This window comes from Kutzneria sp. NPDC051319, from assembly GCF_040682195.1.
In the GTDB taxonomy this organism is placed as follows: Bacteria; Actinomycetota; Actinomycetes; order Mycobacteriales; family Pseudonocardiaceae; genus Kutzneria.
In genome coordinates this window covers 1-56,755 of the sequence record NZ_JBFBAM010000026.1, presented here as the reverse complement: position 1 = coordinate 56,755, position 56,755 = coordinate 1, and the positions used below count along the sequence as shown (strand labels likewise).

At 70.3% G+C, this 56,755-nt stretch carries 53 protein-coding genes and 3 tRNA genes (1 of these 56 cut by a window edge); 22 read left to right on the top strand and 34 right to left on the bottom strand.

Annotated features, from left to right (window positions below; all coding sequences use genetic code 11):
• From AB0M73_RS24950 to AB0M73_RS24940, 3 genes are all read right to left on the bottom strand, one after another.
• Positions 1-204, bottom strand: partial view of a hypothetical protein gene (locus AB0M73_RS24950; RefSeq protein ID WP_363894639.1) — the beginning only. The gene continues 345 nt to the left of window position 1, outside the view; 204 of the gene's 549 nt are visible here — the first part of the coding sequence; its start codon is at positions 202-204; its stop codon lies beyond the left edge, outside the window.
• A 690-nt stretch (positions 205-894) separates the two neighbouring features.
• Positions 895-967: transfer RNA gene (locus AB0M73_RS24945), tRNA-Arg, on the bottom strand.
• A gap of 35 nt (positions 968-1,002) precedes the next feature.
• Positions 1,003-1,091 (bottom strand) — tRNA-Ser (locus tag AB0M73_RS24940).
• A 192-nt stretch (positions 1,092-1,283) separates the two neighbouring features.
• Between AB0M73_RS24940 and AB0M73_RS24935 the strand changes: the two genes are divergently transcribed.
• Complete coding sequence (locus AB0M73_RS24935) at positions 1,284-2,036, top strand: CoA transferase subunit A (RefSeq protein ID WP_363894637.1); 753 nt, start codon at positions 1,284-1,286, stop codon at positions 2,034-2,036.
• Positions 2,036-2,680 carry a CoA transferase subunit B gene (locus AB0M73_RS24930; protein ID WP_363894634.1) on the top strand — a complete coding sequence of 215 codons (645 nt, stop codon included), beginning with the start codon at positions 2,036-2,038 and terminating at the stop codon, positions 2,678-2,680. The genes AB0M73_RS24935 and AB0M73_RS24930 overlap by 1 nt, the downstream gene beginning before the upstream one ends.
• On the opposite strand, the gene AB0M73_RS24925 is transcribed toward AB0M73_RS24930, so the two are convergent.
• The 8 genes from AB0M73_RS24925 to AB0M73_RS24890 form a co-directional block, all read right to left on the bottom strand.
• Complete coding sequence (locus AB0M73_RS24925; RefSeq protein WP_043720223.1) at positions 2,681-3,352, bottom strand: dienelactone hydrolase family protein; 672 nt, start codon at positions 3,350-3,352, stop codon at positions 2,681-2,683.
• 88 nt (positions 3,353-3,440) lie between these two features.
• Entirely contained in the window at positions 3,441-4,016 is a 576-nt protein-coding gene (locus tag AB0M73_RS24920; RefSeq protein ID WP_363894631.1) for a methyltransferase domain-containing protein, read from the bottom strand.
• The gene (locus AB0M73_RS24915) at positions 4,013-4,573 is read right to left on the bottom strand and encodes a hypothetical protein (RefSeq protein WP_363894628.1); all 561 of its coding nucleotides are present in this window, start codon (positions 4,571-4,573) and stop codon (positions 4,013-4,015) included. The genes AB0M73_RS24920 and AB0M73_RS24915 overlap by 4 nt, the downstream gene beginning before the upstream one ends.
• Before the next feature lie 64 nt (positions 4,574-4,637).
• Positions 4,638-6,224 (bottom strand): LPXTG cell wall anchor domain-containing protein, encoded by a 1,587-nt coding sequence (locus tag AB0M73_RS24910; protein WP_363894625.1) that lies wholly within the window; start codon positions 6,222-6,224, stop codon positions 4,638-4,640.
• Positions 6,221-6,583 (bottom strand): hypothetical protein, encoded by a 363-nt coding sequence (locus tag AB0M73_RS24905; protein WP_363894622.1) that lies wholly within the window; start codon positions 6,581-6,583, stop codon positions 6,221-6,223. The genes AB0M73_RS24910 and AB0M73_RS24905 overlap by 4 nt, the downstream gene beginning before the upstream one ends.
• 70 nt (positions 6,584-6,653) lie before the next feature.
• Positions 6,654-7,004 carry a hypothetical protein gene (locus AB0M73_RS24900; protein WP_363894619.1) on the bottom strand — a complete coding sequence of 117 codons (351 nt, stop codon included), beginning with the start codon at positions 7,002-7,004 and terminating at the stop codon, positions 6,654-6,656.
• A 300-nt stretch (positions 7,005-7,304) separates the two neighbouring features.
• A tRNA-Ser gene (locus AB0M73_RS24895) sits at positions 7,305-7,389 on the bottom strand.
• Between the two features lie 21 nt (positions 7,390-7,410).
• Positions 7,411-7,845 (bottom strand): MarR family transcriptional regulator, encoded by a 435-nt coding sequence (locus tag AB0M73_RS24890; RefSeq protein WP_363894818.1) that lies wholly within the window; start codon positions 7,843-7,845, stop codon positions 7,411-7,413.
• A 154-nt stretch (positions 7,846-7,999) separates the two neighbouring features.
• Between AB0M73_RS24890 and AB0M73_RS24885 the strand changes: the two genes are divergently transcribed.
• Positions 8,000-9,691 carry a bifunctional metallophosphatase/5'-nucleotidase gene (locus AB0M73_RS24885; protein WP_363894616.1) on the top strand — a complete coding sequence of 564 codons (1,692 nt, stop codon included), beginning with the start codon at positions 8,000-8,002 and terminating at the stop codon, positions 9,689-9,691.
• A 482-nt stretch (positions 9,692-10,173) separates the two neighbouring features.
• The gene (locus AB0M73_RS24880) at positions 10,174-11,079 is read left to right on the top strand and encodes a neutral zinc metallopeptidase (RefSeq protein ID WP_363894613.1); all 906 of its coding nucleotides are present in this window, start codon (positions 10,174-10,176) and stop codon (positions 11,077-11,079) included.
• A gap of 88 nt (positions 11,080-11,167) precedes the next feature.
• Here AB0M73_RS24880 and AB0M73_RS24875 read toward each other — a convergent pair whose 3' ends face one another.
• Entirely contained in the window at positions 11,168-11,800 is a 633-nt protein-coding gene (locus AB0M73_RS24875) for a GNAT family N-acetyltransferase (protein WP_363894610.1), read from the bottom strand.
• A gap of 54 nt (positions 11,801-11,854) precedes the next feature.
• On the opposite strand from AB0M73_RS24875, the gene AB0M73_RS24870 reads away from it, so the two are divergent.
• Entirely contained in the window at positions 11,855-12,841 is a 987-nt protein-coding gene (locus tag AB0M73_RS24870) for an NAD(P)H-quinone oxidoreductase (RefSeq protein ID WP_363894607.1), read from the top strand.
• On the opposite strand, the gene AB0M73_RS24865 is transcribed toward AB0M73_RS24870, so the two are convergent.
• Together AB0M73_RS24865 and AB0M73_RS24860 are read right to left on the bottom strand one after the other, a co-directional pair.
• Positions 12,831-13,460, bottom strand: a complete 630-nt coding sequence (locus AB0M73_RS24865; RefSeq protein ID WP_052395405.1) for a class I SAM-dependent methyltransferase — start codon at positions 13,458-13,460, stop codon at positions 12,831-12,833. The genes AB0M73_RS24870 and AB0M73_RS24865 overlap by 11 nt on opposite strands.
• On the bottom strand, positions 13,453-14,652 hold the full coding sequence (locus AB0M73_RS24860; protein WP_043720242.1) for a cysteine desulfurase-like protein: 1,200 nt from the start codon (positions 14,650-14,652) through the stop codon (positions 13,453-13,455). The genes AB0M73_RS24865 and AB0M73_RS24860 overlap by 8 nt, the downstream gene beginning before the upstream one ends.
• 59 nt (positions 14,653-14,711) lie before the next feature.
• Here AB0M73_RS24860 and AB0M73_RS24855 point away from each other — a divergent pair, with 59 nt between their 5' ends.
• The 9 genes from AB0M73_RS24855 to AB0M73_RS24815 all read left to right on the top strand — a co-directional run bounded on the left by AB0M73_RS24855 (position 14,712) and on the right by AB0M73_RS24815 (position 26,414).
• Positions 14,712-15,266, top strand: coding sequence for a bacterial proteasome activator family protein (locus AB0M73_RS24855; RefSeq protein ID WP_363894603.1), 555 nt, complete (start codon positions 14,712-14,714; stop codon positions 15,264-15,266).
• Between the two features lie 172 nt (positions 15,267-15,438).
• Positions 15,439-16,350, top strand: a complete 912-nt coding sequence (locus AB0M73_RS24850; protein ID WP_363894600.1) for an ABC transporter permease — start codon at positions 15,439-15,441, stop codon at positions 16,348-16,350.
• Positions 16,351-16,365: 15 nt separating this feature from the next.
• Positions 16,366-17,187 carry an ABC transporter ATP-binding protein gene (locus AB0M73_RS24845; RefSeq protein ID WP_043720249.1) on the top strand — a complete coding sequence of 274 codons (822 nt, stop codon included), beginning with the start codon at positions 16,366-16,368 and terminating at the stop codon, positions 17,185-17,187.
• Positions 17,184-18,086 carry a glycosyltransferase family 2 protein gene (locus tag AB0M73_RS24840; RefSeq protein WP_363894597.1) on the top strand — a complete coding sequence of 301 codons (903 nt, stop codon included), beginning with the start codon at positions 17,184-17,186 and terminating at the stop codon, positions 18,084-18,086. The genes AB0M73_RS24845 and AB0M73_RS24840 overlap by 4 nt, the downstream gene beginning before the upstream one ends.
• 154 nt (positions 18,087-18,240) lie before the next feature.
• Positions 18,241-18,888: a hypothetical protein gene (locus AB0M73_RS24835; RefSeq protein ID WP_363894594.1), complete on the top strand. Its 648-nt coding sequence runs from the start codon at positions 18,241-18,243 to the stop codon at positions 18,886-18,888.
• Positions 18,889-19,082: 194 nt separating this feature from the next.
• Positions 19,083-19,505, top strand: a complete 423-nt coding sequence (locus tag AB0M73_RS24830) for a hypothetical protein (RefSeq protein WP_043720255.1) — start codon at positions 19,083-19,085, stop codon at positions 19,503-19,505.
• Positions 19,506-19,622: 117 nt separating this feature from the next.
• Complete coding sequence (locus AB0M73_RS24825) at positions 19,623-22,685, top strand: BTAD domain-containing putative transcriptional regulator (RefSeq protein WP_363894590.1); 3,063 nt, start codon at positions 19,623-19,625, stop codon at positions 22,683-22,685.
• Between the two features lie 51 nt (positions 22,686-22,736).
• Positions 22,737-25,013 carry a hypothetical protein gene (locus AB0M73_RS24820; protein WP_363894587.1) on the top strand — a complete coding sequence of 759 codons (2,277 nt, stop codon included), beginning with the start codon at positions 22,737-22,739 and terminating at the stop codon, positions 25,011-25,013.
• A gap of 144 nt (positions 25,014-25,157) precedes the next feature.
• Positions 25,158-26,414: a hypothetical protein gene (locus tag AB0M73_RS24815; RefSeq protein WP_363894584.1), complete on the top strand. Its 1,257-nt coding sequence runs from the start codon at positions 25,158-25,160 to the stop codon at positions 26,412-26,414.
• Between the two features lie 64 nt (positions 26,415-26,478).
• On the opposite strand, the gene AB0M73_RS24810 is transcribed toward AB0M73_RS24815, so the two are convergent.
• Both AB0M73_RS24810 and glf read right to left on the bottom strand, forming a co-directional pair.
• Entirely contained in the window at positions 26,479-28,425 is a 1,947-nt protein-coding gene (locus AB0M73_RS24810; RefSeq protein WP_363894581.1) for a glycosyltransferase, read from the bottom strand.
• 2 nt (positions 28,426-28,427) lie between these two features.
• A complete protein-coding gene (gene glf / locus AB0M73_RS24805; RefSeq protein ID WP_198047311.1) occupies positions 28,428-29,615 on the bottom strand; it encodes a UDP-galactopyranose mutase in 1,188 nt (395 codons plus the stop codon).
• Positions 29,616-29,764: 149 nt separating this feature from the next.
• Between glf and AB0M73_RS24800 the strand changes: the two genes are divergently transcribed.
• Complete coding sequence (locus AB0M73_RS24800; RefSeq protein WP_363894577.1) at positions 29,765-31,735, top strand: DUF6541 family protein; 1,971 nt, start codon at positions 29,765-29,767, stop codon at positions 31,733-31,735.
• 64 nt (positions 31,736-31,799) lie between these two features.
• Here AB0M73_RS24800 and AB0M73_RS24795 read toward each other — a convergent pair whose 3' ends face one another.
• Genes AB0M73_RS24795 through AB0M73_RS24765 form a run of 7 tightly spaced genes read right to left on the bottom strand, consistent with a single transcriptional unit; the run spans position 31,800 to position 38,211 of the window.
• Positions 31,800-32,705 carry a glycosyltransferase family 2 protein gene (locus AB0M73_RS24795; RefSeq protein ID WP_363894574.1) on the bottom strand — a complete coding sequence of 302 codons (906 nt, stop codon included), beginning with the start codon at positions 32,703-32,705 and terminating at the stop codon, positions 31,800-31,802.
• A 7-nt stretch (positions 32,706-32,712) separates the two neighbouring features.
• Positions 32,713-33,075 carry a DUF2304 domain-containing protein gene (locus AB0M73_RS24790; RefSeq protein WP_363894571.1) on the bottom strand — a complete coding sequence of 121 codons (363 nt, stop codon included), beginning with the start codon at positions 33,073-33,075 and terminating at the stop codon, positions 32,713-32,715.
• Positions 33,072-33,836 (bottom strand): glycosyltransferase family 2 protein, encoded by a 765-nt coding sequence (locus AB0M73_RS24785; protein WP_363894568.1) that lies wholly within the window; start codon positions 33,834-33,836, stop codon positions 33,072-33,074. The genes AB0M73_RS24790 and AB0M73_RS24785 overlap by 4 nt, the downstream gene beginning before the upstream one ends.
• Positions 33,837-33,891: 55 nt before the next feature.
• Positions 33,892-35,205 (bottom strand): hypothetical protein, encoded by a 1,314-nt coding sequence (locus AB0M73_RS24780; RefSeq protein ID WP_363894565.1) that lies wholly within the window; start codon positions 35,203-35,205, stop codon positions 33,892-33,894.
• Between the two features lie 25 nt (positions 35,206-35,230).
• Positions 35,231-36,151 (bottom strand): NAD-dependent epimerase/dehydratase family protein, encoded by a 921-nt coding sequence (locus AB0M73_RS24775; protein ID WP_363894562.1) that lies wholly within the window; start codon positions 36,149-36,151, stop codon positions 35,231-35,233.
• Positions 36,152-36,160: 9 nt separating this feature from the next.
• A complete protein-coding gene (gene lhgO / locus AB0M73_RS24770; RefSeq protein ID WP_363894559.1) occupies positions 36,161-37,357 on the bottom strand; it encodes an L-2-hydroxyglutarate oxidase in 1,197 nt (398 codons plus the stop codon).
• A gap of 41 nt (positions 37,358-37,398) precedes the next feature.
• A complete protein-coding gene (locus tag AB0M73_RS24765; protein ID WP_363894556.1) occupies positions 37,399-38,211 on the bottom strand; it encodes an HAD family hydrolase in 813 nt (270 codons plus the stop codon).
• Between the two features lie 54 nt (positions 38,212-38,265).
• Here AB0M73_RS24765 and AB0M73_RS24760 point away from each other — a divergent pair, with 54 nt between their 5' ends.
• On the top strand, positions 38,266-39,153 hold the full coding sequence (locus AB0M73_RS24760; protein ID WP_043720284.1) for an LLM class flavin-dependent oxidoreductase: 888 nt from the start codon (positions 38,266-38,268) through the stop codon (positions 39,151-39,153).
• Positions 39,154-39,342: 189 nt separating this feature from the next.
• On the opposite strand, the gene serS is transcribed toward AB0M73_RS24760, so the two are convergent.
• The 4 genes from serS to AB0M73_RS24740 are packed head-to-tail and all read right to left on the bottom strand — an operon-like array spanning position 39,343 to position 42,917.
• The gene (gene serS / locus AB0M73_RS24755; RefSeq protein WP_363894553.1) at positions 39,343-40,602 is read right to left on the bottom strand and encodes a serine--tRNA ligase; all 1,260 of its coding nucleotides are present in this window, start codon (positions 40,600-40,602) and stop codon (positions 39,343-39,345) included.
• 49 nt (positions 40,603-40,651) lie between these two features.
• Positions 40,652-41,077, bottom strand: coding sequence for a DUF350 domain-containing protein (locus AB0M73_RS24750; RefSeq protein ID WP_363894550.1), 426 nt, complete (start codon positions 41,075-41,077; stop codon positions 40,652-40,654).
• Positions 41,078-41,090: 13 nt separating this feature from the next.
• Complete coding sequence (locus AB0M73_RS24745) at positions 41,091-42,257, bottom strand: glutathionylspermidine synthase family protein (protein WP_363894547.1); 1,167 nt, start codon at positions 42,255-42,257, stop codon at positions 41,091-41,093.
• Positions 42,258-42,260: 3 nt separating this feature from the next.
• The gene (locus AB0M73_RS24740; RefSeq protein ID WP_363894544.1) at positions 42,261-42,917 is read right to left on the bottom strand and encodes a hypothetical protein; all 657 of its coding nucleotides are present in this window, start codon (positions 42,915-42,917) and stop codon (positions 42,261-42,263) included.
• A 67-nt stretch (positions 42,918-42,984) separates the two neighbouring features.
• On the opposite strand from AB0M73_RS24740, the gene AB0M73_RS24735 reads away from it, so the two are divergent.
• On the top strand, positions 42,985-43,944 hold the full coding sequence (locus tag AB0M73_RS24735; RefSeq protein ID WP_363894541.1) for a septum formation family protein: 960 nt from the start codon (positions 42,985-42,987) through the stop codon (positions 43,942-43,944).
• Complete coding sequence (locus AB0M73_RS24730; protein WP_043720295.1) at positions 43,944-44,294, top strand: metallopeptidase family protein; 351 nt, start codon at positions 43,944-43,946, stop codon at positions 44,292-44,294. The genes AB0M73_RS24735 and AB0M73_RS24730 overlap by 1 nt, the downstream gene beginning before the upstream one ends.
• An 18-nt stretch (positions 44,295-44,312) precedes the next feature.
• On the opposite strand, the gene AB0M73_RS24725 is transcribed toward AB0M73_RS24730, so the two are convergent.
• A complete protein-coding gene (locus AB0M73_RS24725; protein ID WP_363894815.1) occupies positions 44,313-44,930 on the bottom strand; it encodes a histidine phosphatase family protein in 618 nt (205 codons plus the stop codon).
• Between the two features lie 5 nt (positions 44,931-44,935).
• Positions 44,936-45,856 carry a prephenate dehydratase gene (gene pheA, locus AB0M73_RS24720; RefSeq protein WP_363894537.1) on the bottom strand — a complete coding sequence of 307 codons (921 nt, stop codon included), beginning with the start codon at positions 45,854-45,856 and terminating at the stop codon, positions 44,936-44,938.
• Between the two features lie 112 nt (positions 45,857-45,968).
• Here pheA and AB0M73_RS24715 point away from each other — a divergent pair, with 112 nt between their 5' ends.
• Positions 45,969-46,565, top strand: a complete 597-nt coding sequence (locus tag AB0M73_RS24715) for a macro domain-containing protein (RefSeq protein WP_363894534.1) — start codon at positions 45,969-45,971, stop codon at positions 46,563-46,565.
• A 71-nt stretch (positions 46,566-46,636) separates the two neighbouring features.
• Here the strand turns inward: AB0M73_RS24715 and AB0M73_RS24710 are convergent, their stop codons facing one another.
• Positions 46,637-47,143: a GNAT family N-acetyltransferase gene (locus AB0M73_RS24710; RefSeq protein WP_363894531.1), complete on the bottom strand. Its 507-nt coding sequence runs from the start codon at positions 47,141-47,143 to the stop codon at positions 46,637-46,639.
• A 47-nt stretch (positions 47,144-47,190) separates the two neighbouring features.
• On the opposite strand from AB0M73_RS24710, the gene AB0M73_RS24705 reads away from it, so the two are divergent.
• Positions 47,191-47,823, top strand: coding sequence for a response regulator transcription factor (locus tag AB0M73_RS24705; protein ID WP_363894528.1), 633 nt, complete (start codon positions 47,191-47,193; stop codon positions 47,821-47,823).
• Here AB0M73_RS24705 and AB0M73_RS24700 read toward each other — a convergent pair.
• Genes AB0M73_RS24700 through AB0M73_RS24685 form a run of 4 tightly spaced genes read right to left on the bottom strand, consistent with a single transcriptional unit; the run spans position 47,820 to position 54,737 of the window.
• Positions 47,820-48,938 carry a GAF domain-containing sensor histidine kinase gene (locus tag AB0M73_RS24700; RefSeq protein ID WP_363894525.1) on the bottom strand — a complete coding sequence of 373 codons (1,119 nt, stop codon included), beginning with the start codon at positions 48,936-48,938 and terminating at the stop codon, positions 47,820-47,822. The two genes, AB0M73_RS24705 and AB0M73_RS24700, sit on opposite strands and share 4 nt — an antisense overlap.
• Positions 48,939-48,953: 15 nt before the next feature.
• Positions 48,954-52,199 carry a thiol reductant ABC exporter subunit CydD gene (cydD, locus tag AB0M73_RS24695; RefSeq protein WP_363894522.1) on the bottom strand — a complete coding sequence of 1,082 codons (3,246 nt, stop codon included), beginning with the start codon at positions 52,197-52,199 and terminating at the stop codon, positions 48,954-48,956.
• Entirely contained in the window at positions 52,196-53,203 is a 1,008-nt protein-coding gene (cydB, locus tag AB0M73_RS24690) for a cytochrome d ubiquinol oxidase subunit II (RefSeq protein ID WP_363894519.1), read from the bottom strand. Before cydB ends, cydD begins: the two co-directional genes overlap by 4 nt.
• Positions 53,204-53,213: 10 nt before the next feature.
• Positions 53,214-54,737: a cytochrome ubiquinol oxidase subunit I gene (locus tag AB0M73_RS24685; RefSeq protein WP_363894516.1), complete on the bottom strand. Its 1,524-nt coding sequence runs from the start codon at positions 54,735-54,737 to the stop codon at positions 53,214-53,216.
• Between the two features lie 341 nt (positions 54,738-55,078).
• On the opposite strand from AB0M73_RS24685, the gene AB0M73_RS24680 reads away from it, so the two are divergent.
• Together AB0M73_RS24680 and AB0M73_RS24675 are read left to right on the top strand one after the other, a co-directional pair.
• Positions 55,079-55,681: a TMEM165/GDT1 family protein gene (locus AB0M73_RS24680; RefSeq protein WP_363894513.1), complete on the top strand. Its 603-nt coding sequence runs from the start codon at positions 55,079-55,081 to the stop codon at positions 55,679-55,681.
• Between the two features lie 39 nt (positions 55,682-55,720).
• Entirely contained in the window at positions 55,721-56,659 is a 939-nt protein-coding gene (locus AB0M73_RS24675) for a sialidase family protein (protein WP_363894510.1), read from the top strand.
• Positions 56,660-56,755: the final 96 nt, after the last annotated feature.

The following is a 56,755-nucleotide window of genomic DNA, read 5'->3' as shown; positions in this document are numbered from 1 at the left end:
TCCGGTTCCGGCCGCCGCCTGAAACAACGCCCCGGGCCCTGGTCCCTTCGGCTGACTCAGCCCCCACACCACGCTCAGCAGCAGCGCACCGACCGCGATGCCGCCCACGAACGGTCCCACCCATCGCCGACGCTTCGGTGCCGTCGCAACAACGTCGTACTCCTGCCCAGGTTCGCTCGCCCCGACGCCTTCGTTCTCGTCCACTTCGCGGCCCTCCAGACTCGCTGTCCCCTGAACAAGTCCGCCATTCGCCGCGTTCCGTTAGCTTTTTGCCCGAACCGCAACCTTCATGTCCGACAATCGGTCTACGCCGTCGTGCTCACCGATCGTCAGGTCGACGGTGCGAGCGACCGTGAGTGCTCCGGGTCCAACATCGTCCCAACACGTTGGTTCGCACTGCAGCGGCCGACTTGGCCGTGAGTTGCTGGCGAGACCGTCGAGGCGTGGCATTACTTGCTCAGCGGTGCCGAGATGTTCTGGACGAGCAGGATCGCGCGCCCAGGACGCTTTGGACCAGCCTGGTCCGCGATTGCGTCCCGCATCGAAAAGTCCGTCGCCAAAGAGCGCAGCCACGGCATGACAGCCGCAACCTACGTCGAACACGCCGGCCGGATCCGCTCTCGATGGTGGGTTGCCACCGGTGGCCGTCGTCCGCTGAGCAGACCACCAAGAAGCTCAACCTTCCTCGTACCCGAGCCTCGACGATGCGGAGCGAGCCCACCGATCCGAGGGCGATGGCGCAGCCGAGCCCAGGGGCGATGCGCAGCGAGCCCGAAGGGGGGTCCAGGGGGGCGAAGCCCGCCCTGGCTTGGGGTGTGGGGCGAGAGCCCACAAAACACAAAGCAAGAGGCCTATCGGCGTTTTCCGCCGACAGGCCTCTCCCACTCTTGCGCGTGCGCCCGAAGGGATTCGAACCCCTAACCTTCTGATCCGTAGTCAGATGCTCTATCCGTTGAGCTACGGGCGCTTGTTCAGTTGTCATCCTAGCAGGCCAGGATGTTGCGGAGGCTCCGGGATTTGAACCCGGGATGGGGGTGAACCCAAACCGCATTAGCAGTGCGGCGCCATAGACCAGACTAGGCGAAGCCTCCCCGGAGCCCTCGGCTACCGTCGATAAGACTACACACTCGGGGCGCAGGCACCAAAACGGGGGGTCAGAGGGGGTGTGACCTGCACGGACGGCCTGAGGGGTGTGGCGCGGGCCACGTCCGGTCGGAGGTGGACGCCCGTGGCGCGCGGTCACTAGCGTGAACGGGTCCACATCGGCGTGGCGGGGAGTGACAATGGACAAGGTTCGGCCGTCCGCGGCTGACGCGGTCAGTGATCTGCCGGCGGGGGCGACCCTCGCCGTCGGCGGATTCGGGTTGTGTGGGATTCCCAGCGATCTGATCAGGGCGGTACACGCCCTCCGGGTCGATGATCTGAAGGTCGTGTCCAACAACTGCGGCGTGGACGACTGGGGCCTCGGCGTCCTGCTCCACGACCGCCGGATATCGCGGATGACCTCCTCGTACGTGGGTGAGAACAAGGAATTCGCCCGCCAGTACCTGTCGGGGGAGCTGGAGGTGGAGCTGGTTCCGCAGGGCACGCTGGCGGAGCGGCTGCGGGCGGGCGGCTGCGGCATCCCGGCGTTCTTCACGCCGGCGGGCGGCGGCACGCAGATCGCGGAGGGCGGCCTGCCCTGGCGGTACAGCGCGGACGGCGGGGTGGCGGTGGCGTCGCCGCCGAAGGAGACGCGCGCGTTCGGCGGGCGGGACTACGTGCTGGAAGAGGCGATCAACACTGACTTCGCGCTGGTTCGGGCGGCGAAGGGCGATCGGCACGGGAATCTGGTCTTCGACAAGTCTGCGATGAACTTCAACCCGCTGTGCGCGATGGCCGGCAAGGTCACGGTGGCCGAGGTGGAGGAGCTGGTGGAGCCGGGCGAGCTGGATCCGGAGCACGTGCACCTGCCGGGCATTTTCGTGCAGCGCGTGGTGCTGGTGACGGACAACGAGAAGCGGATCGAGCGCCGTACCGTGAGGGAGGCCCAGTGATGGGGTGGAGCAGGCAGGAAATCGCCGCCCGGGCCGCGCGGGAGCTCGAGGACGGCCAGTACGTGAACCTGGGCATCGGCCTGCCCACACTGGTGCCGAACTACCTGCCCGAGGGCGTGACGGTGGTGCTGCACAGCGAGAACGGCATTCTGGGCACCGGCCCGTACCCGACGGACGACGCGGTGGATCCGGATCTGATCAACGCGGGCAAGGAGACGGTGACGACGCTGCCGGGCGCCGCCTTCTTCGACTCGGCGCTGTCGTTCGGCATGATCCGCGGCGGCCACATCGACACGGCGATCCTGGGCGCGATGCAGGTGTCGGCCTCGGGTGACCTCGCGAACTGGGCGATCCCGGGCAAGCTGATCAAGGGCATGGGCGGGGCGATGGACCTGGTGCACGGGGCCCGGCGGGTGATCGTGATCATGGAGCACACCGCCAAGGACGGCTCGCCGAAGATCCTCAAGGAGTGCTCGCTGCCGTTCACCGGCCGCGGTGTGGTGCAGCGGATCATCACGGATCTGGCGGTGCTCGACGTCACGCCGGACGGACTGCGGCTGGTCGAGCTGGCGCCGGGCGTGTCGGTGGACGACGTCCGAACGGCCACCGAGCCGGAGATCTCGGTGGCCGCCGGGGTCGCCTGATCACCGCAGGTGTGAGTCGAACCAGTTGAGAGTGCGCTGCCACGCTTCGGCACTGGCCTTCGGGTCGGTGTCGAAGCGGTGGTTGGCCTGGGCGACCCGGACCACGTCGGTCGCCACGTCGGCCGAGGCCGCGGCGTCGCGCAGCTTGTCGACCTCCTCGGCGCTGACCTGCTCGTCCTGCTCGCCGTAGAGGCCGAGCCAGGGGCAGCTCAGTTCGTGCGCGACCTCGACGAGCGAGGGCAATCCGTCCGACAGCGGCGTGATGACGCCGCGGGCGGACACGCTGACCGCCGCGCCGATGGCGCGCCTGGTCGCCACGATCAGGGCGGCGGCGCCACCGAGATCGAAGCCGATGACACCGGTCCGGTCGGGGGTGATGCCCCGCTCGGCGAGCCACACGCAGGCCACGTCGATGTCCGCGAGCACGGATTCGACCGGCAGCTGCGGAACCTGGCCGTCGTCCGACTCGGCGTCCGGGTAGAGGTGCGGCGCCACCACGAGCCAGCCCTCGGCCGCCAGTGATCCGGCCAGCAGCCGGACCGTGTCGGTGACCCCGCGGGCCTCGTGAAGCAGCACCAGACCGCCCCGCGCTGCACCCTCCGGTTCCGCGGCTGTCACGCGCAGCTCGCGGCCGTCGGTCAACGGCAGGTTTTCGGTCCTGGTTTCCGTCATCTCGCCACCCAACCACGCCGGGGTGAACTCCAGTCAACGTGACCGGCCCCAGGCACACTCCACCGTTGCCTACCCGTTGTGAACGGGTTCAAACCGGCCGCGGCCGTCGCATCACGTGCACGAGCGCGGGCGGCGCATTGCCCCAGATCGTCCGGGTCAGCACGACTTCCTCGAAGCAGCGCCGAAATCCGGCGAGCTGGCGCTTGGACGGCCCGGCCCACCGCGTCCAGGTGTAGGTGAACTGCGTGAAGACGCCGGCCGGGTGCATGGCCGCCGCGACGGCTTCGGTGAGCCGGCCTCGATATGCGGCCCACGGCAGTCCGCTGACCACCACGTCGGCGAAGACTCCCCGTTCTGCCAACAGTTCCGGCAACCGCTCGGCGTCGGCGACGATGACCTCGACGTCGGGAAAGCGTTTGGCCAGCACGTCGGCCAGCCGCGGGTTGAGTTCCACGGCCAGGTGCCGCCCGCGACCGTCCAGCCGGGACTGGATCACCTCGGTGAAGGCGCCGGTGCCTGGCCCGAGTTCCACGACGACCGGCTCGCCATGCTCGGGAATCGGCGCGACCATCTGGTCGGACAACGCCTTGGAGCTGGGGATCGCCGACGCGGTGGTGAGCGGCGAGCGGAGGAACTCCTGGAAGAAGAGCTTGGCGTCACTCACTGCGTGGCCCCAGTCAGTCGTCGGTCGTTGCGGCGCACACCGTACGGACCGATCGCGAACAGGAAGCAAACGGCGGCCAGCGGAATCAGATCGAGGCTGACGAGCGTCAATCCGGTGCCCACGGCCAGCAGGACCGGACTCCACCAGCCCAGGACGCGCCAGTTGACAACGCCGAGCCCGATCAGGCAGAGGTAGAACAGCGCCGGCCCGATCACGTAGACGCCGGGCAGCAGGCCCGGCACGGACTGCACCTGGTGGTACAGGATGTTCATCCCGGCGCGGTCGCTCGCGAGCAGGCCCACGACGACGTCGATCACGACCTGGGCCGCCGACGCGGCGAGGCCCAGCAGCCCGATCGCCGCGATCACCGGCGCCGCGCCCGGCCGGTCGCCGAGCTTGAGGAGCACGGGCACGAACAGCACCAGGCCGGCCAGGAACAGCAGATGTCCCGCGGTCCAGCCGATGCCGGGGCCGTGCCCGCTCAACAGCCGCACCACGCCGTAGCCGCCCAGCAGCACCGGCGCGGCGACAAACGCGATGTCCCGTACCTTGACCATGCTTCGAGCCTGCGCCGGGCGCAGGCTCGAAGCATCAGGGTCGGACCCTGGCGTTGCCCTGGTTTCAGCTGGTCCGACGGCGTCGCGACAGCAGCACCAGGCCCACGCCGAGCACCACCGCCAAGATCGCGGCGCCGGTCAGCGCCTGCACGTCGGCCGCACCGGTGTTGGCCAGCACCCGCAAGGCCTGCGGCGCCGGCGTGGTCGGGGCGGTCGTCGGGGCGTACGGGTCGAGCTGGTTCGGCCCAGGCTCGACGCCGATGTCGCGGCCGGTGAGGTCGCCCTCGGTGAAGTCCCATACCGGCGACTGCCCCGCGACCAGCTTCCATGGTCCGACGAGGACGGTCCGGTAGAGGCCGGACGGCAAGCCCTTGAACGAGAAGCCGCCCTTCGAGTCGGTGACGGTGTTGGCCACCGGCTTGGCGGAGATTTCGTCGACCAGGTACAGCTTCACGCCCGCAGGCACGATCTTGGTCGTGACGTTGTCCAGCCCACCGAGCACGTTGGAGATCGCCCCCGGCACGTGAACACGGTCGACGGGCGCCCGCTCCGCACCGTCGTAGAAGCCGGCGTTGAACTGACCGAAGTCGCAGCGGACGCGGACGTAGCCGTAAGAACGCGCCCCGTCGGGCACCGCTTCGGTCACGTCGAGCGTGGTCGTCCCGTGCGCGGGCACAGCCACACCACGACCGCTCTGCTGAAGATCGCCCCAGCCATCCGAGCGCCCCTTCAGCTCATGCGGGTCACCGATGCCGCACATCACCGTGATGCCGGCCAGCGCGCGGTCTCCGCTGTTCTTCATGGTCACAGTGACATGCGCGGTGTCGCCGACCTTGTACGTGTCGGCCGTGAACTTCGTGGACGCGGTGAGCGTGTCGGAGACCTTGTACCTGGCCTCGCTGACGACCTTCGCTGTGCCTTGGTCCACGCGCCAGTCGGCGGACTGCGGGACGAGGTCGCCCAATCCCTCGTAGGACGCCGAATAGGTGCCGGACGGGACGTCGGTGACCTTGAACCTGCCGTCCTGATCGGTCTTCACCGGCGGCAGGGTGTGGCTGGGCGCGCCGCCGCTGATCGTCACCTTCACGTCCGGCAGGCCCTCGCCCTGGTCGAACGAGCCGTTGCCGTTCTTGTCGTAGTACAGCGTGCCGTCGATGTCGCCCTTGCCGACGACGATGGCCGCCGTGGCGGTGTCCTGGTCCGTCACCAGGTTGGGAATCGCCGGATTACCCATCAGATCCGCGGTGATCTTCACCGGCTTGGCCGAGTCCTCGACCGTGCCGGCAAAGCCACGAGTGATCGTCTGGCCGGGCGTGATGTCGATGCCCGGGGTGCCGGTCCAGATGTCCGACCACCCGATGCGCGTCAACGACAGGTTGTCCGGCGTTGCCGAGAAGTGCACGTGGATCGTGGCCGTGCCGTTGTTCGTCGCCGAGATCGACCCGCTGATCTCGTCGCTGACGTGATAGGCGGCCTTGTCGAACTTCGCCGACACGGCGAAAGTCGAGGCGGGTTGGTCAACGTGCTGGCCGCTTTGAGCGCCGTTGGCCGGTGTTTCGTCCGCCACGGCGACGCCGCCGAACGCGGTCGTGAGCGCGATGGGCACGGCGCCGGATCCGACCACGATCCGGCGCAGCCGGGTATGCCTCAAGAGCTGAACCCCGACCTCGACAGCGGCACCTTCCGCCGGTCCAACTCCGCCTTCAGCGCATCAAACGTGAGCGCCTTGCGGTACTTCCTGCCGTACCGCGCCATGATCGCGTCCCCGACCGTGCGCCTTCGGTTGCGCGCCCTGCCGCGCTTCAGCCGATGCACCTGCACCGTGAAGTGCCTGCCTGCGCACCGCTGGTAGTAGAACTCCACCAGCCCCAAGTCTTGCCGCAGCGTCTCTTTCCCCACGTCCGCGTAGTGCTCCCCCAGCACCCTCGCCACGCCGTCCGCCGTCACCCCGTGGTCGACGCCCAGCACCCCGAACTCCACAACGTCCCCGAAAAACCCCATAGCCCCCACTCGGCGCACGGTACAAGCACACCTGACAACGCTCCAGGGGTTTTTCCGCCCCTGCCAGGCAGCCTCGGTCCTACGCCTTGCCGCTATGCCTCTGCCGCAACCGCGCGGTCAACTCGACAAACATCTGGTCAACCAGTTTTCTGATACGGGCGGCCTGCTGAATTTGGCCGCCGACCTTGCCGACCTTGGCGACCTTGACGTTGACACCCGCTTCGGCCGGCACAACCTGTGCGGTGAAATTCTCACCCCACGTGAAGGCGCTGGCGCCCTTGCTGAAGTGCACCGTCATCGTGAAGTCGTCCGACTCCTTGAGATTGAACCGCTCACCAACGACCTCCACCAAGGCGGCGAAGGCGTCGGTCGGCGATACAGGGTAGTAACGTTCGAGATCCTGATTGCCCACCGAACCAAACCAGGCCATGTTTCTTCCACCTTCACAACACAAAGCGCGGCCAAGTTGACCATTCGTCAAACTCGCGAAAGGAGCACGCAAACCTGCTCAGCTATCGCCCGAGACGCGACACGCGTTACCAGCGAAGCAAACCCCGCCACCAGCCAGATGCCGGCGTTGAAGCCGAGCCTGGGGCGATGGCGCAGCCGAACCCGAAGGGGGCCAGGGGGCGAAGCCCCTCCCGGCTGGGGGTGTGGGGCGCGAGCCTCACAAGACACCTGGAGCGCCCAGGCGAAGCGCCGCCAGGCGCGAGCACAGGTCACCCATGCGCGGAAGCGGAGGGATTTGAACCCCCGGACGGTTGCCCGTCTTCCGCTTTCAAGGCGGATGCATTCGGCCGCTCTGCCACGCTTCCCTGGGGTGTGAGGGTAGCCGGTCAGTCGTCGGGAGTCTCGGCCAGCATGGCGCCGACGCGTTCGAAGACCTTGGCGATGGTGGCCTGCTGGGTCTCGGTGGTGAGGTTGATCATGTGGCGGCGGACGCCGTCGACGTGGGTGGGGGCGGCCTCGCGGAGTTTGGCCATGCCGGTGTCGGTGAGGACGGCGTAGACGCCGCGGCCGTCGCTGGTGCAGTTGTCGCGTTCGACGAGGCCGGCGCGTTCCATACGGGCGATCTGGTGGGAGACGCGGCTTTTGGAGGAGGCGACCTCGGAGGCGAGCGCGCTCATGCGCATGCGCTGGTCGGGGCGTTCGGCGAGGCGGACGAGGACTTCGTAGTCGGCGAGGGTGATGTCGTGGGCGTCTACGAGCTCGCGGTGCAGCTGGCCTTCCAGCAGGATGCTGGAGACGCGGTAGGCGCGCCAGGCGGCCATCTCGCCGGCGTCGAGCCACTGGGGTTCGCTCACCCGTCAAGGCTAACCGTCACGTCCCGTTCAGTCGCCGCCCCTGGCGTTGTCGCGGGTCACGGGGCACACTCCTGCGCCGAACGCTCGAACGGGGAGTCGGGCGCAGTCCGGAAGGATCCACATGATCGTTTTGGCTAGACGGCTCGGCGCGCTGGCGGTCACCGCCGCGGCGACGCTGACGCTGACCGGTGTCCCGGCGCAGGCGGCGCAGGCCCCGATCGACGTGCGCCTGATCGCGTTCAACGACTTCCACGGCAATCTGGAGCCGCCGGCCGGCTCGTCGGGCAAGGTGACGCTGTCGGACGGCACCTCGGTGGTGGCGGGTGGCGCGGCGTACATGGCGACGCATGTGCAGCAGCTGCGGACGAAGAACACCCTGGTGTTCTCGGCCGGCGACAATGTCGGGGCGTCCCCGCTCGCCTCGGCGCTGTTCCATGACGAGCCGACGATCGACTTCATGAACGACATCGGCGTGAACGCGTCGGCGATCGGCAATCACGAGCTGGACAAGGGCTACCAGGAGTTGCTGCGCAAGCAGTTCGGCGGCTGCGCGTCGGACGGCTGCCTGTTCGACAAGCCGTTCAAGGGCGCGAAGTTCCCCTACCTGGCGGCGAACATGACGTTCGACAACGGCCTGCCGGCGTTGCTGCCGTTCACTGTGGACTTCAGCGGTGGCGTGCCGGTGGGTGTGATCGGTGTGCCGCTGAAGGACCTGCCCAGCGTGACGTCGGCGGACGCGATCAAGGGCCTGAAGTTCGGCGACGAGGTGCAGGCGATCAACCGGTCGGCCGACCTGCTGGACCGGCTGGGCGTGAAGACGATTGCCGTGCTGCTGCACCAGGGTGACAACACCGAGGGCGGCGGCCCGGACGACTGCCGGACGAGCCCCGGCCCGGCGCTGGCGATCGCCAAGGCGGCCTCGGCCAAGGTGGACGTGATCTTCTCGGGCCACAGCCACCAGCAGTACAACTGCTCGGTGCCGGACCCGGCCGGCAACCCGCGGCCGTTGATCCAGGGCGCCTCGTTCGGCCGGCTGCTCTCGGTCGTGGACCTGAAGATCGACCCGCGCACCAAGGACGCGATCCGCGGCAAGACGGTGGCGCACAACGAGGTCGTCACGCGCGACGTGACGCCGGACCCGACCGTGCAGGCGTTGGTGTCGAAGGCCGTGACGCAGGCGGCGCCGATCGCCAACAAGGCCGTCGGCGCGATCACCTCGGACATTGTTGCGGCACAACAGGCTTCGGGTGAGTCGCCGCTCGGCGACGTGATCGGCGACGCGCAGCTGGAGTCGACGAAGTCGGCCGGCGCGCAGGTGGCGCTGATGAACCCGGGCGGCATCCGAGCGGACCTGAACTTCAAGTCCTCGACGGCGGGCGTGGCCGACGGGACCGTGACGTATGCCAACGCGTTCACGGTGCAGCCGTTCGCGAACATCCTGCAGACGGAGACGCTGACGGGTGCGCAGCTGAAGGCCGTGCTTGAGCAGCAGTGGCAGCCGCAGCCGGACGGCTCGGTGCAGACCAAGATGCTGCAGATCTCGTCGAGCCTGCACTACACGTGGTCGGCGTCGGCCGCGGTCGGCTCGCGGATCACGTCGATCACCGTTGACGGCCAGCCGGTGACCCCGGACGGCAGCTACAAGGTGACCGCGAACAACTTCCTCACCGGCGGCGGCGACGGCTTCACGGTGTTGAAGCAGGGCGCCGGCATCGTCGGCGGCGCGATCGACCTGGACGCGTTCACGGCGTACCTGACGGCGCACCAGAACCTGGCGCCGCCGGCCTCCGACCGGATCACGCGAACGTCCTGACCCTGTGTGACCAGCACAATCAACCGATTCAGGTACCGCAGGGGGGTTGTGATCAAGGTCACGTAGGAGCAAGCTCGGAACACGGATGGACCAGCGGGAACAGGTTTCGTGGACTACCGGGAAGGGACCAGGTGGTTGCATGGCGGAAGAGCTTCGCTGTGACGGTCGACGAGTCGGCTGCACCCTTGCGGCCGGGTTGGTCGGTGCCTGTCCGGTCGCGACTGTGAGCAGCACGAGCTAGGTCTCGGGTGCGCAGCGCCGAGGGGCGTTGGTCCTTCGTTCGCGCACGTCGACGATGTTGAGCCCCACATCGGATGCGTTTCACGGCGCACCTGGTGAGGTTCCACGCCAACCTCGCGACGACCGCGACCGTCACTTTTCCGGTAGGACCTGGGTGCGGTGGCCTTCGGGGGCACCGCACCCAGGCATGTCCGGGGTCCGCCTATGGTGGACGTCGTCGATCCGGACCGGGAGGACTTACCGTGCAGTTCAACGACGACGCGGAGCTGGACACCTCGCAGGTCCAGGACTACCGGGGCTCGGGTGGCGGCGGCGGGGGCGGGGGCTTCCCGCTGGGCGGCCTGGCGCTGGGCGGCGGCGGCCTCGGCATCGTCGGCCTCGTCCTGTGGCTCGTGATCAGCCACTTCGCCGGCGGCGGCGGGTCCAACCAGCTGACCGGGCAGCCCAACAACAACCAGATCAACCAGTGCAAGACCGGCGCGCAGGCCAACGCCAGCCAGGATTGCCGCGACGTCGCGCTCGTGAACTCGATCCAGGCCTACTGGCAGGACCAGTTCGCGCGGTCGAGCAAGACGTACCGCAAGGCCACCACCATCTTCTTCACCAGCCGGCAGCAGACCGGTTGTGGCACCGGCACCACCGGCATGGGGCCCTTCTACTGCCCGGCCGATCAGCACGTGTACATCGACCTGAGCTTCTTCAAGGAGCTGCAGACCCGGTTCGGCGCCACCGGCGGTCCGTTCGTCGAGGGTTACGTGCTCGCCCACGAGTACGGACACCACGTGCAGAACCTGCTCGGCACGTCGAAGAACATCGGCAAGGGCAGCGGCGCCACCTCCGGCTCGGTGCGGCTGGAGCTGCAGGCCGACTGCTACGCCGGCGTGTGGGCCAACCACGCCACCAGCACCCCCGGCGCCAACGGCAAGCCGCTGATCAGCAATGTGTCGCAGCAGGACATCACCAACGCGCTGGACACCGCCTCCCGCATCGGCGACGACTTCATCCAGAAGAACCTGGGCAACGGTCAGGTCAACTCCGGCTCGTTCACCCACGGCACCTCGGCGCAGCGGCAGCACTGGTTCACCACCGGCTACCAGAGCGGCAACCCGGCCTCCTGCGACACCTTCAACACCGACAACCTGGGCTGAACCCCGCGAGTCCCGCCGACAGACACACCGAATGCCTGAAACAAATTCACGCAGTTCGGTGTGACGCTGAGCGGGACTCGCCGGGGTGTCAGGCGATGAGCAGGGGGAGGCAGGCTTCTGCGCCTTCGACGGTGAGCTTCCAGGCGGGGCGGAGGAAGTCGGCCGCGGTGAGGAGGAGGCGCTGCTGGACGGCGGGGGCGCCGCGGCGGGAGTCGCGGAGGGTGCCGTCGTCGAGGTAGCCGAGGGAGCGGCTGACCTTCAAGGACGCGGCGTTGTCGGTGTAGGCGGAGGTGCGGGCCTGAACGGCCCCGAGGTGGTCGAAGGCGAAGGCCAGGACTGCGGCGCGCATCTCGGTGCCGTAGCCGTGGCCCTGGAACGCACGCCCGAGCCACGAGCCGGTGGAGACCTCGCGGGTGACGGCGAAGTCGGAGGCCATCAGGCCCTGCTCGCCGATGACACGGCCGTCGAGGCGGATGAGGAAGTGCACGTGCCAGTCGGAAGGCCGCAGTTTGGCGCGCTCGGACCAGTAGTAGCGCAGGTTCTCGAGGCCGAGGCGGTCGGCGGGAACGTCGGTCCAGGGCACGGAGAAGGGCATGAACTCGGGGTCGTGCACGCCGGCGCGGGCGACGTCGATGAGCTCGTGCAGGCCGGCGTCGTCGTCGGGGCGCAGTTCGAGTCGAGGGGTGCGTAGCACCAGGTTCCGCAGTGGCCAAGCCTCCATGACGTGATGGTGCCCGCGAAGCGCCCACGGGACCAGCGGATTACGGTCAGAGCCATGCAGGCGATCACGATCAGGCAGCCGGGCGGCCCGGAAGTGCTGGAATGGACGGAGGCGCCGGATCCGACGCCGAAGTCGGGCGAGGTTCTCGTCACCGTGGCGGCGACGGCGGTGAACCGGGCGGATCTGTTGCAGCGCCAAGGGTTCTATCCGCCGCCGAAAGGCGCGTCGGAGATTCTGGGGCTGGAGTGCTCGGGCACGATCGCGGCGCTGGGTGAAGGCGTCGAGAACTGGGCGGTGGGCGACGAAGTGTGCGCCCTGCTGGCCGGCGGCGGCTACGCGCAGAAGGTCGCGGTGCCGGCGGAACAGCTGCTGCCGCTGCCGAAGAACGTGGACCTCGTCGCGGCAGCCGGCCTGCCGGAAGTGGTGTGCACGGTGTGGTCGACGGTGGTGCAGACCGCAGGTCTGAACGCCGGGCATGTGCTGCTGGTGCACGGAGGGGCGGGCGGCATCGGGACCTGCGCGATCCAGATCGGCAAGGCGCTCCAGACAACGGTGATCGTCACAGCGGGGTCGGACGAGCGCCTCAAGCTCTGCCGAGAGCTGGGCGCGGACGTCACGATCAACTACAAGACCCAGGACTTCGTCGAAGAGGTCAAGAAGGCCACGGACGGCCACGGCGCGGATGTGGTGCTGGACAACATGGGCGCCTCCTATCTGGACCGCAACATCGACGTGCTGGCCATGGACGGCCGCGTGGTCAACATCGGCATGCAGGGCGGTGTGAAGGGCGAGCTGAACATCGGCAAGCTGATGGCCAAGCGCGGCGGGGTGCTGTCGGCCGGCCTGCGCGCACGCCCGATCACGGGCAAGGGCAGCAAGGCGGACATCGTGAAAGACGTCCGCGAGAGGCTGTGGCCGCTGGTAGAAGCCGGCGCAGTGAAGCCGATCATCGGCCGCACGCTGCCGATGGCGCAGGCGGCGGAGGCGCACCGGGCGCTGGAGGCATCGGACGTGTTCGGCAAGGTCGTGCTCACGGCGTGAGCAGGGCGTAGCCGATCGTCTCCTCGTTGCGGAAGCGGAGCGCGAACTCCCGCCGCCAGCGGTCCATGACGGTCAGCTCGCCGGGGCGCCCGATGTCGTCCAGCAGCACGGCGGCGCCGGGCGCCAGCACGCCGCGGAACACGGGCATGGCGGGGTAGCGGATGAGGTCGCTGCCGGAGGGCCCGTCGACCAGCAACAGGTCGACCAGCCCGTACCGGTCGACGTACTCCGCCACCTCGTCGTGCACGACCTCGGGCTGGTACCAACTGCCCGAGCCGATGGCGGCGGGGTGCGGCGACAGGGGCACGTGCACGACGCGGGCCACGTGTCCGAGGCCCTCACGGCGAAGCTGGCTGGCGACGAAGGCGGCCTGGCGCTCGTCGTGTTCCAACGACAGCAGGTGCCCGAAGCCCCGCCGGTGCAGCAGCCGGGCGATCAACACCGAAGCGGCGCCGCAGCCGCATTCCACCAGCACGCTGCGGGCCCCGAGCAGCACCTCGTCGAGCAGCACGGTCAACGCCGCCGGCCGCAGGTCGTCACGGGTGAACGGCAGGTACTCGGTCAGCAGCGGCGTCAGCCGGATCCAGGCCGAGACGTCGGCCAGCGCACGGCTATCCAATGTCGGCCAGCGCGCGGATCAGCTGGTCGACCTCCATCTGGTTGGTGTAGTGGGCCAACCCGATGCGCACCGCCCCGCCGATCTCGCCGACGCCGAGCACGGAGAAGACGCCGTTCTGGCCGGGGTCGGCGAAGGCGCACACGCCGCGTTCGGCGAGGTGCTCCACGGCCTCGACGGCCTTCACCCCGGTCACGGTGAACGCGAGCGACGGCACGCGCCGCATGGCGTCGCCGATCACCATCGCGTTGCGGGACCAGCGCAACTCGTTGATCAGGTGGGCCAACAGCCCGGCTTGGTAGGACTTCATGGAGCCCAGCGAGGCCAGCAGCCGTTCCCGGCGCGGCCCGACGGCGGCGTCGTCCAACGCGGCCAGGTAGTCCACGGAGGCGACCAGCCCGGCCAGCAACGGATACGGATGCGGCCCCAACTCCAACCGCTCCGGCCCGCGCGCGCCGGCCTCCAGGGCGACGGAGGGCAGCCGGTCGAGCAAAGTGGCGTCGCGGAAGACCAGGGCGCCGACGGGCGGTCCGCCCCAGGCGTTGGCCGACACGGACACGATGTCCGCGCCCATGGCCACGATGTCCAGCGGCATGAACGGGGCCGCCGACGACGCGTCCACGACGACCAACGCGCCGGCGTTGTGCGCGATCTCGGCGATCTTGGGCAGATCCGGCCGGGTGCCGACCGCGCCGGAGGCGGCGGTGATGGCGACGACCTTGGTGCGGGCGGAGACCAGCTCGTCGTACTGCCAGGCCGGCAGCTCGCACGTCTCGATGTCGATCTCGGCCCAGCGGACCGTCCCACCCGAACGCTGGGCGGCGCGCTGCCAGGGCGAGACATTGGCCGGATGGTCCAGCCTGGACACCACGACCTCGTCGCCGAGCAGCCAGCCGTCGCCGAGCGCGTCGGCCAGCCGTTGCAGCAGGACCGCCGAGCTGGTGCCGAGCACGACCCCGGCAGGGTCGGCTCCGGCCAGGTCGGCGACGGCCCGCCGCGCCGCGTCCACGATCGCCTCCGCGCGCTGCGAGGCGGGAAAGATGCCGCCCGGTCCGGAGACCGGGGCCCGCAGCGCGGTGGAAACGGCGGTCGCGACCTGCTCGGGCACCTGCATGCCCGCCGGTGAGTCGAGGTGCACCCAGCCGTCGCCGAGAGCGGGGAACAGCCCACGGACCCGAGCGACGTCGAACGCCATGGCACACACCGTAGGCGAGCACGCAGCGCAGCGGCACTCCCGGGTGCCAGGATGGAGGCATGACAGCGCCCAACGACAGCGAGTCCAACGGCACCGGACCGCAGCACATCGTGGTGATGGGCCCGGACGGAGCCCAGCTCGGCTCCGCGCGGGTGCCGTCTGCCGACGAGGCCGAGGCCGGCCAGGACGTGAGCAACCTGGTCGAGCAGCCGGCCAAGGTGATGCGGATCGGCACGATGATCAAGCAACTGCTGGAGGAGGTGCGGGCCGCGCCGCTGGACGACGCCTCCCGCAACCGCCTGCGGGAGATCCACAAGGCCTCCATCACGGAGCTGGAGGACGGCCTGGCGCCGGAGCTGCGCGACGAGCTGGAACGCCTGTCGCTGCCGTTCACCGACGACTCCACCCCGTCCGACGCCGAGCTGCGCATTGCTCAGGCCCAGCTGGTCGGCTGGCTGGAGGGCCTTTTCCACGGCATCCAGACCGCCCTGTTCGCCCAGCAGATGGCCGCCCGCGTGCAGCTGGAGCAGATGCGCGGCCGCGCCCTGCCGCCGGGGATGAGCGCCGCGGAACCGGACGCCCAGCACATTCGGGGCAGCGGCCAATACCTGTAGCACTCGCCGGCAACCACGGCAGTCGCGAGGCCGCGCCGGTGCCTGGACCGCGGGCATTTCTCGATCGAGTCTTTCCATCGATCGGGAAATGCCAAGGGAAGGCACCGGCTACCCGGCGGCCGAGCCCCGCCCGGGACGGGCGGCACGAACACAGCCGGTACCCTCGTTCCTCGTGCATCCCTCAAGCACCATCGACCGCCCCGCGGAACCGCCGTTGGCGCCCTCGACCCGCAGCTGGTCGCGCGCCTTCGCGGACATCCGCACCGGCCTGGCCAACCGGCAGCTGTGGGCCCACCTGGGCTGGCAGGACATCAAGCAGCGCTACCGCCGCTCGGTGCTCGGCCCGTTGTGGATCACCATCGGCATGGGCGTCACCGCGCTGGGCACCGGCCTGCTGTACGGCTTCCTGTTCCACGCGAACACCGCGACATTCCTGCCCTACGTCACGGTCGGCTTCATCGTCTGGAGCTTCCTGAGCGGGTGCCTGCTCGAGGGCCTGCAGACCTTCATCTCCAACGAGGGTCTGATCAAGCACCTGCCGGCCCCGCTGTCGGTGTACGTGTTGCGCACGATCTGGCGGCAGACGCTGCTGCTGGTGCACAACCTGATCGTCTACGTGATCGTGGCGCTGATCTTCATCAGCCATCTGATCCACCCGTACTCGCTGGCCGCCGACGGCGGCGGCACGATGCAGCCGGGCATCAGTTGGTCGATCCTGCTGGCGATTCCCGGCTTCCTGCTCATCGCCGTCAACGGCGGCTGGGTGGCGACGCTGCTGGGCATCATCAGCACCCGCTACCGGGACATCCCGCAGGTGATCAACGCGATCATCCAGCTGCTGTTCTACGGCACGCCGATCGTCTGGTCGATCGACACCCTGGGCACGGCCAACCGCGATCTGGGCCAGACCGTGCTGGACTGGAACCCGCTCTACCACCTGCTCCAGGTCATGCGCGGCCCGCTGCTCGGCCAGGAGGTGGCGCCGCTGAGCTGGATCGTCACCATCGGCATGGCGGTCGTCGGGTGGGCGCTGGCCCTGGTCTTCATGAAGAACTACCGTGCCCGCATCTCCTACTGGGTGTGAGTGAGGCTTTCTGCAATGGTCAGCATCGACGTCTGGAACGCCTCGGTCGACTTCCCCATCTTCGACGCCAAGACGCGCTCGTTGAAGAAGGCGGTGCTCGGCAAGGCGGGCGGCCGGATCGGCACCGAGAACCGGGTGCCGATCATCGAGGCGCTGCGTGACATCACGCTGTCGCTCAAGCACGGCGACCGGGTGGCCCTGGTCGGCCACAACGGCGCGGGCAAGTCCACGCTGCTGCGCATGCTCGCCGGCATCTACGAGCCGACGCGCGGCTCGGCCCAGATCAACGGCCGGGTCGCCCCGGTGTTCGACCTGGGCGTCGGCATGGACCCGGAGCTCTCGGGCTTCGAGAACATCATCATCCGCGGCTTGTTCCTGGGCATGACCCGCAAGCAGATGGAAAAGCGGATGGACGACATCGCCGAGTTCTCCGAGCTCGGCAACTACCTGTCGATGCCGATCCGCACGTACTCCACGGGCATGCGGGTCCGGCTGGCGCTGGGCGTGGTCACGTCCATCGACCCGGAGATCCTGATCCTGGACGAGGGCATCGGCGCGGTCGACGCGGCCTTCCTGGACAAGGCCCGCGACCGGCTCAACGACCTGGTCAGGCGGTCCGGCCTGCTGGTGTTCGCGTCCCACTCGGACGAGTTCCTGATGGAGCTGTGCAACACCGCGATCTGGATGGACCACGGCCAGATGAAGATGCAGGGCGGGCTGCGCGAGGTCCTCACCGCGTACAAGGGCCGCGACCCGTTCGAGCACATGTCGCAGGAGACGCTGGAGCGTCTGGGCCTGACCGGCGACCCGGTGCTGCCCAACGGTGACACCGCATGAGCACCCGGCGCCTGCCCAAGGGCGCGGTGGTCGCGGTCATCGTCACGCACAACCGCCGTGAGCTGCTGTCCAACTCGCTCAAGGTGATGGCCGCCCAGACCAAGCCGATCGCGCACCTGGTCGTGGTGGACAACGACCCGGAGCACTCGGCCAAGGACCTGGTGGAGTCCTGCGGCATCCCCACCACCTACCTGCTCTCGCAGCGCAACCTGGGCGGAGCCGGCGGCTTCGCGCTGGGCATGCTGACCGCCCTGTCGCTGGGTGCGGACTGGGTGTGGCTGGCTGACGACGACGGCCGCCCGGCCGACGAGAACGTGTTGCAGATCCTGTTCGAGGAGGCGACCAAGCGGGGCTTGGCCGCCATCTCGCCCGTGGTCGCGGACATCGAGGACCCGGACAAGCTGGCCTTCCCGCTGCGCCGCGGCCTGACCTGGAAGCGCGACGCCGGCGAGCTGGGCGACGACTTCCTGCCGGGCATCGCCTCGCTGTTCAACGGCGCGCTGTTCCGGGCCGAGGCCCTGGACGTGGTGGGCGTGCCGGACTACCGGCTGTTCTTCCGCGGCGACGAGGTCGAGGTGCACCGCCGCCTGGTCCGCAGCGGGCTGCCGTTCGGCACCAGCCTGCGCACCCAATACCTGCACCCCAACGGCAGCGGCGAGTTCAAGCCGATGCTGGGCGGCCGGTTCCACGCGCAGGACCCGGAGAACGACGTCAAGCGCTACTACACGTACCGCAACCGCGGTTACCTGCTGTCCCAGCCGGGCCTGCGCCACCTGGGCCTGCTGGAGGTGGCCCGGTTCGGGCTGTACTTCCTGACCGTGCGCAAGGATCCGAAGCTGTTCGCGCAGTGGCTCAAGCTGGTCCTCCAGGGCCGCCACGAGCGCTTCTACCGCAGGTAGATCCCGGTCATTCACCCACAAGGCCCCCGCCGAAAGCGGGGGCCTTGTGCATGACCTTGAGACCGCACCCCCAGACTTGCTCAAGGTATTTCCGATGCCCCCGGCTTACGTTTCTCCCGACACACAGCCGGGAATAAGGAAACAGGGGGAAACAATGCTCGGTCGGATCGGTTCGACAGCCGTGGTCGCCGGGATTGTCTTTTCCGCATTCGCAGCGCAGGCGTCGGCGACCACGACCCAACCGGACCAGGCCTGCCCGGTGCCGGCCAGCCGGGACATCGCGGTCACCCGCTCCGTTTACCGCACGGGCGTGGGCCTGGGCGCGTCCGACAAGGTGCTGCTGGCCGGCTTCGAGGCCGGCTGGGTCGAGTCCCACATGAAGAACCTGACCTGCGGGGACCGGGCCTCGCTCGGCGTCTTCCAGCAGCAGGTGGGCTACGGCTGGGGCACCGCCGACGAGATCATGGACCCGGTGCACGCGGCGACCGAGTTCTTCACCCGGGCCAAGGCGTTGGAGCCCAGGTTCGCGCACGACACGGCCGGGCACCTCGCGCAGGCCGTGCAGATCTCCTGCTGCCCCGAGCGCTACGACCAGGCCCGTGGCATCGCGCAGAAGATGTTGGACGAGGTCAGGGCGCGGCCGGCGGCTGCCGCCACGACCAAAGCCGCCAGCTCCTGGACCGTGTCCGTCACGGTCGACGACACGCACAGGACCGCCGTGGTCGTGACCGACGGCACCGGCCGCAAGGTGACCGTGACCGTCTCGGCCGACGGCCGCCCGCAGGTCTCTGACCAGGGCTGATCGGCTTGAGGCCGGCCGGAGCGGCGACCTCAAGGTTTCCTCAAGGTTTCCTCACGACCGCTCCGTAGGGTTGTCGACATCAGGCTCGGGAAGGGTCGTTCCGGTTCTAGAGGGGAGAATCGGAACGACTTTTCCCGGCGCCGGATATCACTAACCGCCACTAGCGAAAAGTCGTTTCCACGGGGGGAGATCCGGTGGCCCGCAGGACGTTCTCCATCAGCCAGATCGCCGACATTCTCGACCGCTGGCAGCGCGGCGATTCCACCAGCAGCGTGGCCGAGGCCGTGGGCGTGGACCGCAAGACGGTGAAGAAGTACACCGACGGCGCGGTGGCCGCCGGCATCCGCCCCGGCGGGTCGCCGCTGAGCCTGTCGGAATGGTCCTCGCTGATCGCCCGCCAGCACCCGACCATCCTCCAGCCCCGCCTGCGCCGCACCACCTGGCAGGAGCTGGACAGTCACCGCGAGTACATCCGCGAGCTGCGGGCCGCGGGCCTGCCGCAGGAGCGGATATGGCGGCGGCTGCACACCGAGCGCGGCGTCCGCTGCAGCCTGGCCTCGCTCAAGCGCTGGGTCGGCGGCAACGATCTTGAGCTGTGGGAGCGGACCGCTAGCTGATTTGTAACAAATGCCGTGACCTGCGGCGATACCCTTGATGCTGGGAATTCGGTGACCGGGACCGCCTTGACAGGCGACGTTGTCCACAGCACCGTGACTCTTGCAGCACTAAGGGGGATGGATTTGCGCTTTCGGCTGCTCGGTTCGGTCGTCGCGGTGTCGGATGCTGCCGTCGTCGAGGTGAGTGGTCGCAAGCCACGGGCCCTGCTAGCGGTGCTGGCGCTCAGTGCCGGCCGTGTCGTTCCGGCCGACACCCTGATCGATGTGCTGTGGGGAGATAACCCGCCGGGCAGTGCCCGCGCCGGTCTGCACTCCTATGTCTCGACCCTGCGCCGCACGTTGGGTGAGGGCACGATCCAGCGCCGACCGGCCGGCTACGAGCTGACGGTGCCGCCGACGGATGTCGACGTGCACGAGTTCGCCGCGCTGGTGACGCAGGCCCGGCAGGACCTGGCGGCGGGCCGCTTCGGAGTGGCCGAGCGGGGCCTGGAAGCGGCGCTGGCGCTGTGGCGGGGCACCCCGCTGGGCGGCGTGAGCGGCGAGTGGGCGGAGCGCGAGAGAGACCGGCTCCAGCAGCAGCGGCAGGCGGCGATCGAGGACCGGATGGAGGCCCAGCTGCGGCTCGGCCAGGGTCCGCGGCTGATCGCCGAGCTGTCCGGCCTGGTGGCCGAGGATCCGCTGCGTGAGCGGCCCCGCGCCCAGCTGATGATCGCCCTCTACCAGGCGGGCCGGCAGGCCGAGGCCCTTGCGGCGTACGAGGCGGGCCGCCGGCTGCTGATCGAGGAGCTCGGGGTCGAGCCGAGCCCGGAGTTCCAGGCGGTGCACGGACGGATCCTGCGTGGCGAGGTGCCGGCCCCGGTGGCCGAGGTCGAGGCGCCGGTGGCGGTGGTGGTTCCCCAGCCCCGCACGGACGCCGCGCCCCAGCAGCTGCCGTCGGATCTGCCGGACTTCACCGGCCGCGACCAGCAGGTCGACCGGCTGGTCCGGCGGCTGACCGCCGACACCAGCTCCACCAAGATCAGCGTGATCGCCGGCCAGCCCGGCGCCGGCAAGAGCTCGCTGGCCATTCACGTGGCGTACCTGGTGCGCGAGCAGTACCCGGACGGCCAGCTGTACGTGAACCTGCGCGGCGTGCACTCCTCCTCGCTGGACCCGGCCGAGGTGCTGGCCCGCTTCCTGCGGTCGCTGGGCGTGCCGCCGCAGGCCGTGCCGGAGAGCCTGGAGGAGCGCGCCGACCTGTACCGCACGAGGCTGTCCGACCGCCGCGTGCTGGTGCTGCTGGACGACGCCGCGGACGAGCGCCACGTGCGTCACCTGCTGCCGGGCGGCCCGGGCTGCGCGGTGCTGGTGACCAGCCGTCGTCGTCTGCCGGCGCTGGCCGGCGCGGCGCACGTCGACCTGGAGGTCTTCCCGCAAACCGAGGCCACCGCGTTGTTGGAACAGCTGATCGGGGCCGAGCGCATCGCCGAGGACCCGGCCGCCGCGGCGGAAATCGCGCAGCTGTGCGGGCATCTGGCGCTGGCGGTGCGGATCACCGGGGCCCGGCTGGCCGCCCGCCCGCAGTGGCCGCTGCGGCTGCTGGCGACCCGGCTGCGGGAGCGGCACCAGCTGCTGGACGAGCTGTCCGCCGGCGACCTGGAGGTGCGCGGCAGCCTGCTGCTCAGCTACGAGGGCCTTGAGGAGGCCGACCGGCACGCCCTGCGGCTGCTGGGCTGGCTGGGCACGATGGAGTTCGCGTCCTGGTTCGTGGCCCCGCTGCTGGACCTGACGGTGTCGGCCACCGAGCGCATCCTGGAGCGGCTGGCCGACAGCTACCTGCTGGACACGATCCTGGTCGACGCGGCCGGCTCGCCGCGCTACCAGCTGCACGACCTGACCCGGGCCTTCGCGGTGGAGCGGGCCGAGGCCGAGGAGACGCGGTCGGACGCCACGGCGGCCCTGGAGCGGGTCATCCACTGTGCCGTGACGATGATCGACGAGGCGACCGCGCGCATGCCCCGCGGCACCGCCACGCACATCAGCGGCCGGCCCCGCTGGCATGCCCCGGATCCGGTCACGATGGCCCGGCTGGTGGCCGATCCGGCCGGCTGGTTCGACGCCGAGCGCGCGGTGTTCGTGGCGCTGGTGGAGCGGGCCAGCGAACTGGGCCTGGTGATGTCCTCGACCAGCCTGGCCGCGGCGCTGTCCTCCTCGGCGTTCACCGCCCGCAACCAGTTCGACCAGTGGTGGCAGACGCATTCGGCCGCGTTGCAGGCCGCGGACCTGGCCGGCGACGAGGCCAGCAAGGCCTCGCTGTACGTGGGCCTGGGCCGGCTGCGGTTGGAGCAGGACCGGTTCGACGAGGCCGACGACTACTACAGCCGCGCGCTGGCGATCTACGAGGGCCTGGCCGACGAGAGCGCGCTCGTCCTGACCAAGCTGGAGCTGGCCAGCGTGCAGCGGGAGCGCGGCGAGCTCAGGGACGCCGCGCGCACGCTCGTGGAGGTGCTGCCGGCGCTGGCCGACGCGCACTCGCCGCAGATCGAGGCGCGCGCGTGGCACAGCCTGGGCATGACGCTGACCGAGCAGGGCTCGTTCGAGGCGGCGCTGGTCGAGCACGACCGCGCGCTGGCCCGGTACACGGAGCTGGCGGACCGGTTCGGGCAGGCGTTGGTGCAGCGCTCCATCGGCATCACCCACCGCGCGGCCGACGATCTGGCCGCCGCCGAACGGTTCTGCGGCTCGGCGCTGCGGCTGATGACCGAGCTGGGCGACACCCACATGCTCATCTACTCCTTGCAGTCGCTGGCCAAGGTCCGCATCCGGCAGGGCCGCGGCGAGGCCGAGCGGACGGCCCTGTTGGACGGCCTGGAGAAGTGCCGTGAGCTTCAGGACGGCTTCGGGCAGGCGCTGCTGCTGCGGACCCTGGGCGAGCTGGACCTGGCCGCCCGCCGGTTCGGCGACGCCGAACAGCACCTGGAGCGGTCGCTGCAGTGGTGGACCGCGTTGTCGCTGCCGCTGTGGCAGGCCCGGACCATGCGGGACCTGGCCACGCTGCTCGACGCGACCGGCCGCCGCGAGCAGTCGGACGCCACGTGGTCGGCGGCGCTGAAACTGTTCGAGCGGCACGGCAGCCACGAGGCCGGCGAGCCCCGGCCCCGGTTGTCCGGAGGCATTACCCCGGCCCGGTCGCCGCTGTAGGGTCGCCCCGGTGACGCCGCCGCAGTCGGCGCGATCAAGGGTGGGAAATTGGTGCATACAGGAAGATTCCTGGCATTCACGGCCGTTGTGGCGGCCGGTGTCGCGGCCACGGTGATCCCCGCTTCGGCAACGGGCGCGCGGCCGAACATCGTGCCTTCGGCCGCGGGCGCGGCCTTCACGCCGATGAGCCCGACCCGGGTGCTCGACACCCGTGACGGCACCGGCACCGGCGGTGCGGCGGCCCCGGTCGGCGCCAACGGCACCGTCAAGCTGGACCTGTCGGCGGCGATCCCGGCCGGGGCGACGGCCGTGGTGTTCAACCTGACCGCGGCCGACGTGACCGCCAGCACCAGCATCACGGCGTGGCCGGACGGTGAGGCGCAACCGGTCTCCTCCAACCTGAACCTGGTCGCCGGGGACGTCCGCCCGAACCTGGTGACGGTGGCGGTCGGGGCCAACCGGACGGTGGATCTGTTCAACCACTTCGGTTCCGTGGACCTGATCGCCGACCTCGCCGGCTACTACGCCACCGGCAGCGGCTCGCGGTTCACGTCGATGAGCCCGACCCGGGTGCTGGACACCCGTGACGGCACGGGCACCGGCGGCGCGAAGAACCCGGTGGGCCCCAACGGTGTCGTGTCCCTCGACCTGTCCGCGGTGCTGCCGAGCACGGCCACCGCGGCGGTGTTCAACCTGACCGGCACCGACACCACGGCGTCCACTGTGGTGATCGCCTATCCGGACGGGACGAACCGGCCGAGCGCATCCAACCTGAACCTGGTCGCCGGGCAGACGGCCCCGAACCTGGTGACCGTCGCGGTCGGCGCCAGCCGCAAGGTGGACCTGTTCAACCTCAGCGGCAGCGTGAACCTGATCGCCGACCTCGCCGGCTACTACGCCACCGACCGGGGCAACCCGTTCCACTCGCTGACGCCGGTGCGCGCGCTGGACAGCCGTGACGCCAACGGAAACTCCGTGAACCCGTACGGCCCGAACACCGCCCGGCCGCTCGACCTCACGCAGTGGCTGCCGCCGACGGCCGCGGCCGCGGTGTTCAACCTGACCGGCACCAACACCTCCGCGTCCACTGTGGTGACGGCCTATCCGGACGGCACCGCGCGACCCGGCGCGTCCAACCTGAACCTGGTGGCCGGCCAGACCGCGCCGAACCTGTCCATCGTGGCCCTCGGCAGCGACGGCGCGATCCAGCTGTTCAACCTGTCCGGCACCGTGGACCTCATCCTCGACGTCGCCGGCTACTTCGGCCCGGCCCCGCAGGCATGTGACTCCGGCTGCGTGTTCGGCACCGGCGACAACACGCACGCGCAGCTGGCCAACGGCAGCATCGGCGGCTCCACCACGGGCACGATGCCCATCGCCGGCCTGAACCACGTGACCGCGTTGGCGGGCGGCGACTACAACGCCTACGCGCTGCGCAGCGACGGCACCGTGTGGGCCTGGGGCGACAACACCGTGCACGAGCTGGGCAACGGAAAGGCCACCGGCTACTCCACGGTGCCGTACCCGGTGTCCGTATTGGACGGCGGCGTGACCGCCATCGCCGCCAACGGCTTCAACGCCTACGCACTGCGCAACGGCAGCGTGTGGGCGTGGGGCGACAACACGTACGGCCAGCTGGGCACCGGCAACACCGCCCCCACCACCGTTCCCAAGCGCATCACCACACTCACCAACATCAAGCAGGTCGCCGCTGGACAGGCCACCGCCTACGCGCTGGACAACAACGGCGCGGTGTGGGCGTGGGGCCGCAACGCCAACGGCGAGCTGGGCAACGGCACCACCACCGACCAGAGCACCCCGGTGCAGATCCTGACCGGTGTCGCCTCCATCGCCGCCATCTGGACCGGCGGCTACGCCGTGAAGACCGACGGCACGGCGTGGGCGTGGGGCGCGAACGTCTTCGGTGGACTCGGCAACGGCGGGACCGCCGACGCCAAGGCTCCGGTGCAGATGGCCCTGCCCGGCGGCGTGCAGAAGATCATCGGCGGCGCCGGCTTCACCGCTTTCGCCATCAAGTCCGACGGCTCGGCGTGGGCGTGGGGTGACAACACCGACGGCCAGTTCGGCAACGGCACCACCGGCAACACGTCCTCGACCCCGCAGTCGGTGCCCACCGTCAACGAGAGCTGGCGGATCGCCCTCGGCAACGGCGGCGCCATCGCGACGGCCTCGGACGGCAAGGCGTGGGCGTGGGGCGCGGGCATCGGCCCGACTCCGTTGCCGAGCACCAATGTCGGCGCGGCCAGCGGGGTCGGCGCCGGCGCGACGGCCGCCTACCAGCTGGTTCCGTCCCCTCTGCCCAGCTGACGGGTGCGGGCCCCGCCCGACCGTTCGGGCGGGGCTCTGCCGTCAACGGACAAGAACCCGGCTGGCGGTGTCCGCGCGTCATCGACTGGCTACCGTGGGAAATGCGTAAGGTGATCCATCTCAGCCGACCCGCCGGAGGCGATCATGACCGAAGCGCAGGCCGCGGACGCCGGTGGACTGCCCCTGACCGGCGGTCCGGACTTCCCGATCGGCATCTTCTGGACGCCGCCGCCGGACCAGACGACCCAGGCCCGGTACCAGGAGATCCGGGACGCCGGTTTCACCTTCGTGATCACCGGCAACTACCTGGACGACGGCAACATCATCGGCTGGGCCCTGCAACAGGCCGACCAGGTCGGGCTCAAGGTGCTCATCTCCGATGACACCCAGATCCGCAACCTGACCCGCTGGTTCACCATCAGCGACGACCGCTCGGTGCCGATGTCCATCACCACCGGCGACGGCCGCACCCTGATGCAGCGCGCCCTGGACGCCTACGGCGGCCACCCCTCGTTCGCCGGCTTCAACATGTTCGACGAGCCCTGGCCGGACCTGTTCCCGTCGCTGGGCCGGGCCATGGCCATCGCCCGCGCGCTGCGCCCGACCATGTTGCCGTACACGAACATCGCCCCGGACCTGGGCAATCCGCCCGGCGCCTACGCGCAGTTCGTGGAGAACTTCATCCAGACCGTGCAGCCGGCGCTGCTGTCGTTCGACCGCTACCCGATCCTGTCGTCCGGATTGGACACCGGCTACTTCTCCAACTGGGCCACCATCCGGCAGGCCGGCCTCAACCACGGCCTGCCCACGTGGACGTTCATCCAGTCGGTCGGCAGCAACACCTTCCGCGCCACCAACGGCGCCGAGATGCTGTGGCTGATCAACGTCAGCCTGGCCTACGGGGCCAAGGGCATCCAGTACTTCACCTACTGGACGCCGGATCCGGCCCGTGGCGAGGGTTTCGGGCCGGCCATCATCGACCTCAACGGCCGACGCACCGAGCGCTACCGGGCGGCGCAGCAGATCAACACCGGCTGGCTGTCCCCGGTCGGCCGGCAGCTCAAGCCGCTGGTGTCCGAACAGGTCTCGCACTTCGACGACCCGGCGCAGCCCGACGGCGTCACCGCCTTCGCCGCGGACGACGTGCTGACCGCGGTCAGCGGCGACCCGGTGATCATCGGCCGGTTCCGCAGCGCCGACCCGGGCGACCGCACCCGCTGGCTGCTGATCGTCAACCGGCAGTACGACCGCCCGGCCTCGGCCACGCTGTCCCCGGTGCCGGGCCGGTTCGGCGGCATCACCCAGTTCGACCCGCGCAGCGGGACCTACCGCCAGGTGCAGAACGACCGGATCACCGTTTCGCTGAGCGCCGGCGAGGCCGCGCTGTACCGCCTGAGCTGACCCACAACACGAAACGGCCCCCGCCCCGGATATCCGGGACGGGGGCCGATCGCTTGCTCAGGGGCTACTTGGTGAAGACCTTGCCCCACGACTCGACCGAGGTCAGCTCCGGCAGCGCGTCGCGGTAGATGCGCTTCATCCGGGGCCACTCGGCGGCCAGCCGCCGGTAGTTGGACAGGACCCGCTTGCCCAGCTCGCGGAACTCCTTCGGGTCGCGGTGCCGGAAGGCCACCCCGCTGCCGTCCGCGTTGGACACCGTGGCGCTGTCCAGGTTGCCCAGCAGGAACCAGCGCGCGTTGGTGGCCGGCACGTTGATCTGCGGCCGCTCCGCGGCACCCGGGTCCGGGTCCTTCAGGTTGTGCAGCAGCGCCTCGAACGCCTTGACCATGATCACCGCCGGGTTCACCGGCGGCCGCAGCATGTGCTCGGCGCGGACCATGTCGAAGGTCGGCGGCGGGAACTCCCGGGCCGACGGCACCGTCTTGGCGTCGCTGTAGTTCTTGCGCAGCGCCTGCACGTCCGGCAGGGCCGTGCGCATCGACTCGAACAGGCGGTCCGGCCCGGCCAGGAAGTCCTCGATGGCCTTCTGCTGCAGCGCCACCGTCGAGTACTCCATGGACAGCAGGTGCCGCAGCGACAGCTTCAAACCCTGCTGCACCAACGTCTTGCGCACGTCGTACGGGCTGTGCAGCGCGGCCAGGATCAACCGGTTGCGGGTGTGGAAGTAGGCCTGCCAGTCGGTGGCGTCGTTCTTGTCCGTCCACGGCATGTGCCACACCGCGGAACCGGGCAGGCTGACCGTCGGGTAGCCGTGCTCCTGGGCCCGCAGCGAGTACTCGGCGTCGTCCCACTTGATGAACAGCGGCAGCGGCATGCCGGTGCGCTGCACGACCTCACGCGGGAACAGGCACATCCACCACCCGTTGTAGGTGACGTCGATGCGGCGGTGCACCTTCTTGGACTTGCGCAGCGTCTTCGAGCCGAAGTCGTGGTCGGTGACGGCGCCCGGCGCCGCCCGCCAGTAGCAGGAGCCGAGGTCGATGACCTCGCCGAAGCTGTGCAGCCGGGATCGCGCCTGCAGGTTGAGCATGTGGCTGCCGACGATGACCGGCTGGGTGGCGGCCCGCGCGAAGGCGTTGGACCGCAGCAGCGCGTCCGGCTCCAGCCGGATGTCGTCGTCCATCAGCATGATCTGGTCGACGTCGCTGTTGACCAGCGACTCGTACATGCCGCGGCCGAAGCCGCCGGAGCCGCCCAGGTTGGCCTGCTCGATGACGTGCAGCCGGTCGCCCAGCGACTTGGCCGCCTCGGCGAAGCCCTCGGTGTCGCGCACCCGGACCGCGCCCTGGTCGGCCACGAACACCTTGTCCAGCACCGACAGCACGGCCGGGTCCTCGCCGAGCGTGCGCAGGGCGATGACCGCGTCGACCGGGCGCATCGTGGTGATGGCCACGGCCACGGACTGCCGGGGCAGATCCAGCGGCGTGGTCCAGGCGCCGTCCTTGATGTCCACCGTGGAGTCGTCGGTGAACACGTCGAACCACAGCCAGCCGCCGTCCTCGAACGGGGTCAGCGCGACCTTCACCTCGGCCGTCGTCCACGCCTTCGGGCTGCGCACCGGCAGGCCCTCGATGTGCACGGTGTCGCCGTTGGGCTTGGACCGGTACACGTCGATCCGGCCGGAGCCGCGCACGGTCAGCCGCAGCACGACCTGGTCGACCCGGGTCCACCGCTTCCAGTAGCTGGCCGGGAACGCGTTGAAGTACGTGCCGAACGACACCTTGGCCGACCGCGGCACGGTCACCTCGGTGCGCGCGCTCACGTGGCTGTGCGAGTTCTTCGACTCGTCCAGGTACAGCGGCCTGACGTCGAGCGGGTCCTCGTCGCGCGGCAGGATGACCCGCTGCAACACGGTGCCGTTGCGGACCGCGGGCTTCTCGGCGGACCGCTCCGCCGAGCCACCCCGCTTGGCCGCGGGCGTCGGCTGCCCGATGGTCGTCTGCTCGGTCACGATCAGTCCTCCAACGAGCCGTTCGGAGTGCGGCCCTCGACGAAGTACGGGGTGATCTTGTTGTCGAACATGCTCAACGCCGAGCCGATCGCCATGTGCATGTCGAGGTACTTGTACGTGCCCAGGCGCCCGCCGAACAGGATGTTCTTCTCGGCCGCCTCGGCCTTGGCCAGCTCCCGGTACTGGAGCAGCTTGGCCCGGTTTTCCTCGCTGTCGATCGGGTAGTACGGCTCGTCGCCGCTCTCCGCGAACCGCGAGTACTCACGGACGATGACCGTCTTGTCCGTGGGGTAGTCGCGCTCCGGGTGGAAGTGCCGGAACTCGTGAATCCGGGTGTACGGCACGTCGGCGTCGTTGTAGTTCATCACGGAGGTGCCCTGGAAGTCGCCCACCGGCAGGACCTCGGTCTCGAAGTCCAGCGTGCGCCAGCCCAGCTCGCCCGCGCTGTAGTCGAAGTACTTGTCCAGCGGGCCGGTGAAGATGGTGAGCGTCTTGGCCGGGATCTGGTCGCGCACGTCGAAGTAGTCGGTGTTGAGCTGGACGTCGATGTTCGGGTGGTCGGCCATCTTGTTCAGCCAGGCGGTGTAGCCGTCGACCGGCAGGCCCTCGTAGAGGTCGTTGAAGTACCGGTTGTTGAACGTGTAGCGGACCGGCAGCCGGGTGATGATGGCCGGCGAGAGCTCGGTGGGCTCGGTCTGCCACTGCTTGATCGTGTAGCCCTTGATGAAGGTCTCGTAGAGGGGGCGGCCGATCAGCGAGATCGCCTTCTCCTCGAGGTTGCTGGCCTCGGCGGTGTCGAACTCCGAGGCCTGCTTCGAGATCAGCTCGCGCGCCTCGTCGGGCGTGTGCGACTTGCCGAAGAACTGGTTGATCAGGGCCAGGTTCATCGGGAACGAGTAGACGTCGCCCTTGGCGCGGGCGAAGACCCGGTGCTGGTAGTTGGTGAACTCGGTGAACTGGTTCACATAGTCCCACACCCGCTTGTTCGAGGTGTGGAACAGGTGCGCGCCGTAGCGGTGCACCTCGATGCCTGTCTCGGGCTCGGGCTCCGAGTAGGCGTTGCCGCCGATGTGCTCCCGGCGGTCGAGCACCAGCACGCGCTTGTTCAGCTGCGTCGCGGCGCGCTCGGCCACGGTCAGGCCGAAGAAGCCGGAACCGACGATGATCAGGTCATAGCCCTCGAAGCTCACAGCGAGCCAGGGTACCCGGGTCACCGTGGGTCACCGAATCGACCATGACCCAGGGCATCTTACCCCTAGCGACCTCGGGTGAAGGCACGATCGGGCTAACTCCTAGACTGCGGCCGAGTGCCTGAGTGACGACGTGACGAGGTTCTTCGATGAACTGGTGGGACGCCGTTCCGGTCGCATTGGCGTCCGCCGGCTGGTTGCTCGTGCCCGGAGCGCTGATGACGTGGCTGGTCGGCCTGCGCGGGGTGGCGGCGTGGGGCATGGCCCCCACGCTGAGTGTCGCCGTGGTCAGCACGGCCGCCGTGGTCGCCGGCAAGCTGGGGATCGACTGGGGTGTCGGCACGCCCGCCGTCGCCGCCGCCATAGCCGTGGTCATCACGGGCGTGGTGGCGCTGGCGCTACGCGGCCGGTCCCGCGGCACCGTGATCTCCGATCCGCGGCCGGTGACCCTGGCCGGCCTGCTCGGCGTGCTGCCGGCGGTGGTGTTCGGCGCGGCCGTCGTGGTGCTGGGCATGGGCCGCCCGGACGAGCTGTCACAGACCTTCGACGCCGTCTTCCACTACAACGCCATCGCCTACATCCTCGACGCCCACAACGCGTCGTCGCTGACCATGGGCACCCTGGGCAATCCGATCGCGCCGCCGAGCTTCTACCCGGCCGGCTGGCACGACTTCGCCTCGCTCGGCGTGCTCAGCACCGGCACCTCCATTCCGATCGCCGCGAACTCGCTGACCGGCGTGCTGGCGGTGCTGGTCTGGCCGCTGTCCTGCGTGCTGCTGGTGCGCCAGATCGTCGGCCGCAACACCGTGGCGCTGGCCATCACCGGCCTGCTCAGCCTGGGCTTCAGCCAGTTCCCGTGGGCGCTGCTGTCCTTCGGCGTGCTGTGGCCCAACACCCTGGGCCTGGCCCTGGTGCCGGCGGCCATCGCCGTCGTGCTGTCGCTGTCGGGGCTGGCCCGTGACGACGTCATCGGGCGCGGCCGGGCCTGGGTGATGGCCCCGTTCGTGCTGCTGGCCGGCGGCTTCGCCCACCCCAACTCGCTGTTCAGCATCATCGTCATCGCGGTGTTCCCGCTGTTCACCGGCATCTGGCGGTGGTCGCGGCGGATGCGCGAGGAGGGCCAGGGCCGTCGGGGCGCCATCGGCCTCACCGTGGCCATCGTGGTGTTCCTGGCCGGCTGGGCGTTCGTCGCCACCTCGCCCGCGTTCAAGACCGTCCGGACCTTCTACTGGGCGCCGTTCGAGACCACCGCGCGGGCCCTGGGCGAGGTGCTGCTGCTCGGCACCAACGGCCGCATCTCGCTGTGGGCGGCGGCCATTGCCGTGATCGTCGGGCTGGTCCTGGTGTGGCGGATGCGGGACCAGCGCTGGCTGGTCGGCGCCTTCGTCACCGTCGGCCTGATGTTCATGCTGACCGCCGCGGTGAACCGCCGGTACACCCAGTTCATCACCGGCTACTGGTACAACGACTCGTTCCGGCTGGCGGCGATCCTGCCCGTGGTCACGGTGCCGCTGCTCATCGTGGCCATCGTGACCGTGGCCGGCTGCCTGAAGAAGTGGCTGACCGAGCGCCCGAAGCCGCGGCTGGGCCGTCTCGGCGCCTCGGCCACCGGGCTGACGATCGTGCTGGCGCTGCTGGTGGTCATCGGGGCCAAGGGCCTGTACTTCGGCAACCTGGTCGAGACCGTGGCCTTCACGTACACGCGGGTCGAGGACTCCCCCAACGACACCATGGTCGACCACCGGGAGCAGGCGTTCTTCACCCGCCTGTCGTCCGAGGTGCCCAAGGACGCGGTCATCGCCAACAACCCGTGGGACGGCAGCGGCCTGATCTGGGCGCTGGCCGACCGCCGTCCGCTGTTCCCGCACCTGGACATCGCCTGGAGCGCCGAGCAGCGCTACCTGGCCCAGCACCTGGTGAACGCGGCCGGCGACCCCACCACGTGCAAGGACGCCCGTCTGCTCAAGGTGGACTACCTCGTGGTGGCCGAGCAGCACTTCTGGCCGACCGACGCCCGGATCAAGACCTACCCCGGCATCGTCGACCCCGGCAACCGTCCCGGCTTCCAGCTGGTCGACTCGGACGGCGACCTGAAGCTGTACAAGCTCACCGCCTGCTGACACCGACACACGAGCGGGGCGCCGTCCGATATGGACGACGCCCCGCTCGTGTGGTGAGGGTCGATCAGGTGTCGATGTGCCGGCTGGGGCCGAAAGCGTGGCGCACCAACGTCTTCACGCCGGCGGTGTTGCCCTGCTTGAGCACCGCCGGCAGCACGGTGAGCGCGTGCAGGCGGGACGACAGGTGGGCCCGGGCGGCCTTGGCGGCACGGGGCCAACCGCGGCGGTCCATGCGCTCGGCGGCCTCGACGAAGAAGTTGCGGGCCTCGACGAAGCGGGAGCCCTCGATGGCCGTCCAGCCCGAGGCGCTGGCGGTGTGCCGGCGGTAGCGGAAGCTGAGCGTGTCGTCCACGACCAGGCTCTCGCCGCGCTCCATCAGGTCCAGCACCAGGGCCAGGTCCTGAATGATGGTCAGGTCGTCGCGGAAGCGGATCTCCTTGACGGCCTTGGCCTTCCAGGCCACCGAGGGGAAGTACAGCCAGTTGCCGCGCAGCAGGCTGACCGCCAGCTCCTCGCCGGTCATCAGGCGGGTGCCGGTGATCTTAGGCGCGTACAGGCGACGCTTGGTCTCGTCGGCCAGCGTGCGCACCGGGTTGCCGTCGCCGTCGATCACCTCGACGCCGGGCTGGATCATGCCGGCGTCGGGGTAGCGCTCGTGCAGCGCGCGAATGGTCCGCACGTAGTTGGGCAGCAGCAGGTCGTCCGAGCCGAACAACACGACCCGGTCGTGCCGGGCCAGTTCGAGGCAGCGGTTGAAGTTGCCGGTGACGCCGAGATTGCGCTCGTTGCGGAAGTAGCGCACCCGCTCGTCGCCCAGCTCGGCGAACCATTCCGGCACGCCTTCGGCCTTGCCGTCGTCGACGACGGTCAGCGCCCAGTCGGGGTCGTCCTGCGCGAGCACGCTGCGCACGGCGTCCTGCATGAGGCCGACGTCGCCGTAGTACGGCATGAGGATGTCGATGGTGGCCATGGCGGGATCAGATGTCCGCCTTCTTGTCCAGCTTTTCCTCGATCTCCAGCCGGAGAATGGCCACGTCCTCGGCCAGCCGCCGGGTCTCGTCCTCCAGCCGGGACACTTCCCATGACTGGTGGATGGACACGCCGACCAGGAAGACGATCGCGACGAAGAACATCAGGTTGGTCGGCACCCGGATGCCGATCAGGTTGCTGAACATCGTCAGCAGGTCCGGGAAGATGGTCAGCACCAGGATGAGGACGCCGACGACCAGCCACAGCACCGCGTACTTCTCGGACAGCTGGCGGCGACGCAGCATCTCGATGATGCCGAGCAGCACCAGGATGCTGCCGACGATGGCGAAGATCTGCGCACTCACGCTCATACCGAGACCTCATTGTCGACCGGGGTGGCGGCCTTGACGGAGACGTTCCACCGGCGGATCAGCGCCAGCAGCAGCGCGAAGCCGGCCCGGAACAGGTAGATGGAGGCCTTCCACGGGCTGTGGCTGGGCGTGCCGGCCCGGCGCTCGCGCATGTGCGCCGGCACCTGGACGATCTTGCAGCCGGCCCGGCAGGCGATGACCAGCGACTCGATGGTGTCGCCGAGGTATTCGACCGGGTAGTTCTCGGCGAACAGCGGCAGCGCGCGGCGGCCGGTCGCCTTGAAGCCGGAGGTGGTGTCGGTCAGCTTGGTGCCGGCCAGCCGGGACAGCACGAAGGCGAGCACCTTCATGGCCCACTTGCGGGGGCCGCGCACCTGGTAGTCGCCCTCGCCGGCGAAGCGGGCGCCGATGACGATGTCGGCCTCGTCCAGCTTGGCCAGCAGGTCCCTGACCTCGAGCGGGTTGTGCTGCCCGTCGGCGTCGACCTGGACGGCCGCGTCGTAGTCGTGCCGGACGGCGTAGCGGAAGCCGGCGCGCATGGCGCCGCCGACTCCGAGGTTGATGGGGAGTTCGAGGACCTTCGCGCCGGCGGCGCGGGCCACCTGCGCGGTGCGGTCGGACGACCCGTCGTCGACCACGAGGACATCGGCTTCCGGTAGTGCGGCGAAGACTTCCCGCACGGTGTCGCCGACGGCCTCCTCTTCGTTCCAGGCGGGCATGACGATCAGCGCGCGACGTCCACCAGTGGATTCACTCGACACGGTGCACAGGGTAGCGGCCGCTCGGGCGGGTCTTGACACGGCCCAACCAGGCAACTCAGACAGCGGCGGATGCAGGTGTCGCCGGCCGCGAACCGGCCGTCCGCAGCCCCTTGGCCAACGCCAGCAGGACACCGCCGGCGACGACCGCCGGGCCGGCCAGCTGGGCGCCCACGGCGACCCACAGCACGTTCCCGGGCACGAGGAACAGCACCAGGCACAGCACCGCCGTGCCGGCCGCCCACGCGGCCGTGACGGCGTGGTGGCGGCCCATGGCGACCAGCGCGGGCTGCAGCGCCTGCACGGTCATCAACAGGATCGTGCTGACCCCGAGCAGGCCGACGATGCTGCCGGGCAGGGTCACGTCGCCGCCGAAGAACAGCTTCGCCGCCCACGGCCCGAGCAGCCAGGACACGATCGCGCCGGGCACGCCGACGGCGATGACGGCGGCCATCACCAGCCGCACCCGGGACCGCACCAGAGCGAAGTCGCCACGGGCGACGGCCGCGGTCAGGGCCGGCAGCAGCATGGCCTGGACCGGGGCGAACAGGAACAGGGGCACCCTGACCAGCACGAACACCGAGGCGAAGGCGTTGGCGTCGGGGTTGTCGGTGCCGAGCCGGCCACTGACCACCAGCGGCAGCAGGTTGGCCACCAGCTGCGTCAGCAGAATCGCACCGACGAGCAGCAGCAGGCCGCGGGCCATGTCGGACAGCCGCTCGCCGCCCTCGGCGTGGCCCACGGGGGCGTTGCGCGTCCACGGCAGGCCCAGCACCGCGCCGATCAGCGTGCCGCCGGCGAAGATCAGGCCGTACGTGCCGGCCGCCGCGACCCCGCCGACCGCCACCGCCAGCGACGGCAGCAGCCGGAACAGGCCCTCGCCGGCCAGCGTCGCCGAGTAGCCGGCGAACCGCTGCATGCCGCCCAGCAGGCCGCGCATGAGGTAGATGCAGGCCGCCGTGAACGCCGACAGCAGCACGGCCCACAGCAGCGGCCAGTGCCCGCTCAGCTCCACGTCCACCAGCACCGGCGACAGCGCCGCCAGCACGGCCAGCACCACGACCAGCAGCCCGCCGCCGAGGATGGCGGCGTTGCGCACCACGTGCCGCACCGGGCGCCCGGCGGCGATGGTGCTGGTGGTGGCCCGGCTGGTCTCCTGCTCCAGGGCGAAGAACAGGCCGGGGCCGATGATGTTGATCAGGAAGTACACCGACTTCACGGCGGCCTGGTCCGGCACCGAGAGGGTGTGCCCGGCCACGATCAGGAACAGGTAGCCGGCCGCGCCGAGCACGACCAGCCCGCCGCCCATGAGCACGGCCGAACCGAACCCGCCCCGGCCGGTGGGCTTGGGGGCGTCCGTCGACGAAGTCACCCGGCCAGGGTAATGACCCGCTCGGTCAGCCCCGGAAGTAGTCCACCGTGCGCTGCACGCCCTCGTCCAGGCCGACGGTCGGCCGCCAGCCCAGGTCCCGCGCCGCGGCGGTGGCGTCCAGCGCGGAGGCCCGCAGGTCGCCCAGGCGGGAGGGGGCGAATTCGGGGGCGTCGGCGCTGCCCACGGCCTTGGCGACCAGGGTGTGCAGCTCCAGGTCGGAGGTCTGGACGCCGGTGCCGATGTTGTACCGCTGGCCGCCGCCGACGGTCCCGGCCGCCGTCACGAAGGCGTCCACCACCTCGTCGACGTAGACGTAGTCACGGGTGTTGCCGCCGTCGCCGAACACCTTGGTCGGCCGGCCGGCCAACAGCCGCTCGGCGAACACCGCGACCACGCCGGCCTCGCCGAAGGGGTGCTGCCGCGGGCCGTAGACGTTGGCCAGCGCGAGGTGGGTGCATTCGAGCCCGTGTAAGCGGCGGTAGGTGTTCAGGTACACCTCCGCGCTGACCTTGGCCGCCGCGTACGGCGAGCGCGGGGCGATCGGGGCCGTCTCGGCCACCGGCAGCCGCTCCGGCGCGCCGTAGATGGCGCCGCCCGAGGAGGCGAACACGATCTTGCGGGCCCCGTGCCGGCGGGCGGCCTCGGCCACGTTGAGGGCCCCGAGCACGTTCTGCTGCGCGTCCTCGACGGGCCGGCAGACGCTGAGCCGGACGTCGATCTGCGCGGCCAGATGGAAGATCACCTCGGGCGCGAACGCCGCCAGCACACCGTCCACGTGAGGACTGGTCACGTCCATTTCGACCAGTTCGGCCGCCGAACAGGGCAGGTTTTCCTTGCGGCCACGGCGAAGGTCGTCGATGACCACCACCTCGTGCCCGTCGCGAAGCAGCCGATCCACGAGGTTCGAGCCGATGAAGCCGGCGCCACCGGTGACCATCACACGCATGGCCGCAGCCTAGAGAAGCTGGTCCACCACTTTGTCGGCCACGTGCTCGGCGATCTGGAGCGAACTGGTCGCCGCCGGCGACGGCGCGTTGAGCACGTGCACCTGGCGCGGGGCCAGCTCGAAAAGGAAGTCGTCGACCAGTGAGCCATCCGGCAGCATGGCCTGCGCCCGAACGCCGGCCCCGGCGCGCACGATGTCGTCGGGCCGGATGCGCGGGGCCAGCCGAGCAAGGCTCGCGGCGAAGCGGGCCCGCGACAGCGACCGCAGCACCTCGTCGATGCCCGTCCGGGCGTACTTGCGGGCGAGCTTCCAGGTGCCGGGAAACGTTGCCGTGTCGAGGATGTCGGTGAGCGAGACGTCCCGCCAGCGGTAGCCCTCGCGGCGCAGCGCCAGCACGGCGTTGGGGCCGGCGTGCACGCTGCCGTCGATCATCCGCGTGAGGTGCACGCCGAGGAACGGCAGCGCCGGATCGGGCACCGGGTAGACCAGGCCGCGGACCAGGCCGCGGGCCTCAGGGCGCAGCTCGTAGTACTCGCCCCGGAACGGCACGATCCGGGCGTCGGGGCGGCGGCCGGCCAGCCGGGCCACCCGGTCCGCGTGCAGGCCGGCGCAGTTGACGAGGACCTTGGCCCGCACCACCCCGGTCGGCGTCGCGACCTCGATGCCACTGGAGGACTCCCGGATGGCCAGCGCCGGGCTGGCCCCGCGCAGCTGCGCGCCGTGGTCGACGAGGCGGTCGGCCAGCACCTGGCAGACCTGGCCGTAGTCGATGATGCCGGTGCTCTCCACGCGCAGCGCCTTGACGCAGGCCACTTCGGGCTCGAACTCGCGGGCCTCGCCCGCGCTGATCATGCGGGCCGGCACGCCGTTGGCCCGGGCCCGGTCGGCCAGCACCTGGAGTCGGGGCACCTCGTCGGTGGTGATGGCCACCACCAGCTTGCCGCCGATCTCGTGCCGGATGCCGTGCTCACGGGCGAAACGCACCATCGACGCGTTGCCGGCCACGCACATCCGGGCCTTAAGGCTGCCCGGCCTGTAGTACAGGCCGGCGTGGATCACGCCGCTGTTGTGGCCGGTCTGGTGGGCCGCCCAGGTCGTTTCCTTCTCCAGCACGGTCACCGACCGACCCCGGTTGACCGCCAGCTCGTGCGCGGTCGCCAGACCCACGATGCCGCCGCCGACGACCACCACATCCGATTCGCGCACGGCTGCGCAGCCTAGTCGCCGGGCTGCCCACAACCGGCGTTTCAGAACCAGCGTTCCAGGACCAGCGCCACGCCGTCCTCGCCGTTGGGCCCGGTGACCTCGTCGGCCACGGCGATGGCCTGCGGGTGCGCGTTGGCCATGGCCACCCCGTGCCCGGCCCAGGACAGCATCGACACGTCGTTGGGCATGTCGCCGAAGGCCACCACGCCGGCCGCCGCCACGCCCAGCCGCTCGGCCACCTCGGCCAGCCCGGTCGCCTTGGTCACGCCGGCGGCGGCGATCTCGATCAGGCCGTTGTTGCTGGAGTAGGTCACGGCGACCTCGTTGCCCAGGACCGCGTCGGCCGCCTCGGCCATCTGCCCGCTGGTCATGTCCGGGTGCCGGGCCAGCAGCTTGATCGCGGCCTTGCCCAGCACCTCGCCGCGCGGGGCGGCGGCCGAGTCGGGATTGGGCCAGGGGTGCGTGTAGCCGGGCTCGGCCAGGAACTGCTCGTCCGCCCCGTCCATGGCCGTCGCGCCGACCCGTTCGGTGGCCACGCGGCAGCCGGGCATGGCCGTCGTCAGTGCACGTGCATATTCATGGAGCGCCACGGGGTCGAGTTCGTGTTTTCCGATCACACGATCGGCCGCGATGTCATAGAGCACGGCGCCGTTGGCGCAAACCGCGTAGCCGGTCACGCCGGCCAGTTCGGCCACTCGGGGCACCCAGCGCGGCGGACGGCCGGTGACCAGCACGAACGGCACCTCGTCGGCCAGCACGCGGGCGATCACGGCGGCCGTGCGGGGACTGACGTCCTCGGCCGGGGTGAGCAAGGTGCCGTCCACGTCGGAGGCGACAAGTAGGGGCTTCTGCACCCCACCATCGTGCCCTGCCTGCGCCCCGCGATGCGCCCCGTTACTGTCCGAAGGGTGCGCGTTGGCATTGTGATTCTCCCCGAACACCGCTGGTGGGTGGCCGAACCGAAGTGGCGGACGGCCGAGGAGTACGGGTTCGACCACGCCTGGACCTACGACCACCTGGGCTGGCGGTCGCTGGTGGACGGGCCCTGGTTCGGCGCCGTTCCCACGCTCACCGCGGCGGCCATGGTCACCTCGCGGATCCGGCTGGGCATGATGGTCGCCTCGCCCAACTTCCGGCATCCGGTGGCCTTCGCCCGTGAGCTGACCACGCTGGACGACGTCTCGGACGGGCGGTTCACGCTCGGCGTCGGCGCGGGCGGGCTGCGGGGCTACGACAACGAGGTGCTCGGCAAGGAGCCGCTGACCGCCGGGCAGCGGGCCGGGCGGTTCGAGGAGTTCGTGGAACTGCTGGACAAGCAGCTGACCACGCCGCTGACCACCTGGGCCGGCGAGTGGTACGAGGCGGTGGAGGCACGGTCGGCGCCCGGCTGCGTGCAGCTGCCGCGGGTGCCGTTCGTGGTCGCCGCCAACGGGCCGCGCACGATGCGGCTGGCCGCCCGCTTCGGCAACGGCTGGGTGACCACCGGCGGCGGCGAGAAGCCGGACACCGTGGACCAGTGGTGGGCGTCGATCGCCGAGGCCTCGTCCCGGATGGACGACGCGCTGGCGGCGGCCGATCGTCGTCTCGGCAAGCTGGATCGATACCTCCAGGCCGACGCCTGCCCGGAGTTCGTGCTGTCCAGCCGGGGCCTGTACGAGGACACGCTGGGCCGGGCGGCCGAGCTGGGCTTCACCGACGTGGTCGCGCCCTGGCCCCGCCACGACGGCGTCTACGCCGGCGCGGAGGCCGTGCTGGAGGACATCGCCGCCGAGGTGCTGCCTAAACTTGTCACCTGATCGGGTGACACACGGAACTGTCCCGGGTCGCCCCGCGTCGTAGTCAGTACAGACCGGGGCGAGGGGATAGAGGGACCTCCGCGGCCAGTCGTTTCGGGGCGACCGGCGACGCAGAGGACTGGAAGACCACGAACGGCCCGTACCTGATCTCGGGGACCAGGTACGGGCCGTTCGTGTCTTCGCCGTCGGCTACGGCTTGAGCACCTCGACGCCGCCGACGTACGGACGCAACGCCTCGGGCACCCGCACCGAGCCGTCGGCCTGCTGGTGGTTCTCCATGATCGCGACGATCCACCGGGTCGTCGCCAGCGTGCCGTTGAGCGTGGCCACCGTCTGCGGCTTGCCGTCCGCGTCACGGAAGCGGATGTTCAGCCGCCGCGCCTGGAAGGTCGTGCAGTTCGAGGTGGACGTCACCTCGCGGTAGGCCTGCTGGCTGGGCACCCACGCCTCGCAGTCGTACTTGCGCGCGGCCGAGGCGCCCAGGTCGCCGCTGGCCGTGTCGATCACCCGGTACGGCAGCTCGACCTTGGCCAGCATCTCCTCTTCCCACGCCAGCAGCCGCTGGTGCTCCTCGGCGGCCAGCTCCGGCGGGCAGTAGGAGAACATCTCGACCTTGTCGAACTGGTGCACCCGGATGATGCCGCGGGTGTCCTTGCCGTACGAGCCGGCCTCCCGCCGGTAGCACGACGACCAGCCGGCGTAGCGCTTCGGGCCGTTGGACAGGTCCAGGATCTCGTCGCTGTGGTAGCCGGCCAGCGGCACCTCGGAGGTGCCGACCAGGAACAGGTCGTCGTCGCGCAGCCGGTAGACCTCGCTGGCGTGCGCGCCGAGGAAGCCGGTGCCCTCCATGATCTCCGGGCGGACCAGCGACGGCGTGATCATCGGCGTGAAGCCGGCCGCCACCGCCTGCTGCACGGCCATGCTGAGCAGGCCGATCTGCAGCTGCGCGCCGATGCCGGTGAGGAAGTAGAAGCGCGAACCCGAGACCTTGGCCCCGCGCTCCATGTCGACCGCGCCCAGCGACTCCATGATCTCCAGGTGGTCGCGCGGCGTGAAGTCGAACTCCGGCGTCGTGCCCACGTGCTTGAGCACGACGTAGTCGTCCTCGCCGCCCTCGGGCACGCCCGGCTCGACGATGTTCTGGATCCGCTTCTGCGCGTCGACCAGCGCGGCGTCGGCCTCGGACTGCTCGGCCTCGGCCGCCTTGACCTCGGCCGCCAGCTCCTTGCCCTTGGCCAGCAGCGCCGCCCGCTCGTCGCCCTGGGCCCGGCCGACCTGCTTGCCGAGCGCCTTCTGCTCGCCGCGCAGCGAGTCGGCCCGGGACACCGCGGAGCGGCGCCGCTCGTCGGCGGACAGCAGCGCGTCCACCAGCGACGGGTCCTCGCCACGCGCGCGCTGGGACGCACGGACCGCTTCCGGGTTCTCTCGCAGTGTCCTGAGGTCAATCACCCGTGAAAATCTACAGCGTCTCGACGCCTGGGCTTCAGGGGATATCGGGTCAGCTGACCGCGACCGCCACGACAAGCCCAAGCGCCACATTGGCCGCCGCGACCACGACGCTGGCCGGGGTGAACTTCTCGGCGGCCAGCATGGCCCCGATGTCCATCCGCATGGCGAACTCGAAGACCCGCATCACCAGCACCTGGGCGATGATGCCGACCAGGCCGAACACCAGCGACGTGATCAGCCCGTCGGACAGCTTGGCCGGCGAGTTGTAGATGGCGATCACGATGATGAACGCGAGGCTGAACAGGCCCGACGCGGTCACCACGGACGCGTTCGGACGACCATCCCGGACCAGCTGCGACAGCTTGCCCGGGGTGGTCCAGTCGATGACGTAGAAACCGGCGAGCATCAGGACCAGGCCGATCACCGCGTACGCCGCGATGGCCCCGATGCCGTACCCGAGAGAAGCGATCGTCATGGCCAGGCAGTATTCACGACTCGACGATGCGGTGCGGCACGAAAGCGGCCCCGTCGTCGGTCACAAGTCCGACACTTTCCCTGATGCCGAGCCCGGCCGCGGTGTCGTCGACGATCCACGCCCCCAGCACCGGCCGGTAGCCGCCGAACTCCGGCAGCGGGTCGAACAGCTGGTAGACGTAGCCCTCACGGCCGTAGACGCCGCCGGTCTGCGTCTCGTAGCCCGGGGCCACGATCTGCACGTTGGCGCCCTCACGGCCCAGCAGCGGCTTGCGCACGTACTCCGTGAGCATGCCCGGCTCGTGCAGGTAGGCCGGCAGCAGGTTGGGGTGGCCCGGGTACATCTCCCACAGCACCGCCAACAGCGCCTTGTTGGACAGCAGCATCTTCCACAGCGGCTCGATCCACAGCGTGCCCGGCAGCGACTCCACGGCGAAGCGGCCGAACTCCTCCTCGGCCACCCACTCCCACGGGTAGAGCTTCACCACGGTGTTCATCGGCGACTCTTCGAGGTCGACGAACCGCTTGAGCAGCCGGTCCCAGCCGATGTCCTCGATGGCCAGGCCCACCGTGTCCAGGCCGGCCTCGGCCGCCGTCTCCTGCAGGTAGGCCACGGTCACGTGGTCCTCGCCCGAGGCGTCGCCGCCGGACCAGGTGAAGTGCAGCTCGTTGGACGGCAGCAGGTCCTTGACGGCGGTCCAGCGCTCCACCAGCTTCTCGTGGATGGAGTTCCACTGGTCGTCGTCCGGGTGCAGGTCGGTCTTCCAGTTCCACTGGATGATCGACGCCTCCACCAGCGAGGTCGGCGTGTCCGCGTTGTACTCCAGCATCTTGGCCGGGCCGCTGGCGTCGAAGCGCAGGTCGAAGCGCCCGTAGACGTGCGGGTCGCGGCGCTTCCAGGACTCCGCGACCGCCGGCCAGATCCACTCCGGCAGCGCGAAATCCTTGTACCGCTCGGTGGTCACCACGTTGTCCACCGCGGCCAGGCACATCGAGTGCAGCAGCTCCACGTCGGCCTCAAGGGACAGGATCTCGTCCATCTCGAAGACGTAGTGCGCCGACTCGTCCCAGTACGGCCGCTGCGCGCCGTTGGCGCCGGCCGACGGCGAGCCGAACACCAGGCCCTGCTCCTGGACCGTCTGCTGCCAGTTCGGCCGTGGCTTTGAGGTCTCGCGCCGCACCGCTCAGCTGCCCCCGCTCGATCCGGAACTGCCGTGGCTGGACGACCCGCTGTCGCCGCCGCTGGACCCCTTGCTGCTGCCGCCGCTGCTCCCGCTGCTGCCGCTCTTCACGCCGAAGCCGCCGCGGGAGATGGTCGAGCCGCTGGAGGACTTCACGGTGGTGTTGCCGCTGGGCGCGGTGGTCGTGCCGCCGACGGCGCGCTGCCCGATGCTGCTGTTGCCGCCGTAGTAGTAGTGGTACTGCCGCCCACCAGGGAAGATGAAGAACCCGCCCGGGTTGTAGTAGCCGCCGTTGCCGGCGAAGTAGGCGGAGTTGGTGTTGCAGTACTGGTCGTCGACGACCACGCCGCTGTCGTCGGTGCAGCGGGCCGTGACCTCCTGGGAGGGGCTGGACAGCGCGTAGCCGGCGGCGATGATGCCGACCAGGCCGACGGTGACGCCGCCGCCGATCAGCACCCGCTTGCGGATCTTCTTCTTGCGCGCGAGGGCGGCCTCGTCGATCTCCTCCTGCGCGAGCCGCTCGCGTTCCTCCTCGGCGGCCCGGTCGCGGGCCCTGCGCTCCGCGAGCGTGGGCTCACGTGGCGTGGTCGAGCCGTCCTGGAACCGCATCCGCCCGGGTTTCGGCTGCTCAGCCTCGTCGGGGTGCTCTTCGTCCGCCATGGTCGCCCTCCTGTTGTGCACGGTACCTACTCCCGGCCCGCCGGTCCGCACGGGCATCATGGTTGTGATGCCTGAAATCGTTGAGTGGTTTCATCCGAAACGGCGGACCGGCCAGACCCGGCTGCTGATGCTGGGCGCCGTGGTCGGCGCCCTGGTCGTGCTGACCTCGAGCACGCTGTTCGCGTGGCCGGTCACCGGCCTGTCGGCCTCGGCCGACGCCGACGACCCGAACGTGGCGTTCGACGCGCCCGACGGGAGCTGTCTGACCTGGCCGACCGGCAGTCCGGCGATCAAGCAGGTCGACTGCTCGGCCCAGCACCTGTTCGAGATCGCCGGCACCGTCGACCTGACGTCCAAGTACCCGTCCGGCGCCCAGTTCCCCGACGGCACCCTGTGGCAGAAGATCGCCCAGGACAACTGCGGGCCGGTGGTGACCAAGTACCTGAGCGGCAAGCTCGACCCCAACGGCAAGTTCAGTGCCAACGCCCTCAACCCGACCAACCAGCAGTGGTCGGGCGGCGCCCGCACCATCCGCTGCGGCGTGCAGGCCGCCGGCCCGGCCGGCGCGCTCCAGCCGACCACCGGCTCGGCCCGGTCGGCCGACCAGTCGCCGATCTACCCGGTCGGGACCTGCATGGGCATCAAGGACAAGGCGGTCAGCGACCCCGTGCCGTGCACCTCGGAGCACGCGTACGAGATCGTCGGCATCGTCGACCTGAAGTCCCAGTTCCCGGACGGCTACCCGGACGAGGACAAGCAGCAGACCGCGCTGTCGCAGCGGTGCGTGCAGGCGGCCAACGACTACACCGGCAACTACGACCTGACCAAGAACAAGTTGGGTCTGACCTGGGACACCATCAAGCAGGAGAGCTGGAACCTGGGCTCGACCAAGGTCAACTGCAAGATCGGCCAGAAGCTGGCCGACGGCAGCGGCCTGCAGTCCATCACCAACTCCGTCAAGGGCGTGGGCGGCGGCGCGGCCGCGAGCACCACCACCTCGACCAGCTCTCCCCCGGCCGGCGGCTGATGGCCTTCACCATGACCGACCAGCGCTTCGACGAGCTGGTCGGCGACGCGCTCGACCTCGTCCCGCCCCGGCTGGCCGAGGCCATGGACAACGTCGTCATCCTGGTCGAGGACCGCAACGACGAGGTCCCGTCCCTGCTCGGCCTCTATCACGGCATCGCGCTGACCGAGCGGACCAGCCACTACGGCTTCGCCCTTCCTGACCAGATCTTCATCTACCGCAAGGCGATCCTGGACGTCTGCGAGACGGAAGAGGATGTCGTCGACGAAATAGCCATCACCGTGGTGCACGAGATCGCCCACCATTTCGGCATCGACGACGACACGCTCCACGACCTCGGGTGGGGCTAGTTCACGCGATCGGGTTATTCATTTCACGGGGACGTCGGCCCATTCCAGGCAGCGCCAGCCGGTGGGCGACGAGCCGTCGGCCTCCAGCACGACCCGGCCGCAGTTGTCCAGCAGATGCTGGTCGGCCAGTTCGGCGTCGACGTTCGGGGACAGGGCGAACGAGGTGATGCGGATGGCGGCGCCGTGGCTGACCAGGACGACGACGCCGTCCTCGTGCCGGGTGCGGATCTCGGCGACGACCGGAAGGAAACGGTCGAGGACCTGCTGGGCGGACTCGCCACCGGGCATGGGGACGTCCAGGTCGAGGGCGCGGGTCCAGCTGTGGAAGACCTCGAAGAAGGCGCGAATGGAGTCCGGGTCGTTGCGGCATTCCAGGTCGCCGACGAAGGCCTCGTGGATGCTCTCGACGACCTGCACGTCCAGCTCGTGGGCGGCGGCGATGGAGGCCGCGGTCTCCTGGGCCCGGACGGCGACGCTGGCGTACACGGCGACGACCGGCTGGGCGGCGAGCGACTCGGCGACGGCGGCGGCCTGCTGGCGGCCCAGGTCGGTGAGCGGCGGACCGGGCGGCCGGGAGTCGAGCGAGCCGATGACGTTGGACGGCGTCTGACCGTGGCGAACAAGCACCATGCGCAGGGCGCTCACGCGCTCTCCCCGCGTCGAATGGCGGCCAGCCACTCGGCCGCGGCGTCGAAGTCCGAGTCAGTGGTGGGGCTGTTGACGGCGGTCGGCTGCTGGTCGGTCCGCGGGTACGAGCCGAGGAACCGCACCTCGATGCAGCGCCGGTGCAGCGCCGCCAGGGCGTCGCCGATGCGCTTCTCGGCGACGTGCCCCTCGACGTCCAGGTAGAACCGGTAGGTGCCGAACAGTTCCTTGGTCGGGCGGGCCTCCAGCCGGGTCAGGTTGATCTCCCGCAGCGCCAGCTCGTGCAGCACGTTGGACAGCGCGCCGACCTCGTTCGGGGTGACGGCGACCAGCGAGGTGCGGTCGGCCCCGGTGGGCGCGGGCACGGCGCCCGGCTTGGCCAGCAGCAGGAACCGGGTCTTGGCGTCCTTCACGTCGCCGAGGCCGGTGACCAGCTCGGTCAGCGGGTAGTGCAGCACGGCGACGGGCGCGCTGACGGCGGCGTCGAAGGTCCCCTCCAGCACGTCCTTGGCCGCCTGCGCGGTGGAGCTGGTGGCGATGGCCGTGGCCTTGGGCAGGTTGGTCTCCAGCCACTCCCGGACCTGGGCCAGCGCGTGCGGGTGGCTGGCCACGGTGCGGATCTCGTCCAGCCCCGTGCCGGGCCGGGCCAGCAGCGTGAACTGCACCTGGAGCACGTGCTCGGCGACGGCGACGACCGGGTCGCCCAGCGCCAGCGCGTCCATGGTGGCCGGGACCGCGCCCTCGACCGAGTTCTCCACCGGCACGCAGCCGCGCTCGACCTCGCCGGCCCGCACGGCGGCCACCACGGCCGGGGTCGTCGCGTAGGCGACGAACTCGTTCGAGTCCGAATCGGCCAGCTGCCGGACGGCCTGCTCGGTGAAGGTGCCCTGTGGTCCGAAATAGCCGATGCGCGCCACGCCTCCACCCTACGACGCCGCCCCGACACGGTGCCGTTGAGGCATATATCACCCACTCGGACGGTGGCCTCCCCAGTTACGCGGCGTGTCGGTCGCCTGCAATGCTTGGGCTGTGACCGCCGACCCGGAGGGCGACCTGGCCACTCCGCCGCTCGAACTCGTGCTCTGCGCCGTCGAGGCGCCGCTGGCGCGGGCCTGGCATACCGTCGCCGAGAACCGCCCCGGCATCCGCGTGCACCCCGGATCCGTGCTGGACATCGAGGCGCAGGCCGTGGTCAGCCCGGCCAACTCCTTCGGCTGGATGCGCGCCGGCATCGACGCGCTCTACTCGCGGGCGTTTCCCGAGGTGGAGCAGAACGTGCGCAGCGGCGTGCTGGCCTCCTACGGCGGCGAGCTCCCCGTAGGTGAGGCCATCATCGTGCCAACGGGTGAAGCCGCGCCCGAATGGATGATCAGCGCGCCCACCATGCGTGAGGCCGGCGAGCAGCTGCCGGCCGACACCGTGAACCCGTTCCTGGCCGCCCGCGCCGTGTTCCGGCTGTGGCTGCACGCCCGCCTGGAGACCGGTGTGCCGGTCCGCGCGGCCGTCCGCACCATCGCCATGCCCGGCCTCGGCACGGGCGTCGGCGAGGTGGAGCCCGTGACCTGCGCCCGGCAGGTGGCGGCCGCGTGGGACGAGGTCTTCAGCGAGCTCACCACCGGCAGCTAACCCCACCCCGGCGAGTCCCGCTCAGCGTCACACCGAACTGCATGAATCTGTTTCACACATTCGGTGTGACGCTAGGCGGGACTCGCGGGGGCTAGGTCGCGGAGCAGTTCCAGCTCGTCGCGCAGGGGGATGTCGTACCGGCCGATCTCGGGGATCTGCGGCTTGAGCCGGCGGGCCTCGTCCACGGCGCCCGGCCGCACGGCGATCAGGCGGAAGTCCCGGCGCTGGTAGAAGCGCAGCGCGTCCAGGTTGTCGTTGGTGGTGGTGACGATCAGCCGGCGCACCCGCCGCCGCCGCGCCTCGTCGGCCACCGCCGTGACCAGCGCGGAGCCGACGCCGCCGTTCTGGGTCACCGCGTCGATGGTGACGATCTCCAGGGTGTCGCCGCTGACGTCGTAGGTCAGCAGACCGGCCAGCCGGCCGTCCCTGACCGCGACTAAGCCCGGCAGCTCGGCGGGCCGGAACACGGTGCCGTGCGCCACGGCGGTGGCCGCCCCCCAGCGGCCGGCGATGAACCGGGCCAGTGCCGGCCGATCGGTGTTCACGACCGGCTTGATCCGCAGCGTGTTCTCGGCCACCCGTCAACGGTGTCACACGAAATCGGGTCGCGGGCTACCTTGTGTGGGTGACGGTCAGCGTGTTGCTCGTCGACGACCACGAGATCGTCCGGCGCGGCCTGCGGGACCTGCTCGACAGCGAGGCCGACATCGAGGTGGTGGCCGAGGCCGGCGGCGTCGGCGAGGCCCTCGTGCTGGCCCAGGCCCGCCGCCCGGACGTCGCGGTGGTCGACATGCGGCTGCCCGACGGCGACGGCGTCACCCTCTGCCGGGACCTCCGCGCCCTCCCCGACGGCCCGCGCTGCCTCGTGCTGACCGCGTTCGACGACGAGGAAGCGCTCGTCAACGCCATCCTGGCCGGGGCGTCCGGCTATCTGCTCAAGCAGGTCCGGGGCCAGGACCTCGTGCAGGCCGTTCGCGAGGTCGCCGCCGGCCGCTCGCTGCTCGATCCCCTGACCACCGCCCACGTGCTGGAGCGCATGCGCCGCCCCGAGCCCGCCGACGACCTGGCCGGGCTGACCGAGCAGGAGCGCAAGGTCCTCACGCTGATCGGCGACGGCCTGAGCAACCGCCAGATCGCGGAACGCCTGTTCCTGGCCGAGAAGACCGTGAAGAACTACGTCACGGCGGTGCTGGCCAAGCTGGGCATGGAACGGCGCACCCAGGCCGCCGCGTGGGTGGCCAAGCGGACCAGGCCCTAGAGGGGAACCTCCCAGCGCACCGAGGTCCCGTTGCGGGCGCTGGATTCCACCACGCAGGTGCCGCCGGCGGTCTCGGCCCGCTCCTCCAGGTGCAGCAGGCCTCGGCGGACGACGCCGGGCGGGATGCCGCAGCCGTTGTCGACGACCTTCAGGTGCAGGCCGGTGTCGTCCCGGCACAGCGAGACGGCGACGGCGCTGGCCCCGGAGTGGCGCACGACGTTGGACAGCGCCTCCCTCAAGGCGGCGCGAGCGTGGTCGGCTACGGCCGGCGGCATGTCGGCGAAGTCGCCGTGGATCTCGAACGTCGGGGCGAAGCCGAGCAGCTCGCCGGCGGTGGCGACCTCGGCCCGGGCTGTGTCCAACAACGCCGGCGACGGGTAGAGCGGGTCGGTGTTGCGCAGCGACCGGACCGTGGCCCGCACCTCGGCGATGGTCTGGTCGAGCTGGTCGACGGCGTCGGCCAAGCGTTTGCCCTCGGTCGGCGAGAGCTTGTTGCCCAGCTGCCGGCTCATCAGGTCGAGCTGCACGCCGGCGCCGTAGAGCCGCTGGATGATCACGTCGTGCAGGTCGCGGGCGATGCGCTCGCGCTCCTGGTAGACGGCGACCCGTTCGCGGGCGGTCGCCCCCTCGGCCAGCACGAGGGCCAGCCCGGCCTGGGCGGCGAAGGAGTTGAGCACGTCCACGGTGGCCGGCCCGAACGGCTCGTGGCCGCGCCGCCGGTACACGGCCAGCGCGCCCAGCCGCCGCTCGGCGGTGCCGAACGGCACGACGGCGAACGGCCCGTACAGCCGCAGGATCGGCGGCACGAACGGCGCCGTGCTCGGGTCGGAGGTGAAGTCGGCGACCATCACCGGCGCCCCGCCCCGGGCCACCCGTGCGGCGACCGAGCGGGCGGACAGCACCGTGCCGACGGGATCGACGCCGCCGTACGCGGCCTCGACCGTGAGCTTGTCGTCCTCGCCGCGCACGCCGACCAGGCACAAATGGGCGCCGGCAAGGTCGGCCGCACCCCGAACCACCAGCGGCAGCACGGCATCCGGGTCCTCCCCGGACAGTGCGGCGTTGGTGATCTCGGTGGCGACCTGGAGGGTTCGGCTGGCGAGTGCGGGATCCATGATTCGCATTCGAGCCTAGACCGCCTCTCGCTCACGCGTCCGGATCCGGCCGCCGCTCACCTCGACCACCAGGTCGGCCTCGGCCGCCTCGTCCAGCCGGTGGGTGACGTGCACGACGGTACGGCCGGCCAGCCGCTCCCGCAGCCGTTGCCGCAGCGCGCGGGCGGTCGGCTCGTCGAGGTGGGCCGTGGGCTCGTCCAGCAGCACCAGGCTCGCCTGATCGGCCCGCAGCAGGGCCCGGGCCATGGCCAGCCGCTGCGCCTCGCCGCCGGACACCGCCGCCCCGCCCGTGCCGACGACAACGTCCAGCCGGTCGGTCCAGGCGTCGAGTTGGGCGTCCCTCAGGGCCTCGCGCAACCGCTCGTCATCGGCCTCCGGGTCGCCCAGTCGCAGGTTCTCGCGCACGGTCGTGGACACCAGCTGCGGCTCCTGCGGGCACCACGACACCACGCCCGGCATCTCGGCCGTGCCCCGGTCGGGATCGAGGAAACCCAGCAGCAGAGCCACGAGCGTGGACTTGCCGGCCCCCGACGGCCCGACAACGGCCACCTGACTGCCGGCTGGCACATCGAGGTCGACACCACGAAGAGTCGGGAGTTCGGCGCCGGGCCAGCGGACATCCACGCCGGCAAGCCGAACCCGCCCGCCCGGCCCTTCCTTGTCCGGCCCGCGACCGCCGGCGTCGTTCAAGCGAATGGTGTTGCGGGGAGAAGGACTCTTCCGACGAGTCGAGCCCCCCTCCCCGCAAGTCCCGGTCAGCTCAGTGACCCGCTGATATGCGGACCTGAGGGCACCCCACTGCTGAGCTGCCGGGGGTATGGCCGCGACCGCTTCGGTCGTGGCCAACGGCACCAGCGCCAACAACGGCACCAGCACCGGGTCGAGCCCGGCGGCCGAGGCGGCCAGCCAGGCACAGATCAGGGTCGCCACGCCGATCGAGGCCGTGACGAGGGCATTGGCGGCCCCGGCGCCGAGGGCCTGCCGCCGGGCGGTGGCGGCCAGCTCGGCGTCTGCGGCGGCCAGTTCGGCCCGACGACGGCGGACGGCGCCGAAGGCGATCAGGTCGGGGGCGGCGTCGAAGAGGGTCAGCACCTTGGCCCCGACGTCCCGCCGGCCGGCGGCCAGCGCCGAGGTGGCGCGCCGCTCCACCAGCAGGGCGATCGCCGGCCCGCCGACACCGGCCACCACCAGTGCGATCGCCAGCACCACGCCGGCGGCGGGCAGCGCGACCGCCTCCAAGATCACGGCGCCAACGGCCACCAGCAGGCCGACCAGCGGCGGCACCAGCACGCGGGGCACCAGGTCCCGCACGGTGTCGGTGTCGTCGACCAGCCGCTGCATGCCGTCGGTGCGGCGCAGCGTGGTGGTGCGGGCCGGGCCGACGCGCACCAGGGCCTGCCACAACTGCCCACGCAGGCGACCGCCCAGGCGGAAGGCCGCGTCGTGCGTGACCAGGCGTTCCACATAGCGCAGCGCGCCCTTGCCCAGGCCGAACGCCCGCACCGCGACCACGGCGACCGCGAGCGCGGCCTCCGGCGGTTGCTGGGACGCGCGGGCGATCAGCCAGGCTGCGGTGGCGGTCAGCGCGATGCCACTGCCCACGGCCAGCACACCGAGCAGGACGCCGATCATGGACCGACGGTTCAGCAGCTCGGTGACACGGGCCCGGCGCGGCGCCGGACCGGCCTTGGCTGCGGCCGACACCGCGCCGACGACCACGGCGGCGTCCTCGGGTGCGGCGATCCGGTGCGTGGCCAGCAGCACGCCCGTGCCGTTGTCGGCGGCCTCGGCCACGGCCGCCATGACCAGGCCGGCGGTCGCCGCGTCCAGGTGCGCGGTCGGCTCGTCCAGCAGCAGCCAGCGGGCGCCCTGTTCCACTCGCAGCAGGGCACGGGCGATGGCCACCCGCTGCCGCTCGCCGGTGGAAAGCTCCACGATCGGCCGCTCCAGCAGGTGCGCCGCACCCACCCGTGCGGCCACTCCGACCAGGTCGCCGCCGACCAAGGCCAGCTCGTCGGCGACGATCTCGGCGCTGAAAGCCGGTCGTTGCGGCACCCAGGCCACCTGACGTCGCCATGTCGACAAATCCACTGTGGACAGATCGACACCGCCGACCGTCACCCGGCCCCGCGTCGGCCGCACAAAACCGAGCAGCACGGCCATCGTGGTGGACTTTCCCGCGCCACTGGGCGAATCCAGGCGCGTGATGTGTCCAGGTCGGACGGTGAACGAGGCCCCGTCGGGGGCGAGCGCGCCGCGCCGCTCCACCGACAGCCGATCCACCTTGATCTCGCCCTCGGCCAGCGCTTCGCCGCCGTGTTCGACCGACTCGATCGCGGCGACCCGGCGCACGGCCTCCAGGCCGTCCTCGCTGGCGTGGAAGGCCGCACCCGCGGCCCGCAGCGGCAGGTAGCACTCGGGCGTCAGCACCAGCACCAGCAACCCGGTGGCCAACCCGAGCGTGCCGCCGACCAGCCGCAAGCCGATGTCCACGGCGACCAGCGCGACCGACAGCGTGGCAATGGTTTCCAGCGCGAAGGCCGACAGGAACGCCACCCGCAGCGTGGCCCCGGTGGCCTTGCGGTGCTGCTCCCCGACCCGGCGCACCGCCTCGGTCTGCGCCTCGGCGCGGCCGAACGCCGTCAGCACGGGCAGCGCGCGCACCAGCTCCAGCAGGTGCCCGGACAGCCGCGCGGTGGCGTCGGCCGACTTGGCCGTGCGCTGCTCGGTGTAGCGGCCGATGAGAATGGCGAACAGCGGGATCAGCGGCACGGTGATGGCGATCAGCACCGCCGACTGCACGTCCGTGACCAGGATGGCCACGCCCACCAGCAGCGGCACCACGGTCGCGGTCACCAGCGCCGGCAGGTAGCGAGTGAAGTACGCGTCCAGCGCGTCCAAACCCTTGGTGGCCACCACGGTCAGCTCGGCCGGCCCTCGTGCAGCGATCCACTCCGGGCCGTGGGCCATGGCCCGGTCCAACGCCCGGGCCCGCAGCTCTTCCTTGGCCCCGGCGGCAGCCCGCGCCGACATGGTGTCCAGCGCCCACACCAGCACCGACCGCGCGATCACGCTGCCGGCCAGCAGGGCGAAGGGCCGGTCGCCATGCCCGGTGACGACGGACGCGAGCACCGAGGACAGCGCCCAGGCCTGCGCCACCACGGCCACGGCGTTCAGCACCGACAGCAGTCCGCACACCACCAGCGCGCGGCGGGTGGTCGGCGACAGCGCCGGGAGGTCCCCCAGCGGTCCGCGGCTCACGGGACGTGCACCGGCGGAATGTGCGCCGCGCTGATGCGGCGGCGGAACACCCAGTACGTCCAGCCCTGGTAGACCAGGATGGCCGGCGTGCCGAAGGCGGCGACCCAGGTGATCACGCCCAGCGTGTACGGGCTGGACGCCGCGTTGGCCACGGTGATCGAGAAGCTCGGGTCCACAGTGGACGCGATGATGGTCGGGAAGTCCGAGCCGAACAGCGACATCACCGCGGCGGCGATGAGCACACCCAGCAGCGCGAAGGCCTGGCCCTCACGACGAGCGGCCAGCCGCACCAGCGCGCCGGCCCCGGCCAGCAGGCCAATCGCGGCGATCACCATCGTCACCAGGCCTCCCTGGCGCACTTGCACCAGCACCAGCAGCACGGCCATCGGCAGCAGGCAGAACGGCCCGACCCGCAGCGCCAGCGCCTGCGCCCGCCGCCGGATCTCGCCGTCGGTCTTGAGCGCCACGAACACCGCGCCGTGCACGAGGCTGAACCCGGTCAGCGCCAACGCCCCCAGCACCGCCGGCCACGTGAACAGCGCGCTGAGGCCGCCTTCCAGCACGCCGTCCTTGCCGATCGGCAGCCCGGTGGCGATGCCGGTGATCACCAGGCCCCAGCCCAGCGGCGGAATCCAGGAGCCGATCGTGATCGCCAGGTCCCAGCCGCGGCGCCAGCGGTCGCTGTCCACCTTGCCGCGGTACTCGAAGGCGACGCCGCGCCCGATCAGCGCCAGCAGGATGAGCAGCACCGGCAGGTACTCGGCCGAGAGCATGGTGGCGTACCAGGGCGGGAAAGCGGCGAAGGTGGCGCCGATGGCCACGATCACCCACACCTCGTTGCCGTCCCAGACCGGGCCGATGGTGTTCACCAGCACCCGGCGCTCGGTGTTGTCCCGGGCCAGCAGCCTGGTCAGCATGCCGACGCCGAAGTCGAAGCCCTCCAGGAAGAAGTAGCCCGTCCAGAGCGCGGCGATCACCCAGAACCACAGGGTAGGCAGGTCCACGTCAGGCTCCTCAGTACGCGAACGCGAGCACGTCGTCGTCGGACTTCTTCTGGTCGGTGGGCGGCATGACGCCCTCGACCCCGGCCTTCGCGTAGCGCACCAGCAGGAACACCTCCACCACCGCCAGCACGCCGTACACCGCGGTGAGCGCGATCAGCGAGGTCAGCACCTGCCCGGCGCCCACGCCCGGCGACACGGCCTGCGCGGTGTACATGAAGACACCGTCCACACCGGTCGGATTGGGCACGACCACAAAGGGCTGCCGGCCCATCTCCGTGAAGATCCAGCCGAAGCTGTTGGCCAGGAACGGGGTGGCGATGGACAGCAGGGCCAGCCGCGGGAACCACTTCGTGCGCGGGATGCGGCCGCGCCGGGTCAGCCACAGCGCCAGCAGCGCCGCGCCGGCCGCGAGCCCGCCGAAGCCGATCATGAGGCGGAAGCCCCAGTAGGTGACCGGCAGGTCGGGCACGTAGTCGATGGGCTGCCCGGACAGCGCGCCCAGGCTCGGGTCGACCGGGTAGTTGTGCCCGTACTTCTGCTCGTACAGCGGAATCAGGTCCTGCACGCCCTTGACCTCGGTGGAGAAGTCGTTGTGGGCCAGGAAGGACAGCAGTGCCGGCACGGTGATGCTCTTGACGTTCTCGCAGTCCGGCCGGGACACGTCGCCGTAGGCGAAGATCGAGAAGCTGGCCGGCGCCTCGGTGTGGCACAGCGCCTCCGCGGCGGCCATCTTCATCGGCTGCTGCTCGAACATGAGCTTGCCCTGGGTGTCACCGGTCAGCGCCACCGCGGCGAAGGCCACCATGCCGATCCAGGCGCCCAGCTTGAGCGAGGCCGACCAGACCCTGCGGTCCGCGTTGTCCACAGTGCTCATTCTCGAATCCGCGAGCGATTCATCGGTGGACTCGCGGTGCTTGCGCCACAGGTGCCAAGCCGAGATGCCGACCAGGAACGTGCCGGCAACGGCGAACCCACCCGAGACGGTGTGCGTGAAGGCGGCGATCGCGGTGTTGTTGGACAGCAGCGCCCAGATCGAGGTGAGTCGGGGCTTGCCGTCCACCAGCTGGATGCCGACCGGGTGCTGCATCCACGAGTTGGCCGACAGGATGAAGTAGGCCGAGGCCGTCGAGGCCAGCGCCGCCGCCCACAGGCAGGCCAGGTGCACCCGCTTGGGCAGCCGCTCCCAGCCGAAGATCCACAGGCCGAGGAACGTCGACTCGACCATGAAGGCGACGATGCCCTCCATCGCCAGCGGCGCGCCGAACACGTCGCCCACGAAGCGGGAGTACGCCGACCAGGTCATGCCGAACTGGAACTCCTGCACGATGCCGGTCACCACGCCCATGGCGAAGTTGACCAGCATCAGCTTGCCCCAGAACTTGGTCATCGCCAGGTAGTGCGCCTTCCCCGTGCGCACCCAGGCCGTCTGCATCACGGCGACCACAATGGACAGCCCGATGGTCAACGGCACCATCAGGAAGTGGTAGACGGTGGTGATCGCGAACTGCCACCTGGCGACATCGAGTACGTCCACGTGAGGAACAGTGCCACCGGGAGGGGGTCCCCGCTCAGGTCCCGGCGTCCTGTCCGTCCGGGACCTAGGTCCTGGGTGGGACGGGACCCTGTGACGCGACTCGCGGCCCGCTCACGCATGCGCACGCTACAATGAATCCTGCCTGAGGGGAGTAGTTCCCGAGGTCCGCCCTCCATTTCGGCGGCTTCGGCGAGGTCATCGACATACTGGTTCCGCCATCGGAATCCGGTGCCTCACCCGCCGTTCGGCGGGCGAACGAGACCTCCGGCCGGGTGATATCGCGCCCGGTCGGGGTCGCGCGTCTTCCCCCGCCGGGCCACACGTGGGAGGGATAGACCCCTGTGGCCGCAACATTCCTGGTGCTGCTGACCGCCTTCGCCGTGGTGCTCGCCGTCGAGCTCCCGGACAAGACTCTGGTCGCCACCCTGGTGCTCACCACGCGCTACCGGGCCTGGCCCGTGTTCCTCGGCGTGTGCGTGGCCTTCCTGGTCCAGTGCGTGATCGCGGTGTCCTTCGGCAGCGTGCTGACCCTGCTGCCCGAACGGGTCACCGCCGGCGTCGTCACCGTGCTGTTCGCCGTCGGCGCCGTCATGCTGCTGCGCGAGGGCTTCGGCGCCGAGGAGGACAGCGAGCAGGACGCCGCCCGCTCCGGCGCCGGCGAGGTCTCCTTCCGCCGGGCCGCCCTCACCTCCTTCGGCGTGCTGTTCGCCGCCGAGTGGGGCGACGCCTCGCAACTGGCCACCGCCGGCCTGACCGCCCACTACGGCCACCCCTTCGCCGTCGGCCTCGGCGCCTGGCTCGCCCTCGTCACCGTCGCCGGCGTCGCCGTCCTCGTCGGTCGCAAGATCCGCGCCCGCGTCCGCCCGCAACTGATCCAGCGCATCGCCGGATTTGTTTTCGCGGCCTTCGCGCTGTTCGCTCTCTACCAGACGATCAGCGGCTAATTGAATGAAAAATTAATGGTGTGATCTAGCGTCTTGGGCATGAGGATCACACGACTAATCGTCGCCGCTCTCGTGGCCATCCCGCTGGCCGGCGGCCTGACCGCCGGTGCGGCCGGTGCCGCGACCAGCGACTGGAGCTCGCCGCAGCGCTTCGAGCTCGGCTACTCCGTCAACGGTCGCGTCGGGGCCGCCGACCTCGACGGCAACATTTTCACCGTGTGGCGCAACACCACCGACGACGGCATGACCACCAATGGCCTTTACGGCAGCCCGCAGGTGTTTCCGGGTAGAACGGGCGGAAATCCGGCCGCGACCGTGATCAGCGGTCGGATCTACGTCGGCTGGAAAGGCGTCGACGGCGACAGCCGAATGTTCATGGCCTCGTCCGGCAACGGCTTCGACTGGAGCACGCCCAGCCCGATGCCCGGCGGCGGCACCAGCGACGGCCCGGCCCTGACGGTGTTCAACGGGCGGATCTACCAGGCCTGGAAGGGGGTCGCGGGCGACACCCGGATCTTCGTGGCCTCCACCGCCGACGGCGTGCACTGGTCGACGTCGTCGATCGTGCCCGGCGGCACCAGCGACAGCCCCGCGCTGACGGTGTTCAACAACCGTTTGCGGTTAGCGTGGAAGGGCGTTCCCGGCGACAACCGGCTGTTCTACTCGTCCTCGTTCGACGGCGAGAACTGGACGACGTTCAGCCCGCCCATCTCCGGCTCCACCAGCGGCAGCCCCACCCTCGCGGCCTACGACGGCGGCCTGTACCTGGGCTGGAAGGGCGTGCCGGGCGACGATCACCTGTACTACACGATCAGCCCGGACGGCGAGTACTGGCCGACCGGCACGGACGCCGGCGTCGGCGGCAGCGCCTACGGCCCGACGTTCGTGCAACGTCCGGACGGGACCTACCTGTACCTGCTCTGGCACACCGACGACGGCACCAACCAGATCCGCTACAGCTGGCGGCACACCGTCTAGCTGTACTGCCCCGGGAGGTTGTGAACGGGTGGACACGTGAGCCGATGATGTTGAAATGAGGGAGGGCCTCCAGGTTCGGTGTGGATTGCGACGTCT

What these genes read in the sequence shown, in the direction of transcription:
- AB0M73_RS24935 (WP_363894637.1), top strand. Translation starts at nt 1,284, where the DNA reads ATGGACAAGGTTCGGCCGTCCGCGGCTGACGCGGTCAGTGATCTGCCG.
- AB0M73_RS24930 (WP_363894634.1), top strand. Translation starts at nt 2,036, where the DNA reads ATGGGGTGGAGCAGGCAGGAAATCGCCGCCCGGGCCGCGCGGGAGCTC.
- AB0M73_RS24925 (WP_043720223.1), bottom strand. Translation starts at nt 3,352, where the DNA reads ATGACGGAAACCAGGACCGAAAACCTGCCGTTGACCGACGGCCGCGAG.
- AB0M73_RS24915 (WP_363894628.1), bottom strand. Translation starts at nt 4,573, where the DNA reads ATGGTCAAGGTACGGGACATCGCGTTTGTCGCCGCGCCGGTGCTGCTG.
- AB0M73_RS24900 (WP_363894619.1), bottom strand. Translation starts at nt 7,004, where the DNA reads ATGGCCTGGTTTGGTTCGGTGGGCAATCAGGATCTCGAACGTTACTAC.
- AB0M73_RS24890 (WP_363894818.1), bottom strand. Translation starts at nt 7,845, where the DNA reads ATGGCCGCCTGGCGCGCCTACCGCGTCTCCAGCATCCTGCTGGAAGGC.
- AB0M73_RS24885 (WP_363894616.1), top strand. Translation starts at nt 8,000, where the DNA reads ATGATCGTTTTGGCTAGACGGCTCGGCGCGCTGGCGGTCACCGCCGCG.
- AB0M73_RS24875 (WP_363894610.1), bottom strand. Translation starts at nt 11,800, where the DNA reads ATGGAGGCTTGGCCACTGCGGAACCTGGTGCTACGCACCCCTCGACTC.
- AB0M73_RS24870 (WP_363894607.1), top strand. Translation starts at nt 11,855, where the DNA reads ATGCAGGCGATCACGATCAGGCAGCCGGGCGGCCCGGAAGTGCTGGAA.
- AB0M73_RS24860 (WP_043720242.1), bottom strand. Translation starts at nt 14,652, where the DNA reads ATGGCGTTCGACGTCGCTCGGGTCCGTGGGCTGTTCCCCGCTCTCGGC.
- AB0M73_RS24855 (WP_363894603.1), top strand. Translation starts at nt 14,712, where the DNA reads ATGACAGCGCCCAACGACAGCGAGTCCAACGGCACCGGACCGCAGCAC.
- AB0M73_RS24845 (WP_043720249.1), top strand. Translation starts at nt 16,366, where the DNA reads ATGGTCAGCATCGACGTCTGGAACGCCTCGGTCGACTTCCCCATCTTC.
- AB0M73_RS24840 (WP_363894597.1), top strand. Translation starts at nt 17,184, where the DNA reads ATGAGCACCCGGCGCCTGCCCAAGGGCGCGGTGGTCGCGGTCATCGTC.
- AB0M73_RS24835 (WP_363894594.1), top strand. Translation starts at nt 18,241, where the DNA reads ATGCTCGGTCGGATCGGTTCGACAGCCGTGGTCGCCGGGATTGTCTTT.
- AB0M73_RS24825 (WP_363894590.1), top strand. Translation starts at nt 19,623, where the DNA reads ATGGATTTGCGCTTTCGGCTGCTCGGTTCGGTCGTCGCGGTGTCGGAT.
- AB0M73_RS24815 (WP_363894584.1), top strand. Translation starts at nt 25,158, where the DNA reads ATGACCGAAGCGCAGGCCGCGGACGCCGGTGGACTGCCCCTGACCGGC.
- AB0M73_RS24800 (WP_363894577.1), top strand. Translation starts at nt 29,765, where the DNA reads ATGAACTGGTGGGACGCCGTTCCGGTCGCATTGGCGTCCGCCGGCTGG.
- AB0M73_RS24795 (WP_363894574.1), bottom strand. Translation starts at nt 32,705, where the DNA reads ATGGCCACCATCGACATCCTCATGCCGTACTACGGCGACGTCGGCCTC.
- AB0M73_RS24790 (WP_363894571.1), bottom strand. Translation starts at nt 33,075, where the DNA reads ATGAGCGTGAGTGCGCAGATCTTCGCCATCGTCGGCAGCATCCTGGTG.
- AB0M73_RS24775 (WP_363894562.1), bottom strand. Translation starts at nt 36,151, where the DNA reads ATGCGTGTGATGGTCACCGGTGGCGCCGGCTTCATCGGCTCGAACCTC.
- AB0M73_RS24750 (WP_363894550.1), bottom strand. Translation starts at nt 41,077, where the DNA reads ATGACGATCGCTTCTCTCGGGTACGGCATCGGGGCCATCGCGGCGTAC.
- AB0M73_RS24740 (WP_363894544.1), bottom strand. Translation starts at nt 42,917, where the DNA reads ATGGCGGACGAAGAGCACCCCGACGAGGCTGAGCAGCCGAAACCCGGG.
- AB0M73_RS24735 (WP_363894541.1), top strand. Translation starts at nt 42,985, where the DNA reads ATGCCTGAAATCGTTGAGTGGTTTCATCCGAAACGGCGGACCGGCCAG.
- AB0M73_RS24730 (WP_043720295.1), top strand. Translation starts at nt 43,944, where the DNA reads ATGGCCTTCACCATGACCGACCAGCGCTTCGACGAGCTGGTCGGCGAC.
- AB0M73_RS24700 (WP_363894525.1), bottom strand. Translation starts at nt 48,938, where the DNA reads ATGGATCCCGCACTCGCCAGCCGAACCCTCCAGGTCGCCACCGAGATC.
- AB0M73_RS24675 (WP_363894510.1), top strand. Translation starts at nt 55,721, where the DNA reads ATGAGGATCACACGACTAATCGTCGCCGCTCTCGTGGCCATCCCGCTG.